General features: G+C 43.1%; 60 protein-coding genes, 1 other RNA gene, 1 pseudogene and 2 other annotated features (2 of these 64 cut by a window edge). Of the genes and pseudogenes, 55 read left to right on the top strand and 7 right to left on the bottom strand.

All coding sequences use genetic code 11. The features are described from left to right. Positions 1 to 410: the 5' portion of a prepilin-type N-terminal cleavage/methylation domain-containing protein gene (locus tag B9L23_RS15440; protein WP_089097964.1), read on the bottom strand. 244 nt of this gene lie to the left of the window's left edge; 410 of the gene's 654 nt are visible here — the first part of the coding sequence; it begins with the start codon at positions 408 to 410; the stop codon falls past the left edge of the window. A 106-nt stretch (positions 411 to 516) separates the two neighbouring features. Here B9L23_RS15440 and B9L23_RS15435 point away from each other — a divergent pair, with 106 nt between their 5' ends. From B9L23_RS15435 to pheA, 29 genes and pseudogenes are all read left to right on the top strand, one after another. After that, positions 517 to 1,950: a hypothetical protein gene (locus B9L23_RS15435; RefSeq protein ID WP_089098342.1), complete on the top strand. Its 1,434-nt coding sequence runs from the start codon at positions 517 to 519 to the stop codon at positions 1,948 to 1,950. Between the two features lie 20 nt (positions 1,951 to 1,970). After that, on the top strand, positions 1,971 to 2,753 hold the full coding sequence (locus B9L23_RS15430; protein WP_089097963.1) for a PRC-barrel domain-containing protein: 783 nt from the start codon (positions 1,971 to 1,973) through the stop codon (positions 2,751 to 2,753). Between the two features lie 21 nt (positions 2,754 to 2,774). Continuing rightward, the gene (locus B9L23_RS15425; RefSeq protein WP_089097962.1) at positions 2,775 to 4,136 is read left to right on the top strand and encodes a VanW family protein; all 1,362 of its coding nucleotides are present in this window, start codon (positions 2,775 to 2,777) and stop codon (positions 4,134 to 4,136) included. Positions 4,137 to 4,144: 8 nt separating this feature from the next. Next, positions 4,145 to 5,812, top strand: a complete 1,668-nt coding sequence (locus B9L23_RS15420; protein ID WP_089097961.1) for a GspE/PulE family protein — start codon at positions 4,145 to 4,147, stop codon at positions 5,810 to 5,812. 12 nt (positions 5,813 to 5,824) lie between these two features. Next, on the top strand, positions 5,825 to 6,883 hold the full coding sequence (locus B9L23_RS15415) for a type IV pilus twitching motility protein PilT (protein ID WP_089097960.1): 1,059 nt from the start codon (positions 5,825 to 5,827) through the stop codon (positions 6,881 to 6,883). Next, entirely contained in the window at positions 6,870 to 8,081 is a 1,212-nt protein-coding gene (locus B9L23_RS15410; RefSeq protein ID WP_003248871.1) for a type II secretion system F family protein, read from the top strand. The genes B9L23_RS15415 and B9L23_RS15410 overlap by 14 nt, the downstream gene beginning before the upstream one ends. A 94-nt stretch (positions 8,082 to 8,175) precedes the next feature. Further along, positions 8,176 to 8,616, top strand: a complete 441-nt coding sequence (locus B9L23_RS15405; protein WP_089097959.1) for a pilus assembly FimT family protein — start codon at positions 8,176 to 8,178, stop codon at positions 8,614 to 8,616. Between the two features lie 10 nt (positions 8,617 to 8,626). Next, positions 8,627 to 9,373 (top strand): prepilin peptidase, encoded by a 747-nt coding sequence (locus B9L23_RS15400; protein ID WP_089098341.1) that lies wholly within the window; start codon positions 8,627 to 8,629, stop codon positions 9,371 to 9,373. 14 nt (positions 9,374 to 9,387) lie between these two features. Then, positions 9,388 to 10,341 (top strand): type IV pilus biogenesis protein PilM, encoded by a 954-nt coding sequence (gene pilM / locus B9L23_RS15395; RefSeq protein ID WP_089097958.1) that lies wholly within the window; start codon positions 9,388 to 9,390, stop codon positions 10,339 to 10,341. After that, positions 10,331 to 10,927, top strand: coding sequence for a PilN domain-containing protein (locus B9L23_RS15390; protein ID WP_062753065.1), 597 nt, complete (start codon positions 10,331 to 10,333; stop codon positions 10,925 to 10,927). Before pilM ends, B9L23_RS15390 begins: the two co-directional genes overlap by 11 nt. Continuing rightward, entirely contained in the window at positions 10,924 to 11,646 is a 723-nt protein-coding gene (locus B9L23_RS15385) for a hypothetical protein (protein WP_062753063.1), read from the top strand. The genes B9L23_RS15390 and B9L23_RS15385 overlap by 4 nt, the downstream gene beginning before the upstream one ends. 199 nt (positions 11,647 to 11,845) lie before the next feature. Then, the gene (locus B9L23_RS15375; RefSeq protein WP_245842436.1) at positions 11,846 to 12,784 is read left to right on the top strand and encodes a stage II sporulation protein B; all 939 of its coding nucleotides are present in this window, start codon (positions 11,846 to 11,848) and stop codon (positions 12,782 to 12,784) included. A 116-nt stretch (positions 12,785 to 12,900) separates the two neighbouring features. Next, the gene (locus B9L23_RS15370; RefSeq protein WP_062677144.1) at positions 12,901 to 13,461 is read left to right on the top strand and encodes a Maf family protein; all 561 of its coding nucleotides are present in this window, start codon (positions 12,901 to 12,903) and stop codon (positions 13,459 to 13,461) included. A 47-nt stretch (positions 13,462 to 13,508) separates the two neighbouring features. Further along, a complete protein-coding gene (gene radC, locus B9L23_RS15365; protein ID WP_015864657.1) occupies positions 13,509 to 14,189 on the top strand; it encodes a RadC family protein in 681 nt (226 codons plus the stop codon). 161 nt (positions 14,190 to 14,350) lie between these two features. Further along, the gene (locus tag B9L23_RS15360) at positions 14,351 to 15,370 is read left to right on the top strand and encodes a rod shape-determining protein (RefSeq protein WP_089097956.1); all 1,020 of its coding nucleotides are present in this window, start codon (positions 14,351 to 14,353) and stop codon (positions 15,368 to 15,370) included. Positions 15,371 to 15,391: 21 nt separating this feature from the next. Further along, the gene (gene mreC, locus B9L23_RS15355; RefSeq protein ID WP_062677146.1) at positions 15,392 to 16,258 is read left to right on the top strand and encodes a rod shape-determining protein MreC; all 867 of its coding nucleotides are present in this window, start codon (positions 15,392 to 15,394) and stop codon (positions 16,256 to 16,258) included. Continuing rightward, positions 16,255 to 16,773 (top strand): rod shape-determining protein MreD, encoded by a 519-nt coding sequence (gene mreD, locus B9L23_RS15350; protein ID WP_062753055.1) that lies wholly within the window; start codon positions 16,255 to 16,257, stop codon positions 16,771 to 16,773. The genes mreC and mreD overlap by 4 nt, the downstream gene beginning before the upstream one ends. Positions 16,774 to 16,786: 13 nt before the next feature. Beyond that, positions 16,787 to 17,503 (top strand): septum site-determining protein MinC, encoded by a 717-nt coding sequence (gene minC, locus B9L23_RS15345; protein ID WP_015864653.1) that lies wholly within the window; start codon positions 16,787 to 16,789, stop codon positions 17,501 to 17,503. 2 nt (positions 17,504 to 17,505) lie between these two features. Next, on the top strand, positions 17,506 to 18,309 hold the full coding sequence (gene minD, locus B9L23_RS15340; protein WP_015864652.1) for a septum site-determining protein MinD: 804 nt from the start codon (positions 17,506 to 17,508) through the stop codon (positions 18,307 to 18,309). Positions 18,310 to 18,411: 102 nt separating this feature from the next. Continuing rightward, positions 18,412 to 19,173: a M23 family metallopeptidase gene (locus B9L23_RS15335; RefSeq protein ID WP_089097955.1), complete on the top strand. Its 762-nt coding sequence runs from the start codon at positions 18,412 to 18,414 to the stop codon at positions 19,171 to 19,173. Further along, positions 19,166 to 20,029 (top strand): M50 family metallopeptidase, encoded by an 864-nt coding sequence (locus B9L23_RS15330; protein ID WP_089097954.1) that lies wholly within the window; start codon positions 19,166 to 19,168, stop codon positions 20,027 to 20,029. The genes B9L23_RS15335 and B9L23_RS15330 overlap by 8 nt, the downstream gene beginning before the upstream one ends. Positions 20,030 to 20,202: 173 nt before the next feature. Next, positions 20,203 to 20,285, top strand: a sequence feature (ribosomal protein L21 leader region). Positions 20,286 to 20,300: 15 nt separating this feature from the next. Next, positions 20,301 to 20,609, top strand: a complete 309-nt coding sequence (gene rplU / locus B9L23_RS15325) for a 50S ribosomal protein L21 (protein WP_015864649.1) — start codon at positions 20,301 to 20,303, stop codon at positions 20,607 to 20,609. Between the two features lie 11 nt (positions 20,610 to 20,620). Continuing rightward, positions 20,621 to 20,953, top strand: coding sequence for a ribosomal-processing cysteine protease Prp (locus B9L23_RS15320; RefSeq protein ID WP_015864648.1), 333 nt, complete (start codon positions 20,621 to 20,623; stop codon positions 20,951 to 20,953). 15 nt (positions 20,954 to 20,968) lie between these two features. Then, positions 20,969 to 21,259 carry a 50S ribosomal protein L27 gene (gene rpmA, locus B9L23_RS15315; protein ID WP_015864647.1) on the top strand — a complete coding sequence of 97 codons (291 nt, stop codon included), beginning with the start codon at positions 20,969 to 20,971 and terminating at the stop codon, positions 21,257 to 21,259. Between the two features lie 192 nt (positions 21,260 to 21,451). Next, positions 21,452 to 21,991, top strand: coding sequence for a sporulation initiation phosphotransferase B (locus B9L23_RS15310; RefSeq protein ID WP_081188785.1), 540 nt, complete (start codon positions 21,452 to 21,454; stop codon positions 21,989 to 21,991). 296 nt (positions 21,992 to 22,287) lie between these two features. Then, positions 22,288 to 22,896 (top strand): annotated as a pseudogene (locus tag B9L23_RS15305) (RNA-guided endonuclease TnpB family protein); the annotation flags it as partial. Positions 22,897 to 23,138: 242 nt separating this feature from the next. After that, positions 23,139 to 24,425, top strand: coding sequence for a GTPase ObgE (gene obgE / locus B9L23_RS15300; RefSeq protein WP_015864645.1), 1,287 nt, complete (start codon positions 23,139 to 23,141; stop codon positions 24,423 to 24,425). 29 nt (positions 24,426 to 24,454) lie between these two features. Further along, positions 24,455 to 24,898 carry an ACT domain-containing protein gene (locus tag B9L23_RS15295; RefSeq protein WP_015864644.1) on the top strand — a complete coding sequence of 148 codons (444 nt, stop codon included), beginning with the start codon at positions 24,455 to 24,457 and terminating at the stop codon, positions 24,896 to 24,898. Positions 24,899 to 24,919: 21 nt separating this feature from the next. Continuing rightward, on the top strand, positions 24,920 to 25,768 hold the full coding sequence (pheA, locus tag B9L23_RS15290) for a prephenate dehydratase (RefSeq protein WP_015864643.1): 849 nt from the start codon (positions 24,920 to 24,922) through the stop codon (positions 25,766 to 25,768). Positions 25,769 to 25,831: 63 nt separating this feature from the next. Here the strand turns inward: pheA and B9L23_RS15285 are convergent, their stop codons facing one another. From B9L23_RS15285 to B9L23_RS15275, 3 genes are read right to left on the bottom strand one after another with little or no spacing between them, the layout of a single operon-like run. After that, positions 25,832 to 26,293, bottom strand: coding sequence for an NUDIX hydrolase (locus B9L23_RS15285; protein WP_089097953.1), 462 nt, complete (start codon positions 26,291 to 26,293; stop codon positions 25,832 to 25,834). A 48-nt stretch (positions 26,294 to 26,341) separates the two neighbouring features. Further along, positions 26,342 to 26,881 (bottom strand): transcription repressor NadR, encoded by a 540-nt coding sequence (locus B9L23_RS15280; protein WP_015864641.1) that lies wholly within the window; start codon positions 26,879 to 26,881, stop codon positions 26,342 to 26,344. A gap of 1 nt (position 26,882) precedes the next feature. Continuing rightward, complete coding sequence (locus tag B9L23_RS15275; RefSeq protein WP_089097952.1) at positions 26,883 to 28,022, bottom strand: IscS subfamily cysteine desulfurase; 1,140 nt, start codon at positions 28,020 to 28,022, stop codon at positions 26,883 to 26,885. A gap of 105 nt (positions 28,023 to 28,127) precedes the next feature. Between B9L23_RS15275 and nadB the strand changes: the two genes are divergently transcribed. From nadB to yajC, 15 genes are all read left to right on the top strand, one after another. After that, entirely contained in the window at positions 28,128 to 29,678 is a 1,551-nt protein-coding gene (gene nadB / locus B9L23_RS15270) for an L-aspartate oxidase (RefSeq protein WP_089097951.1), read from the top strand. Between the two features lie 28 nt (positions 29,679 to 29,706). Further along, a complete protein-coding gene (nadC, locus tag B9L23_RS15265) occupies positions 29,707 to 30,558 on the top strand; it encodes a carboxylating nicotinate-nucleotide diphosphorylase (protein ID WP_015864638.1) in 852 nt (283 codons plus the stop codon). After that, complete coding sequence (gene nadA, locus B9L23_RS15260; RefSeq protein WP_062753044.1) at positions 30,558 to 31,661, top strand: quinolinate synthase NadA; 1,104 nt, start codon at positions 30,558 to 30,560, stop codon at positions 31,659 to 31,661. Before nadC ends, nadA begins: the two co-directional genes overlap by 1 nt. Before the next feature lie 169 nt (positions 31,662 to 31,830). Next, the gene (gene safA, locus B9L23_RS21455) at positions 31,831 to 33,066 is read left to right on the top strand and encodes a SafA/ExsA family spore coat assembly protein (protein WP_089097950.1); all 1,236 of its coding nucleotides are present in this window, start codon (positions 31,831 to 31,833) and stop codon (positions 33,064 to 33,066) included. After that, positions 33,063 to 34,004 (top strand): phosphotransferase, encoded by a 942-nt coding sequence (locus B9L23_RS15250; protein ID WP_245842435.1) that lies wholly within the window; start codon positions 33,063 to 33,065, stop codon positions 34,002 to 34,004. The genes safA and B9L23_RS15250 overlap by 4 nt, the downstream gene beginning before the upstream one ends. Positions 34,005 to 34,044: 40 nt before the next feature. Next, positions 34,045 to 34,785, top strand: coding sequence for an NAD(+) synthase (gene nadE / locus B9L23_RS15245; RefSeq protein ID WP_015864634.1), 741 nt, complete (start codon positions 34,045 to 34,047; stop codon positions 34,783 to 34,785). A 114-nt stretch (positions 34,786 to 34,899) separates the two neighbouring features. Continuing rightward, the gene (locus B9L23_RS15240) at positions 34,900 to 35,628 is read left to right on the top strand and encodes a YhcN/YlaJ family sporulation lipoprotein (RefSeq protein ID WP_062753038.1); all 729 of its coding nucleotides are present in this window, start codon (positions 34,900 to 34,902) and stop codon (positions 35,626 to 35,628) included. Positions 35,629 to 35,817: 189 nt separating this feature from the next. Next, the gene (locus tag B9L23_RS15235; RefSeq protein WP_015864632.1) at positions 35,818 to 36,558 is read left to right on the top strand and encodes a YebC/PmpR family DNA-binding transcriptional regulator; all 741 of its coding nucleotides are present in this window, start codon (positions 35,818 to 35,820) and stop codon (positions 36,556 to 36,558) included. A gap of 175 nt (positions 36,559 to 36,733) precedes the next feature. After that, positions 36,734 to 37,219 (top strand): intercompartmental signaling factor BofC, encoded by a 486-nt coding sequence (locus B9L23_RS15230; RefSeq protein WP_062753036.1) that lies wholly within the window; start codon positions 36,734 to 36,736, stop codon positions 37,217 to 37,219. A gap of 122 nt (positions 37,220 to 37,341) precedes the next feature. Next, positions 37,342 to 37,947, top strand: coding sequence for a Holliday junction branch migration protein RuvA (gene ruvA / locus B9L23_RS15225; RefSeq protein WP_062753034.1), 606 nt, complete (start codon positions 37,342 to 37,344; stop codon positions 37,945 to 37,947). A 13-nt stretch (positions 37,948 to 37,960) separates the two neighbouring features. Continuing rightward, a complete protein-coding gene (gene ruvB / locus B9L23_RS15220) occupies positions 37,961 to 38,962 on the top strand; it encodes a Holliday junction branch migration DNA helicase RuvB (protein WP_062753032.1) in 1,002 nt (333 codons plus the stop codon). Continuing rightward, positions 38,959 to 39,165: a DUF2905 domain-containing protein gene (locus B9L23_RS15215; protein WP_062753030.1), complete on the top strand. Its 207-nt coding sequence runs from the start codon at positions 38,959 to 38,961 to the stop codon at positions 39,163 to 39,165. The genes ruvB and B9L23_RS15215 overlap by 4 nt, the downstream gene beginning before the upstream one ends. Before the next feature lie 21 nt (positions 39,166 to 39,186). Continuing rightward, positions 39,187 to 40,215: a tRNA preQ1(34) S-adenosylmethionine ribosyltransferase-isomerase QueA gene (queA, locus tag B9L23_RS15210; RefSeq protein ID WP_081188778.1), complete on the top strand. Its 1,029-nt coding sequence runs from the start codon at positions 39,187 to 39,189 to the stop codon at positions 40,213 to 40,215. Between the two features lie 17 nt (positions 40,216 to 40,232). Then, positions 40,233 to 41,375, top strand: coding sequence for a tRNA guanosine(34) transglycosylase Tgt (gene tgt, locus B9L23_RS15205; protein WP_062753026.1), 1,143 nt, complete (start codon positions 40,233 to 40,235; stop codon positions 41,373 to 41,375). Positions 41,376 to 41,390: 15 nt separating this feature from the next. Then, positions 41,391 to 41,666 (top strand): preprotein translocase subunit YajC, encoded by a 276-nt coding sequence (gene yajC, locus B9L23_RS15200; protein WP_081188777.1) that lies wholly within the window; start codon positions 41,391 to 41,393, stop codon positions 41,664 to 41,666. A gap of 43 nt (positions 41,667 to 41,709) precedes the next feature. Here the strand turns inward: yajC and B9L23_RS15195 are convergent, their stop codons facing one another. Together B9L23_RS15195 and spoVB are read right to left on the bottom strand one after the other, a co-directional pair. Then, entirely contained in the window at positions 41,710 to 42,084 is a 375-nt protein-coding gene (locus tag B9L23_RS15195; RefSeq protein ID WP_089097948.1) for a TIGR04086 family membrane protein, read from the bottom strand. A 70-nt stretch (positions 42,085 to 42,154) separates the two neighbouring features. After that, positions 42,155 to 43,717, bottom strand: a complete 1,563-nt coding sequence (spoVB, locus tag B9L23_RS15190; RefSeq protein WP_089097947.1) for a stage V sporulation protein B — start codon at positions 43,715 to 43,717, stop codon at positions 42,155 to 42,157. 103 nt (positions 43,718 to 43,820) lie between these two features. Here spoVB and B9L23_RS15185 point away from each other — a divergent pair, with 103 nt between their 5' ends. The 11 genes from B9L23_RS15185 (at position 43,821) to B9L23_RS15140 (ending at position 57,357) form a co-directional block, all read left to right on the top strand. Beyond that, complete coding sequence (locus B9L23_RS15185) at positions 43,821 to 44,117, top strand: post-transcriptional regulator (protein WP_062753020.1); 297 nt, start codon at positions 43,821 to 43,823, stop codon at positions 44,115 to 44,117. 196 nt (positions 44,118 to 44,313) lie between these two features. Next, positions 44,314 to 46,566 (top strand): protein translocase subunit SecDF, encoded by a 2,253-nt coding sequence (secDF, locus tag B9L23_RS15180; protein ID WP_089097946.1) that lies wholly within the window; start codon positions 44,314 to 44,316, stop codon positions 46,564 to 46,566. A 175-nt stretch (positions 46,567 to 46,741) separates the two neighbouring features. Further along, on the top strand, positions 46,742 to 49,099 hold the full coding sequence (recJ, locus tag B9L23_RS15175; protein ID WP_089097945.1) for a single-stranded-DNA-specific exonuclease RecJ: 2,358 nt from the start codon (positions 46,742 to 46,744) through the stop codon (positions 49,097 to 49,099). Next, positions 49,099 to 49,611, top strand: coding sequence for an adenine phosphoribosyltransferase (locus B9L23_RS15170; protein ID WP_089097944.1), 513 nt, complete (start codon positions 49,099 to 49,101; stop codon positions 49,609 to 49,611). Before recJ ends, B9L23_RS15170 begins: the two co-directional genes overlap by 1 nt. A 197-nt stretch (positions 49,612 to 49,808) precedes the next feature. Further along, positions 49,809 to 52,007 (top strand): RelA/SpoT family protein, encoded by a 2,199-nt coding sequence (locus tag B9L23_RS15165; RefSeq protein ID WP_089097943.1) that lies wholly within the window; start codon positions 49,809 to 49,811, stop codon positions 52,005 to 52,007. A gap of 14 nt (positions 52,008 to 52,021) precedes the next feature. Next, positions 52,022 to 52,480, top strand: a complete 459-nt coding sequence (gene dtd / locus B9L23_RS15160; protein WP_015864617.1) for a D-aminoacyl-tRNA deacylase — start codon at positions 52,022 to 52,024, stop codon at positions 52,478 to 52,480. Positions 52,481 to 52,581: 101 nt separating this feature from the next. Continuing rightward, a complete protein-coding gene (locus tag B9L23_RS20585; protein ID WP_169712548.1) occupies positions 52,582 to 52,767 on the top strand; it encodes a hypothetical protein in 186 nt (61 codons plus the stop codon). A gap of 68 nt (positions 52,768 to 52,835) precedes the next feature. Beyond that, positions 52,836 to 53,068, top strand: a binding site (T-box leader). A 51-nt stretch (positions 53,069 to 53,119) separates the two neighbouring features. Continuing rightward, entirely contained in the window at positions 53,120 to 54,400 is a 1,281-nt protein-coding gene (gene hisS / locus B9L23_RS15155; RefSeq protein ID WP_089097942.1) for a histidine--tRNA ligase, read from the top strand. Positions 54,401 to 54,404: 4 nt separating this feature from the next. Beyond that, positions 54,405 to 56,189, top strand: coding sequence for an aspartate--tRNA ligase (aspS, locus tag B9L23_RS15150; RefSeq protein WP_081188771.1), 1,785 nt, complete (start codon positions 54,405 to 54,407; stop codon positions 56,187 to 56,189). Between the two features lie 51 nt (positions 56,190 to 56,240). After that, positions 56,241 to 56,425, top strand: a non-coding RNA gene (gene ssrS, locus B9L23_RS15145) — 6S RNA. Between the two features lie 167 nt (positions 56,426 to 56,592). After that, positions 56,593 to 57,357: a tRNA threonylcarbamoyladenosine dehydratase gene (locus B9L23_RS15140; protein WP_062677171.1), complete on the top strand. Its 765-nt coding sequence runs from the start codon at positions 56,593 to 56,595 to the stop codon at positions 57,355 to 57,357. Between the two features lie 33 nt (positions 57,358 to 57,390). On the opposite strand, the gene B9L23_RS15135 is transcribed toward B9L23_RS15140, so the two are convergent. Continuing rightward, positions 57,391 to 57,671, bottom strand: partial view of an RsfA family transcriptional regulator gene (locus B9L23_RS15135; RefSeq protein ID WP_015864612.1) — the 3' end only. It continues 370 nt past the right edge of the window; the window shows 281 of its 651 coding nt (coding positions 371-651); the start codon falls outside the window, past its right edge; its stop codon occupies positions 57,391 to 57,393.

The raw sequence follows: 57,671 nt of genomic DNA, 5'->3' as shown, positions 1-57,671 counted from the left end.
ATATGAACGCGCGTTTTATAATCAATGTTATTGACGGCAGGACCCAGAGCCCTTTCGCAGGTTTTTTGGTTAGTTTCTTTGTCGTTTTCGCCGCCGAGCAACGGAAAACCGTCGGCGGAGCAGTCAGAAGCATTCAGATAGACAAACGATTGACTGTCTGTATTATTCATTTTGCTCTCCACATATTGTTTTAACTCCGTGAAATCAAGGCGCTCCATATAGGCTAATACGCCGCGGGCGATGTTGATGGCGACCGTTTTGTCTTGATTGTATGTCGTATATTGCATGGCGTTCGTAAAAAAGGAAAACATTCCTATTGCGACGATGGACAAAATGGTGATGGATGCTAGCACTTCCAATAAGGTGAAGCCTTTTGAAGAGAGGCGTGCTAAAAAATTCTTTTCCTCCATTGGTCATGCCCTTCTTTCCAAATATTTAACTTTATTATACAATAAGTTAGAGCCGAATTTTAGGAAAATTGTCTTGTATAATGGTGCGGGGAAACGGGGTGAAACATTGAAACACGTTATATTTTTGATCATTGCTTTTATCCTTGCCATTCCGATTTTGCTTATTCTTCCTATAGGATTAAGTTGGAGCGGGAAAATCGCAGCACTCATCATTGCCTTGTTTCTTTCTCTTCTTGCCTTAGTAGCAAAGTCCTTCTTTCCGATGTGGAAGCTTGCTCTATTATTAGGGTTGCTTATGGCTGCGGTGACATATTTGCTTCATCGCCAATTTGCACATGTTTTTTATGCAGCAAACAAAATGGACGAGGATGAATTCGAAGACCAAGATGAACTTAGCGAAAATACGGACGTGTTGCATGATGAAGAAGCAGTGCGAGTCAATGAAGAAATAGTGCCGCAAAATGTTTCACAAAAAAGCACGGAAGTAGAGCAAGATGAAATCATTACGGTCGATGAGCTTCCATTAGAGATCGCTGCCGATATAGAGCAAATCGAACAAATCGAAACAACGGCAAAACAGGAATTTCCATGGGAAAATGAAAAGAACCCTGAACAAAGCGAAATGGTGGAAATAAGCGAGCTGCCGCCTACTGTGGCCACAGATGAAAAGCAGGACGAGGATATGTCCGAAAGTGATCTCCCATGGGAGACAGTGGAAAATGACAATATAAATGAGACGGACAATTTCAATGAATGGCCGTTGGAAATGGAAATAAATATCGAACGAAATACGGATATGCCGTTTGATGAGTTGCCTCCTACCATAACGCCAGAAATGGAAGAAAATTTGGTTGTTGTGTCCGATGGCACACAAGTGATGGCAGCGCGCGATGGCGAAGAGAATCGATTACATATTTCACCAGAAGATTGGAGCATGCTGACGCAGCCTTCAGCAATGGAAGAGAATGAACAGGCGGCAGAAATAGAACCGGATAGTTTCGAATGGGACGATATTCTTTCCGAGAAAACAGAATCAAAGGAAGCTATTTCTTCACAGGCAAAACAATCATTCTCTTTGGAAAACGAAAAGATGCTGCAGGAAAAATTAGACGGAAAAGCACAAGAGGCGCAAATAGCGGGATGGAATGACAATGAACGGCCACAAGAGAATGAGAGTGATTTGGGCGCTAAAGAGCAAGCCATTTCTACCAAGGAAAACGATGTTAGTCTATCAGAAAGTCTCACTGCTACTAGGCCGGTTCAGTCCGAAATTTTGCAAACCATAGTTACTGAGCTTCAGTTAAACCGCAAGCATATAGATCCATTAGAATATGAACAACGTATTATTCAATGTTTGCAAACCCCGTTACCCGATTATGACTATTACGTGTTTGCGTGTTTGTTAATGGAACATTATTTATTAGAGAAACAATACGGTAAACTTGCATCGTTGCTTGCCGAGCTGAAAGAAAAATTTCGCTCCTATCCAATCATACAAGAGGAAATTCAATTTCTTACACATACATTACAGAAATTATAAAGAACAGGTGTGGTGAAAATATGAAAAATAGTGCACAAATCATCAGTCTTCCAATTATTAATATTTCTGATGGCACGCAAATAGGAACCGTAAAAACGTTAGTCATTAATCCAGAGAAAGGATCCGTTGATTTTCTCACGGTTGAACAAGAAGATGTTCAGTTAAGCTTAAAAGCGATCCCGTTTAAAAAAGTGGTCGGTATCGGCGAATTTGCCGTAACGGTGGAAAGCTCTCACGATATTATTGATTTATCGGAAATTCCGATTGCCAATCAGCTTGTCAATAAACAAATTCGCATCAAAAACACGAAAGCGATGACGAGAAAAGGACAGCTGCTAGGTGAGGTAACCGAATTTTTTGTCGATGAAGAAACGGGAGAAATTATTGGCATTGAATTGCACGTCGGTGACCGTCAGGCAGTGTTATCATCGGAATTTATATTAACATATGGAAAAGATATTTTAGTCGTCCATGACAATGCCCCGTCTTCTTTGCTTGATGAGGCACATTTGCTCGTTCCGGCAGAAGGGCAGGATGGCGAAGAAACGGCGGAACATGCGGATGAGCAGCATTCCGGCGGCGAAGCAGCCATGGAAGGAGCGGAAAGCGAAGAAGCGCTTTATGCGCTGCGCGAAAAGCAAATGGAGCTTTTAAAAGGGAAACGGGTGACGAAAGATATTGTCGACAAAAACGGAAATACGTTTATTGAAGCTGGCACCATTTTGACAGAAGAACATATTCAGAAAGCGCAGGAAGAAGGACCAAGCGTGATCGTTGATATATCAATGAACGTAGAGGCATAAGCAAAAGGGGGAAGGTAGGCGGTGAGACAGATTGCTGCGGTAAAGTTGTTTTTCGTCATAGCGGTTTGTACGATTTATTTGATCAGCTTTTCGCAAATTGGCGTTTTAGCCTACGAAACGTTTTTGGGAGAGACAGACCGCCTGCCCGCAGGAACGATGGTTGGGCCTATTTCTGTTGCGAATAAATCCAAACAAGAAGCGCTGGCGGAAATCGCGAAAAAAGTGAATGAATGGAAGGCAGATGCGACGATTCCCGTTGTGTATCAAGAAAAAAAAGGAGAGATTCCTACATCCCTGTTTACGTTCCAAATCGAACAAAGCGCAAGGCAAATAGTGTCAGGGCGGCCGTCCCAGCTTCTTGTCCAATTCGATGTGCAAGAATTTTCTAAAACAATAAAAACACTGCTTCCCCCGCCGCTCGCTTCTTCTATTAATCTCGAAAAATTGCAAAACGATGTCACAAATATTGCGGCTGGTTTGCAAATGCCGTCAGAACCGATTGACCTTGCAGCATATGTTTCCCGTTCCGATGAAACGGAACAGCAAGTGAGCGCGGCGACACTGAAATTGGGGAAAAGGCCAGCGCCATTGCTTGAATGGATTTCTGCCAATCCGACCATTGAAATTAAAGGAAAAAGCATTTTTTCGCTTGCTGAATATGTCAAGGAGACGAGCGGGTCGCTTTCTTCCGAAGAGATGAGCATGATTGCATCAGCGATTTATCAAACGATTTTGCCGACGAATTTTACGGTATTGGAGCGGCATACAAGCCGCGAACTTCCTGATGGAATAACGATTGGCTATGAAGCAAAAGTAGACGGCGGCAATCGTGATTTGCAGTTTTATAATCCGAATACCACTGCTTATACGCTAAAGTTCCGGGTAGAAAAAAACCGTTTGCATGTCACGCTTTTCGGACTGCCATTTGTCTATAAGTATGTGGTGAAAGTTGGAGATATCGAATATTTCAAACCGAGGACGGTTGTTCAATATAGCCCTCTCCTTCGTCCTGGGGAACGTCAATTAAAGCAAAGTGGAAAAAGAGGAATGCTTGTCAAAGTGAAAAGGGAAACGTATGATGAAAACCATCTTGTACATGTGGAAACGATTGCCGAAGACTTTTATCCGCCATCGTACAACATTGAACTTCGTGGATTAGAACTTGGGGACAGCAATTCTGATGCAAATGAAACTCCATCTTCATCAGAACAGTCAACAGAGGATGAAAAACAAACAGATAATGAAAGTAAAAATGATGAGCAACCGAAAGAAAAGCAAGACGAAAATAACGGTCAATCTGAAGAAAAGCAATCCGAAAAAGAAACACCTTCCACAACGAATGACTCTAGCGGCCAGCAAAAAGGCCATGATCACGAAAAGTAGGGATGAAGATGAAGAAAAAACAGGAGCGGAAACGTTTAGGAGATTTGTTAGTGGAAGCTGGTTTAATTACGGAGGCGCAGCTGGAGGAAGCGTTAAAAGAAAAAGCTCCCGGCCAAAAGCTGGGCGATGCGCTCTTGCAGCGTGGGTATATTACGGAACAGCAATTAATTGAAGTGCTTGAATTTCAGTTAGGCATCCCGCATGTCAGTTTATATCGCTATCCGATCGATCCAAAGGTGACAAATCTCATTTCAAAAGAATTTGCCAAGCGGCATATGGTGATGCCTTTAAAAATTGAGGGAGAACGCTTGCTTGTGGCAATGGCTGATCCGATGGACTTTTTTGTCATTGATGATTTGCGCCTTTCGACAGGGTTCCATATTGAAACGGCGATTGCCTCGAAAGATGATATTTTGCGCGCCATTAATAAGTATTACGACATTGATGAATCGGTAGAAGATTTTTTGCAAATGGCTCCCGCAACGGAAACGGTCGAAGAGGAACGAATAACAGAAGACGATTCGCCGATTGTCCGGCTTGTTAACCAAATTTTGCAGCTGGCTATTGAACAGCGGGCAAGCGATATTCATATTGATCCACAGGAAACGAAAGTGCTTGTCCGTTATCGCATCGACGGTATGTTGCGGACAGACCGCGCGCTTCCAAAACATATGCAAAGCATGCTGACAGCTAGAATTAAAATTTTAGCGAATATGGATATTACCGAACATCGCATTCCGCAAGATGGAAGAATTAAGATGAATATCGATTTTCATCCGGTGGATTTGCGCGTTTCCACATTGCCGACGGTTTACGGTGAAAAAATTGTGATGCGCGTCCTTGATTTAGGGGCGGCATTAAATGATATTCATAAGCTCGGATTTAATCAATTGAATTTACAGCGGTTTATTGAACTGATTGAGAGACCAACCGGAATTGTGCTGATCACTGGACCGACTGGGGCGGGGAAATCATCGACGCTATATGCGGCGCTAAACCATTTAAACAGCGAAGAAGTAAATATTATTACGATCGAAGACCCGGTCGAATATGAAATTGAAGGCGTCAATCAAATTCAAGTCAATCCAAATGTCGGATTGACGTTTGCGCAAGGATTGCGCTCCATTTTGCGGCAAGATCCAAACATTATTATGGTCGGAGAAATTCGCGACCGTGAAACGGCAGAAGTGGCGATCCGCGCGTCATTGACCGGCCATTTAGTGTTAAGCACCTTGCATACAAACGATGCGTTAAGCACCATCACGCGCTTGATTGATATGGGAATTGAGCCGTTTCTTGTGGCCGCCTCTTTAGCCGGCGTTGTTTCTCAGCGGCTCGTTCGCCGCGTCTGCCGCGATTGTCAAGAAGAGCAGGAGCCGACAAAGAGGGAAATCGAAATTTTTGCCAGCCGCGGCATGAAAATCGATAAGCTCGTTCGCGGCCGCGGCTGCCCAACATGCAATATGACAGGTTATAAAGGACGAATCGCCATTCATGAACTGCTTGTGATGACCGATGAGATGCGCCGCGTGATTTTAAATAAAGAGCCATTTTCGAAATTGCGCGAGCTTGCCATTAAAAACCGAATGATTTTTTTGATTGATGACGGATTATTAAAAGTAAAACAAGGACTAACGACGCTAGAAGAAGTATTGAAAGTGGCGATTTTAAGTTAAAGGTGAGAAAAAATGAAGCAAAGATTGGACGCTCTTTTACGTGCCGCGTTTGAACTAAAAGCTTCTGATGTTCATTTAACGGTCGGGGTGCCGCCGATTTTTCGCATCAATGGCGAATTAAAAAGGTATGGCCAAGACATTTTGCGGCCGGAAGATACGGAAGGAATGGCAAAAGCGCTCATTCCGTCTAGTCTATGGCCGCAATTTCAAGAAAAAGGAGAATTGGATTTTTCGTACGGGATTCCAGGCGTTTCCCGCTTCCGCATCAATACGTATAAACAGCGGTCATGTGTGTCGCTCGCTATCCGCATTATACCGACAAAAATTCCAACAATTGATGAACTGCGTCTTCCTGAAATATTAAAACAGATTGCACAAAAACCGCACGGGCTTGTGCTAGTGACAGGCCCGACGGGAAGCGGGAAGTCGACGACGCTTGCCGCGATGATTGACTATATGAACAAAACGATGCGGAAACATATTATTACGCTGGAGGATCCTATCGAATATTTGCACAAGCACGGCAGCTGCATTATTGACCAGCGCGAAGTCGGTTTTGATACGAACAATTTTGCCAACGGTCTGCGCGCGGCACTTAGGCAAGATCCGGATGTCATTTTAGTCGGGGAAATGCGCGATTTGGAAACGATTCATACGGCGATAACCGCCGCGGAAACGGGACATCTCGTCCTTGGCACACTGCATACATCGAGCGCGCCGGCGACGATCGACCGGATTATTGACGTCTTTCCGCCTGCCCAGCAATCGCAAATCCGCATTCAGCTTGCGTCTGTTCTTGTCGCGATTATTTCGCAGCGCCTTTTCCCAACACCGCAAAAAACGGGACGGATCGCTGCTACGGAAATTTTAATTAATAATGCGGCAGTCGCCAATTTAATCCGCAATGAAAAAGTCCATCAAATCGCCAACGTCATGCAAACAAGCCGCGCCCTTGGCATGCATACGCTGGCGATGAGCATCAAAGAGTTAATGCAAGCAGGGCTGATCCTTCGCGATGCGGCTGAACCTTATCTTGCACAGGAGCGTGGCGATTCGTATGCCTCAGTTTAAATATGAAGGCCGGAATATAAAGGGGCGAAAGCAAACAGGAACGATTGTCAGCGAGTCCAAGCGGGACGCGGTCATGAAATTGCGGCAAAAAGGAATTAAAGTCATCGAAATTGCCGAAGTGCCGCAAACGTTACTCACCAAAGAAATAACATTTGGAAAAGCGGTGAAGCTCCAAGATTTTGTCATTTTTTTGCGGCAGTTCGCGACATTGATAAAGGCGGGGGTCTCGATTGTTGACTCCACCCGCATTTTAGCGGAACAAACCGAAAGCAAGGCGCTGAAAAAAGCGCTTATGGAAGTGGAAGAATCGCTCCGCGCCGGAAATCCGCTATCTGCTGCCGCGGCGAAGCATCCGCGCATCTTTCCGGCGATGTTTGTCAACATGGTCAAAGCCGGGGAAGCAGGCGGGAATATGGATGAAACGCTGGAACGGCTTGCGGACCATTTTGAAAAAATGCACCGCACAAGGCAAAAAATCGTTTCCGCGCTGACTTATCCTATCGCTGTCGCTATTATTGCCGTTGCGGTCGTCATTTTTTTGCTTGTTTCCGTCGTCCCGACATTTGTCGAGATGTTTGCCGACTTTCACGCCGAACTTCCGGCGATCACCAAATTTGTGCTGCGCGCAAGCGAAGTGATGCAAACATATTGGTGGCTTGTCGCTATCGCGTTGATTGGAACATATGTCTTGTTTGCGTTGGCGAAGAGGGAAAAACGGACGAAATATTACTTGGATTATGCGGCAATGCGCATCCCGTTTTTCGGAAAGCTAATCCAAAAAGCGGCATTGGCGCGCATGACGCGGACATTAAGCTCGCTGTTTTCCAGCTCTGTCCCGATTTTGCAGGCGCTGTCCATCACGGAAAATGTCGTCGAAAACGAAGTCATCAGCAAGGTGATAAGGCAGGCGCGCGATTCGCTGGAACGGGGCCAATCGCTTGCTGAACCGCTGAAAAAACATTGGGCGTTTCCGCCGCTGGTGACGCAAATGATTGCGATCGGCGAAGAAACAGGGGCATTAGACGCAATGCTCGCGAAAGTTGCCAACTTTTACGAAGCGGAAGTGGACGCCGGCGTCGAACGGCTGAAGTCGCTGATTGAGCCGCTCATGATCTTGCTTTTGTCCGGGGTCGTCGGAACGATTATTGCTTCGATTATCATACCAATGTACGATATTTTCAACCATATTCAACAATAAATTGCAAGGAATATATTCTCATATATTGATAAATCGTGTAAAATTAATTAGGAAAAAAGTGTGATAAACAAAAAATAGGGAGAGGGGTATTACGATGATGAAACGATTTTTGAAAAACGAACGAGGACTCACATTGATTGAATTGCTTGCCGTCGTCGTCATTTTGGGGATTATCGCGGCAATTGCGATTACGGCGATCGGCGCCATTATCGACAACTCGAAAAAGGATGCGCATATCGCGAATGCGAAGCAAATGGTAAGTGCAGCTAGAATGGCGGTGACAGCGGACAGAAACACAAAAACATCATATAATATGAAAGAATTATATGATGCCGGATATCTTGAAAATATTCCAAAATCTCCTGGGAAAAAATCGAAAGAGTATGATCCAGAAAAAAGTATAGTAAATATTTCTAAAGAAGACGGTAAGTTAGTGTATAAAGTAACATTAGTAGATTCAGATGGAAAATTTGAGTATATTGATGGCAGTAAAGATGTTAATGAATTAGAAAGAAGCGACGTAAAACTTGAATAGTTTTAAAGACATGATGTTGGTTATATTTTTATACTCCCTCCTCCTCGGCTCGTTTTTTAACGTTGTCGGGCTTCGCGTGCCGGCGGGAGGGTCGATCATGTTTCCTCGTTCGCATTGCCCGCGCTGCAAGCGGCAGCTTACGGCGCGGGAACTTATTCCTGTTGTCTCATACGTTTGGCAAGGCGGAAAGTGCCGGGGATGCGGGGAGCGAATTTCTTTGCTTTATCCGTTTGTTGAGCTGTCGACAGCGATTCTTTTTACGATTTCGCCGCTTTTGGTGGGATGGTCAAAAGAATTGATCGTATGCTGGACGCTCATTTCGTTATTGATGATTATCTTTGTTTCCGATATTCGCTACATGATTATTCCCGATAAAGTGCTGCTTGCATTTGCGGCGATATTTCTTTTAGAGAGGCTGTTTATTCCGTTCATTCCATGGCGGGATGCGCTTGTTGGCGCGACGGCTGGCTTTTTGCTGCTTTTTCTCATTGCCGTCATCAGCAAAGGCGGCATGGGCGGCGGCGATATTAAATTGTTTGCGCTGCTTGGATTTGTGCTTGGATGGAAAACGGTGTTGCTTGCGTTCTTTTTTTCCACGTTTTATGGAACCGTAATTGGGCTTATTGGCATGGCGCTTGGCAAAGTCCGGCGCCGGGAGCCGATGCCGTTCGGTCCGGCGATCGTTCTTGGGTCATTAACGGCCTATTTTTTTGGACAAGACATCGTCGAATGGTATAAGCAAATGATTTTCTTTTGATATGAGGGGAAAACATGAATATGTTTACGCTGTTTCAGCCAAGGCATAAAGTCGCGAATCTAGTAATAAAAGACCATGTCATTCGATATGTAGAGACAAAGCCAAACGACCCATTATCCGTTCATAAATGGGGAGAGCACCATCTTCCAAAAGGAATTATTCATGACGGAAAAATCATCGATCGCGAGACATTAGAAATGATTTTAGAAGAATGTGTTGATGAATGGAAATTAAAAAAACGCCGCGTTCGTTTCATTGTGCCAGATCCCTTCGTGATTATCCGCCGGCTTCCGCTTCCTGCTGATTTGGAAGAAGATGAAATTCGCAGTTATTTGTTTATGGAATTAGGAACAACGATTCCGTTGCCGTTTGATAATCCGGTGTTTGACTACATTGTTTTGGAAAAGACGCAGGAAGCGACCGCTGTTTTGTTATTCGCTGCTCCAGAAGATTCGGTGTTAAGTTATGCGCAGCTTTTAGAAGATGTAAAACTTCGCCCGATAGCTGCTGATGTTTCTCCACTATGCGCATATCGTCTTTTTTATATGGCCGATCAAGTGAAGAAAGACGATCATATTTTGCTTATTCAGTTTGATCAATCTTCTGTCAATGTTAGCGCATTTGATGAACATAAACCTGTTTTTATGCGCCATCTTTTGCTGGAGCAGTATGAAGAAATAAATATGGAGAAAGATCAACAGCTCGTTGATCCGTTTGAAGATATATATAAAGAAATGGAACGGATGATGAGCTTCTATTCCTTTTCCATCCATCAAGGAAAACAGCAAATTACCCGTGTATTTCTAATGGGGGATCATCCGCGTTTGTCCCATATTTATCAAGCGCTGCAAGAACGGCTGGACGTTCCTGTAGAACAGCTTTCGGCTGCGATGGCAAGTGCAGTGGATGCGCGCTATCATCTCGCATGGGGACTTGGATTAAAAGAGGGAAATGACGATGATCGTTGAGATAAATTTACTGCCAAAAAAAGAACCGAAAAATGTTGTCTTTCTTTTTATCACAGTGATCATAACTGCGATTGTCTTGATTGCCGCGGCTGTTTTTTATGTTCTTATCGACAGAGCGGAGACGCAAATCGACTCACTAGAAAAAGAGCTGAAACAGACGCAGGCGCTTCAAGCGATCGAACAGCAGAAGCTTGCGGATATGCAATCTGTAAAAGAAATAGAAGAATTAGATAAAACAGTGCAATGGGCGAAAGATTACCCGCTTAAAATGGTGCCTCTTTTGCGCAACATGACGAAATTGCTCCCAGAACGCGGATTTATCATGAACTTTTCCTATGCGGAGGATGGAACGGTAACGGTTTCGGTGCAATTTGATACAAGCGAGCAAGCGGCCTATTATTTAAAACGGCTGTCGGACGCAAAATTTATTGCCGATGTGCAACTGAAAAGTCTTACTGCGGTGAATGCAAACGAAAAAAGCGATGAACAAGGGACAACCGAAGAACAAGTAGTACCGCGTTATCTCGCACAATATGAAATGCATATTCGCAAACAAGCGCTAGAAGAAAAGGAGAAACAATCATGACCGTACGTTTCTCAAAACGACAGCTTTTCGTTTTTGTTCTTTTGCTTATTGTCCTTGGCGCCGCGTTTTCAGGCCTTTATTTTTATATGCTTTATCCGCGTTACCAACAAATTGAAGAGTTAAACAATACGGTGGCAAGTGAGAAAAAAATATTGGCTGCTACAAAAGCAGAGATTGCCAAACAAAAGTCCAGTTTGCCGGAAAGTGTCGTGGAGCTTCAAAAAAAGATACCGGTCAAGCCGCTTACAGAACAGCTATTACTTGATCTGGAAAAAGCAGAAGTAGTTTCAGACAGCACGATTTCTAGCATGACTTTTAATGAAGAGGAAAATGCAACAGGAGAGCAGCAAAAAACGGATGCATCATCAAAGACAGAACAATCTTCTTCTAGGCTGCCGGACGGATTAAAAAAAGTGACGGTGCAATTGACGGTGCAATCCCCGTCATACTATCAGCTTGAGCGTTTTTTACAGACGCTTGAAAATCTTAACCGCATTGTGTCGATTGAATCGCTGTCTTTTACTGGAAATCCGGAATTGACATCGGTAGATACAGAAGTGAATCCGTTAACCTATTCGGTAACGGTCAGCGCATTTTATTATCCGAAATTAGCAAAATTGCAAAATATGCTGCCGCAAATAGACGTTCCCCCTCCGAGCAAAAAGCGGAATCCACTAACAGAAATCATTCCTGAGGGGCAACCGTCATCGCAGCAGTAATGGATGGCGAACAGCTGTGCACTTATTCGGAGCAATCGCCGGAAGTTCCTGTCGAAGCATTGTCTGTTCAGCAAATACGTGACCGATAATAGCAAAATTTGCCGAAATTATCCGAGAACAAGACGACAAATGTCTTGTTCTTTTTTTCTTTGTTTATGATAAGATAGGCGAGAAATGAAAGAATAAGGATGGTGACATAATGGACAAGCATGGGCAAGAAATTACGGTGAAAATTAACGGAAAAGAGCAGCCGTTTACTACGGATAAGCCGAAACATATAGAGAGTGTTTTGGAAAAAGAAAAGGAGGCGGAGTCAGGGGCATTTGTTTCTTTCCAACCACAAAAGAAAAAGAAACGTAAACAGCGCTCGTCAATTACTGGCGCGTTCAACGCACGGGTTAAATCTGCTATTTTTTCAATCGCGATGGCGATCATTATTGGAACATGTTTTGGATTCATCGTATTAAATGTGATTCCAAAGCAAAAAACTCATTCACCGCAAACGATGGAAACGGCGCTGCCGATTCCGATAGAGTCCAAAACTTCGACAAATCCAGCCACGAAATCTGCTAATGAGACTGCTATTTCTCCATTTACGGTCAGCGTGATTCAAGCAGGAGTATTTACGGATCGAGAAGCAGCGGCTGCCTATGCCAAAAAACTCCAATCTTCCTCCATTCCTGTTGTAGCTGTTGGAGAAAAACCAGTTGCTTTGTTTATTGGTGTTGCAAATGATAAACAACAATTGCAAGCAGTAAATGAATTGTATAAACAGAAGGCACAAAGTACATACGTAAAATCGCTATCGTTTGTAAATAACAGCGACCAACGCACCCCAGTAATAAAAGCAGGTGAAATGTTATATGCACAAATGGCTTCTATTTCTGCTGCTTTATTAGGAAAAGGTGATGTAAAAACAGATGATTGGGAAAATATAGAAAAAAGTTATAAACTATTTATATCAGAAACAGTTTCTAACGACGATCATATAAAGCAATACGTTTCTCACATGAAAAAAGCATATTATTCATTAACTGTTTATAAAACAAGTAAACAAGAGGCGATGCTGCAGAAAACGCAACAAGAATTGTTAAAAGCGTTAAAATCGTATATTGCCATTTTCCCATTGCGAAGCTAGCGGGCTTCTTTTTTTTTTCGCGTTTTTTCGACTTTGAGAAATTGTGTTGAATCGCAAAATTTGGTACGATACATGTGTATCTTCCGATTTGAAACGAATGCAAAAGGGTGATATGGATGAAACAGTTGATTTTAGCCTCAAGTTCCCCTCGTCGAAAACAGCTGCTTGAATTAGCTAACCTCCGCTTTCAAATCCTCGCTAGCCACATTGATGAGCAAATTCATGAAGCCAAGTCCCCAGAACAAGCCGTACAGCTGCTTGCCTATCGTAAAGCAAAAGCTGTTGCCGATCACTATCCTCATTCGTACGTCATCGGGGCGGATACGGTCGTCGTTTATCAAGATAACATTTTAGGAAAGCCGAAAACAGAAGAAGAAGCAGCGGCCATGCTGCGCATGTTGTCAGGCAATGAACACGATGTACTAACAGGAGTAGCCATTCTTTCCCCAAACGGTCAATCATTGTTTGTGGAAAAGACAAAGGTGTTTTTTTGGGATTTAACAGAAGAAGAAATTTTCGATTACATTGCGACAGGAGAACCGATGGACAAAGCGGGAGCGTACGGTATTCAGGGACGCGCTGCTTTATTTGTCAAACGTATTGAGGGAGATTATTTTAACGTTGTCGGGCTGCCGTTGTCACGGACAGTGCGTGAGCTGAAGCGCCTTGGTTGGTAACTTTTTTCGGTTGATAAAAAGAAAAAAAGGAGTGAATATAAAATACGATGACGTTTATGATTCGCGATGTGCCAAAGGATGCCCGCCCACGTGAACGGCTTCTTTCTTCTGGTCCGGAAAGTTTGGCTGATCACGAGCTGCTTGCCATTTTGCTTCGGACAGGAACAAAGGAAGAATCGGTATTGCAGCTTGCTCATCGCTTGCTTAAGCATTTTGAAGGACTTCGGCTGTTAAAAGATGCTACGATTGAAGAAATAACAAGCATTAAAGGAATTGGGACAACGAAGGCGGTTCAAATTTTGGCGGCAATCGAGCTCGGCAGACGAATTAGCCGTCTTAGTTACAATGGGAGATATGTGATTCGTTCCCCAGAAGACGGAGCAAAATATGTCATGGAAGATATGCGTTTTTTGTCCCAAGAACATTTTGTCGCTATTTATTTAAATACAAAAAATCAAGTGATTCATCGAAAAACAATATTTATTGGCAGTTTAAACGCCTCTATCGTTCATCCGCGTGAAGTGTTTAAAGAAGCGATTAAGCGATCTGCTGCCTCGATTATTTGTGTGCATAATCATCCCTCCGGCGATCCAACTCCAAGTCGAGAAGATATTGATGTGACGAAACGCCTTGCCGAATGCGGTCGGATTATTGGGATTGAATTGTTAGACCACCTCATTATTGGTGATCAAAAATTCGTTAGTCTGAAAGAAAAAGGATATGTGTAGTAGTTCTCATTTTTTGTCGAATAAGTTATAATAACAACTATGAGTTTTTATCATGTTTTGGGCGGTGTCGTACAAAACATTGAAACAACAACATGGGTAAATTCGACAAATTTAGCGGATCGTTATAAAAGCATTTCGTTTCAGAAAGGAAGATATAGAGTATGTTTGGATTTGGGACAAGAGACCTTGGCATCGATTTAGGAACAGCAAATACGCTCGTGTATGTAAAAGGAAAAGGAATTGTTGTTAGAGAACCATCTGTTGTTGCGTTGCAAAAAGATACGAAACAAATTGTCGCTGTCGGTAATGAAGCGAAAAATATGATTGGTCGGACTCCTGGAAATGTCGTCGCACTTCGTCCGATGAAAGACGGGGTGATCGCTGACTACGAGACAACGGCGACGATGATGAAATATTACATTAAACAAGCGACAAATAAAGGATTTTTTGCAGGGAAACCGTACGTGATGGTATGTGTACCGTATGGGATTACCGCTGTAGAAGAGCGCGCTGTCATCGATGCGACGCGTCAGGCGGGAGCTCGTGATGCCTATACGATTGAAGAGCCGTTTGCTGCAGCGATCGGTGCAAACCTTCCAGTATGGGAACCGACGGGAAGCATGGTCGTTGACATCGGCGGTGGTACGACAGAAGTTGCGGTTATTTCTCTCGGCGGCATCGTCACGAGCCAATCGATTCGCATCGCTGGTGACGAGATGGATGAGGCAATTATTCACTATATCCGCAAAACGTATAATTTAATGATTGGCGAACGGACAGCGGAGGCGATTAAAGTCGAAATCGGCTCGGCAGGGGATGCAGAAGGAATTGGAAAAATGGAAATCCGTGGCCGTGACTTATTGACAGGACTTCCGAAGACCATTGAAATTAGCGCAGAGGAAATTGCGGAAGCATTGCACGATACGGTTTATGCGATTGTTGATTCCGTAAAAAATACGTTAGAAAAGACACCGCCGGAATTAGCTGCCGATATTATGGACCGCGGCATCGTGCTTACAGGCGGAGGCGCATTATTGCGCAATCTCGATAAAGTCATCAGCAAAGAAACGGATATGCCTGTTATTATTGCTGAAAATCCGCTCGATTGTGTAGCAATTGGAACAGGAAAAGCGTTAGATCATATCGATTTATTTAAAAACAAAGCGAGAAGCCATCGCTGACGGTAAGAGGGTGTCAACATCATGCCACAGTTCTTTTTAAACAAACGGCTCATTTTATTGCTTGTCAGTATTATTATCCTCGTGGCATTGATTGGTTTTTCCTTAAAAGATCGCAATGAACTGACATGGTCTGAGCAGTTTTTAAAAGATACAACCGGTTTTGTCCAGCTAATTTTCCATAAGCCCGCACAACTCGTTGCGGGCTTCTTTGAGAATGTGAATGATATAAGGAATACATATAAAGAAAACAAGCTGTTAAAAGAACGCCTCGAGGAATATGTATCCTTAGAAGCGCAAGTGCAAACATTGAAAAAAGAAAATGAAAGGCTTCGTGCTCTTTTAAATAAAAAAGAAAGCTTGCGTGATTTTGTTCCAATTCAGGCGACTGTTATTGGAAGAAACCCAGACCGTTGGCAAGAAACGGTCATCGTCAATAAAGGCCAGCAGCATGGTGTAAAGAAAGATATGGCGGTGATTACACCAGAAGGGCTAGTAGGAAAAGTGCAGCATGCCGCCCAATTTACTTCCACGATTCAATTGTTGAGTGCATCGGATCAAAAAAATCGAATTTCTGCATATGTACAAGGAAAGGAAAATGTCTTTGGATTAATCGAAGGATATGATGAAAAACGAAGAGCGTTGTTGTTAAAAGAAATTCCTTTTGATGCAAAAATCAAGAAAAAACAAAAAGTGTTAACATCCGGCCTCGGCGGAATTTTCCCAAAAGGCCTTGTCATTGGCGAAGTGATGGAAGTAGTGCCAGATCAATACGGGCTGACAAAAATGGTTTACGTGAAACCAGCAGCTAATTTTTATGACATTGATGACGTGATTATTGTAAAAAGAAAAATTGATGAGACATTTGAGGAGAGGGAGGAAGCAAAATGAAAAAATGGGCGCTTCCTTTCCTTGCCGTTTTATGTTTTGTTAGTGAAAGCATTTTTGTTGATTTGTGGCCAAAGAACGAGCTGTATATGCATTATTTTTTTGTACCGCGCTTTTTTCTTGTTTTTCTTGTTTTCACCACTATTTATATAGGAAAAACGCGTGCGATGGTTTACGGGTTTATTTTTGGCGTGCTTTATGATTGTGTATATACGGAATTGCTTGGGGTTTATGCATTTGCATTTACTTTAATCGCTTACATAGTATCGAAAGCGATGAAAGTGTTTTATCAACATTGGTTAATCGCTTGTTTTCTTAGTCTTCTTTCTATCACCATTCTTGAATTATATGTATATGGAATTCAACTGCTCATTGGAAGAACCGATATGCCTTTTGAAGCATTTTGTTCTGAAAGATTATGGCCAACGTTGTTGTTAAATGCCGTGTTTCTTATTTTACTTTCATACCCATTGAAACAATGGTTAGTAAAAATCAAACGTTTTGAGCGGGAAGAGTAAAAAAGGAAAATGAATGTTTTTTGTAGAATTATTCGTTGAGGTGAACGTTGTGACGAAACCAAAACAATATATAACGATTAAAGGGACGAAAGATGGACTAACGTTGCATCTCGATGACACGTGTTCCTATGATGATCTATTAAAAGAACTGGAAGAAAAACTAACGGTAAGCGAAAAGGCAGAATCGGACGGTCCGCTCGTTTCTGTTCATCTCAAAGTTGGAAATCGTTATTTAACTCCGGAACAAGAAGAAGAATTGCGCACATTAATTCGCCGCAAAAAAAATTTGGTCGTCGAATCGATTGAAAGCAATGTGATAACGAAGAAAGAAGCGCTAGAGTGGAAACGGAAAACGGAAATTGTGTCAGTTTCAAAAATTGTTCGTTCGGGTCAAGTGTTGCACGTAGAAGGAGATCTTTTATTAATTGGCGACGTCAATCCAGGAGGAACCGTTATTGCTGGCGGAAATATTTTTATTCTCGGAGCATTGCGGGGAATTGCTCATGCCGGATATTACGGAAATAAAGAAGCGGTCATCGCCGCATCCATTATGAAGCCAACACAACTGCGAATCAGCGATGTGATGAATCGGGCGCCCGATTACAAAACGGATGAGCGGAATGAAATGGAATGCGCATATATCGATGATCATAATCAAATTGTTGTGGATCGCTTGCAGCTGCTTATGCATTTGAGGCCGAACTTGACGCGGTTAGAAGGGAGAGTGTAACAGTGGGAGAAGCTATCGTCATTACATCAGGCAAGGGTGGCGTCGGAAAAACGACAACAACTGCAAACGTTGGAACAGCGCTGGCCATACTTGGAAAGCGAGTTTGTCTTGTGGATACAGATATCGGGTTGCGTAACCTCGATGTTGTAATGGGGTTAGAAAACCGCATTATTTATGACCTGGTTGACGTTGTGGAAGGCCGTTGCACCGTGCAAAAAGCGCTAGTAAAAGATAAACGATTTGATGATCATCTCTATTTATTGCCTGCCGCGCAAACAAGCGATAAATCCGCGGTCACTCCAGAGCAGATGAAACAGTTGGTGGATGAGTTAAAGCAAGACTATGATTATGTGTTAATCGATTGCCCGGCAGGTATTGAGCGAGGTTATAGAAATGCCGTGGCGGGAGCGGATGAAGCAATTGTTGTAACAACGCCGGAAGTATCGGCAGTGCGTGATGCTGACCGGATTATTGGTTTACTAGAAAACGAGGAACATATAAAGCCACCAAGGCTTATCATTAACCGCATTCGCAGCCATATGGTAAAAAACGGAGACATGCTTGATGTCGACGAAATCGTCATGCACTTATCCATTGATTTATTAGGAATTATTGCCGATGATGAAAACGTCATCAAAGCTTCCAATAAAGGGGAGCCAATCGTTCTTGACCCGAACAGCAAAGCATCGATTGCGTATCGTAATATTGCGCGAAGAATTCTCGGAGAGTCCATCCCGCTGCAGCCGCTGGAAGATGAGCAAAAAGGAATTTTCTCGAAAATTAAAAAATTATTTGGCGTACGTTAATCCCTGCTGATCAAAATAGCAGGGATTTTTTTATTTATCATATCCTCCAAGGTTGTCTAATAAACTAGTACAAACTATGTTTGGAAGGGATGGTGAGGAATAATGAATCGACGTGCTCGAGAAATTCGTAAGCGAATTGAAAAACGGAGAAAAGAAAGGCAGCATTTTGGGACATCACATCAGGAATTGTGGGCGATCACAGATGAAGAACGATACGGTCAGCCAGTAGTGACGTATGATCGCTATCCATTTGATGAAGAGAAACATCCAATCTTTAACAAAGAAACATTTATTTTGAAAATGCTTCTTTCCGCCTGTCTTGTTTTAGTAACAGCCATTTTATTTAAAAATCCATCTGATTCGTTAGAACCAGCCCGTCAGTTTGTGAAAAATACGATGGAGAAAGAATTTCAATTTGCTGCCGTTTCAAAATGGTATGAAAAGCAGTTCGGCGAGCCGCTTGCGCTAATTCCTACAGAAAAACAAACAAAAACAATGCCAAAACAATATGCCGTTCCTGCATCAGGACGAGTTCTGGAAAGTTTTAAGAAAAACGGTCAAGGGGTTATGGTAGAGACAGCTAGCAATGCGAAAGTGGAAGCGGTGAATGAAGGAATTGTTATATTTGCTGGCACCAAGGAGAAGCTTGGGAAAACCGTAATCATTCAACATGCAGATGGAAGCGAGTCATGGTATGGCAACTTAGGTACGATTGCCGTAAAACTGTACGATTTTGTAGAAACGGGCAAGGAAGTTGGAACAGCGATGACGAACAGCCATGATCAAACAAAGGCGGTATTTTATTTTGCCATTAAACAAGGAGATCATTTTATTGATCCGATTCAGGTGATTTCCTTTGAGTAAGTATGTCGCATTGTTTACAAAAATTCATATACATCCGCTATTATGGCTGTTTGGTGGTATTGCGGTGATCACCGCGCATTTTAAGCAATTGTTTCTTTTATTTCTTATCGTGTTGATTCATGAGCTTGGACACGCTGTTGCTGCTGCTTTTTTTTCATGGCGCATCAAACAAATTTTACTGCTTCCGTTTGGGGGGGTAGCCGAAGTAGAGGAACACGGAAATCGTCCGTTTCATGAAGAACTTATTGTAACGCTAGCTGGACCAGTGCAACACCTTTGGCTGATGGGTATTGCGTTTTTTTTATGGAAAGCGGGTTTTATGACGGACGAAGGATGGAGTTTATTTGCTCATTACAATGTCGCGCTTCTTTTTATTAATCTACTGCCTATTTGGCCGTTGGATGGGGGAAAGCTGCTATTCCTTGCATTGACCCGCTACTTTCCTTTTAGTGAAGCGCATAAAAAAATGATCATTCTGTCATTTGTAGCACTTATGTTGTTTTTCAGCAGTGTTCTATTGTTGCAGCCGCAGCAATTTGATTTGTGGATCATGATGATATTTCTCTTTATTTCGTTATGGAAAGAGTGGAGACATCGCCATTATGTGATGATGCGGTTTTTACTCGAGCGCTATTACGGAAAACGAGGAAGCTATGCGAAATTACGGACTATTCATGTTTCTGAGGAAGAGACGATTATTCAAGTGCTGCAAAACTTTTACCGTGGCCAGAAACATTCTATTGTTGTTACAAAGCGCAATCATGAGCGAGTAACATTGGATGAAAATGAGTTGCTTCATGTATTTTTTTCTGAAAAACAATCAAACGAGAAACTGGGAAATCTTGTTTATATATGAATGAATTTGATGAACCTCTCCCACCTCCATTCCTTTAGAGGTGGGAGATTTCATGGGAAAAATGTTAAATGTATTGACAGTTCTAGTTGTATTATGGTACTATTTCACGTGTTGTAGACAATTTTGTACCGTTTGCGAAAACGGACAAAAGACGGTGCAACGTATTTTTAGCACCCGTACTACAACCGCTCAGCGCGGGTTTATAAAGCGTTCGGCATCCCGAACCGCCTTGTCGCTGGCGAGTCTGAGTCTATATAGGGAGGTGCAATTCATGTACGCAATTATCGAAACTGGCGGTAAACAAATTAAAGTAGAAGAAGGACAAGAAATCTACATCGAAAAAATCGACGCCCAAGAAGGCGAAACGGTAACGTTTGACAAAGTATTATTCGTAGGCGGCGAAACAGTAAAAATCGGCAACCCTACAGTAGAAGGGGCAACGGTAACGGCGAAAGTACAAAAACACGGCCGTCAAAAGAAAATTATCGTTTTCAAATATAAGGCGAAAAAGAACTATCGTCGCAAACAAGGCCACCGTCAGCCTTACACAAAAGTAGTAATTGAAAAAATTAATGCATAAAGGCATTTGGGATGATTAAAGTAGAAATTGAGCGCACAAAGGAAGGTAAAATTCGCGCATTTACGATAAAAGGACATGCGAATTTTGCAAACCATGGGCAAGATATCGTTTGTGCTGGAGCATCTGCAGTGTCGTTTGGCGCGGTCAATTCGATCATCGCGTTAACGAACGTTCAACCGCATATTACACAAGGAGAAAATGGCGGCTATCTCCGCTGCGAGCTTCCTGTTATTGAAAATGAAGCAACGGCAGAGAAAGTTCAGCTCCTCCTTGAAGCGATGCTCGTTTCTTTACAAACGATAGAACGTGATTACGGAGAATATATTCGCGTTATTCAACGATAGCGGGAGGTGACATAGATGCTAAGACTAGATCTCCAATTTTTCGCATCGAAAAAAGGGGTAGGTTCGACAAAAAACGGACGTGACTCCATCGCGAAACGCCTTGGCGCAAAACGCGCTGACGGCCAATTCGTCACTGGCGGTTCGATTCTTTACCGTCAACGCGGTACGAAAATCCATCCAGGATTGAACGTTGGCCGCGGCGGCGATGATACGCTTTATGCGAAAATTGACGGCATCGTTCGTTTCGAACGTCTCGGCCGTGACCGCAAAAGAGTAAGCGTATATCCTGTTAGCAAAGAAGCATAAGCAAATGAGAAGGAAACTCTAACCTTGTCTTGGTTAGAGTTTTCTTTTTGTTTTTTCAGAAAAGCGTGAAAAAGCATTCACGTTTCTTGTAGAAAAATGCTATAGTAAAGATAAATGGACGATCGATCAAGTTGTGTGATTGATGAATAGAACGCTACGGATGGAAAAATAGTGGAGGATAGTGGAACACGAATGGAAAAGCAATGGAGAATAGTGGATGTATTGCGTCATTCCCGCCACGACTGGCTGAATAAAATTCAGCTTATTAAAGGGAATTTGACGCTAAATAAAATAGAGCGAGTTTACGAAATTATTGATGAAATTATTGGCGAGATGCAGCAGGAAACGAAGCTTACCAATTTAAAAGCGGTACAATTTGCGGAATGGATGATGACTTATAATTGGCAAACACGGCTTATTTCATTAGAATATGAAGTGCTTGGGGATGAATGTGATTTATCCTCTTATGACGAAGATTTAACAACATGGAGCAGCAATTTTTTGAATTTAATGGAACAACAAGCGGATAAGCATGACGAAAATCATATGAGCATTTCCATTGAAGTGTTAAGCGAGGAAGTAAAGTTGTTTTTTGATTACAGCGGAACGATAAAAGATAAGGATATCATTGTTCAATGGCTTCGTGAGCATCGACAGCAAGCGGCGATCCATCTCGAATCTTTTGATATACATAATAATGAGATGACCGTACTTATAAAAATTATCCTTTGACGGCATTCGTGATGGAACAGGTGGCCGCGGTTTACTGAATAGATATAATAAAAGCTACTTATTTTTATCTTAATTAGGCGAGAAGACTCCCACTTCAACGAAGCGAAGCGGAGTAAGTGGGAGATGAATCGCCTTAACTATATTTTGCTGAAAATAGGATAGATTCAGTAAAATATAGTATCATATAGTTAGATGGGAGGTGAAAAAATGTATTTTTGTATCAAACAACAGCTAAATGGTTTGACCAAAGAAGAATACTTGACTCTTCGAGAACTGTGCCATATTGCCAAGAACATGTACAACGTCGGAGATTAAAAAGTATTAATCAATGGTTTAACAAAGAAAATGCCAGACTTCAAAGCATTAAAGATAAGCAAAAAATCAAAGGTACAACCCGTAAACAAGCTTTGCTTGCTATGAATCGCAATAATAAAGTGAATGATTATATCAACAAGACTTGCCGTTACATCATAAACTACTGTATTGAAAATCAAATTGGCAAACTTGTCATTGGCTATGCGGAAACATTGCAGCGCAATATGAATCTAGGAAAAAAGACAAATCAAAACTTTGTCAATATTCCTCTCGGTAATATAAAAGAAAAACTAGAGTATCTTTGTAAATTTTACGGCATTAAATTCTTCAAACAGGAAGAGTCATATACGTCTAAAGCCAGCTTTTTTGACGGGGATGAGATTCCTGAATATAATGCCGACAATCCAAAAGAATATAAGTTCAGTGGCAAACGTATTAAGCGCGGCTTGTATCGAACAAAGTCTGGCAAACTAATCAATGCTGATGTCAATGGCGCATTAAACATCTTAAAGAAAAGTAAAGCTGTAGACCTGAGTGTCTTATGCTCTAGCGGCGAAGTGGACACGCCTCAAAGAATAAGGATTGCTTGAAGCAGTCAAACTTCTTTGGAAGCCCCCACTTCAAATTTTCGCTAGAAAATTAAGTGGGGGTAGTTCACTAGTGGATGGATGCAACATTTTTACTGAGAGCATCAAGCGTTTGCTTGCCGACCTTGTGCACTATTTTACATGAACAGAAACGATCGTGTTCCTATATAAGACACTATTATTTCTGGTTTTTGTGCAAAATAATAAACAGTCATGGCATCAAGAATAGATCGGAGGAAAACAAGATGTTTGTCGACCAAGTGAAAATTTACGTAAAAGGCGGCGATGGCGGCAACGGAATGGTTGCGTTTCGCCGTGAAAAATATGTTCCAAAAGGCGGACCTGCCGGCGGTGATGGCGGAAAAGGCGGAGACGTTGTCTTCGTCGTTGACGAAGGATTAAGGACGCTCATGGATTTTCGTTATCAGCGTCATTTTAAGGCGCCAAGAGGCGAAAATGGCATGTCGAAAAATCAGCACGGAAAAAACGGTGAAGATTTGATCGTCAAAGTACCGCCGGGGACGGTTGTCATCGATGCGGACACCAATCAAGTATTAGCGGATTTAACGGAAAACGGTCAACGATTTGTCGTCGCAAAAGGCGGACGCGGCGGACGAGGAAATACACGTTTTGCCACGCCGGCAAACCCTGCACCGGAAATCGCGGAAAACGGGGAGCCGGGAGAAGAACGCAATGTCATTCTCGAATTAAAACTGCTCGCTGATGTCGGCTTAGTCGGTTTTCCGAGTGTTGGAAAATCAACGCTTCTGTCCGTCGTTTCTGCGGCGAAGCCAAAAATTGCCGAATATCATTTCACTACGCTCGTTCCTAATTTAGGCGTGGTCGAAACGGATGATGGCAGAAGCTTTGTCATGGCCGATTTGCCTGGGCTGATTGAAGGCGCCCATCAAGGCGTCGGATTAGGCCATCAATTTTTGCGCCATATCGAACGGACGCGCGTCATCGTCCATGTCATTGATATGGCGGCGACAGAAGGGCGGGATCCGTACGAAGATTACCTAGTGATCAACGAGGAGTTAAAACAATACAATTTGCGGTTAACGGAACGCCCGCAAATTATCGCTGCCAATAAAATGGATATGCCGAATGCCGAAGAAAACTTGCAAAAGTTTAGAGAAAAAATCGGGGACGATGTGCCGATCTTTCCGATTTCCGCGGTGACTAAACAAGGAGTGCGCGAACTGCTATTTGCAATCGCCGACCTTTTAGAAACGACGCCGGAATTCCCGCTTCACGAAGTGGAAGAGCCAGCGGTTCAGCGCGTTGTCTACAAGTATGAAAAAGAGGAGCCGCCATTTACGATTACAAGAGGCAGTGATGGAGCGTTTATTCTATCTGGAGAAAAAGTCGAAAAGTTATTTAAAATGACTGATTTTTCAAGAGAGGAATCCGTTCGCCGTTTCGCCCGACAGTTGCGGGCAATGGGGGTCGATGATGCGCTGCGTGAGCGCGGTGCGAAAGATGGAGACATTGTAAGGCTTTTGGATTATGAATTTGAGTTTGTTGATTAACGCTTAAAGGGGCAGGGGAGGGAGGCACGATGGATAAAAAATTTTACTTAGTTCGTGAAGACGTATTGCCAGAAGCGATGCGAAAAGTGCTTTTAGCAAAAGAATTGCTAGAGCGAAAAAAAGTTGATTCTGTCGCGGAAGCAGTGCGGTTAGTGGATGTCAGCCGGAGCATATTTTATAAGTATCGTGACGCGGTATTTCCGTTTCAAGCGGTAGTGAAAGAAAGTATTGTTACATTATTTTTTCATTTAGAAGACCGCTCCGGCACCCTTTCCCAACTGCTTAGCGTTGTTGCGGCAGCTGGTTGCAACGTGCTGACGATTCATCAGACGATTCCGCTTCAAGGTCGTGCAAATGTTACTCTATCTATTAGCACAAACGAGATGAAAGAAGATATTGAGGAGCTGCTTGCGAAGTTGCGGCGGCTTGAATTTATCGAAAAAGTTGAAATTGTTGGCTCGGGAGCGTATTAAAGTAAGGGAGAGGCAATTAAAATGAAAATTGGTTATTTAGGGCCAAAAGCAACATTTACCGATTTAGCGGTAACAACGATGTTTCCTCGCGCAGAAAAAATTCCATACCATACCATTCCAGAATGCATTGATGCGGTAAGCAATGAAGAGATTGATGCTGGGGTAGTACCGCTTGAAAATGCGTTAGAAGGCTCGGTTAATTTAACGCTTGATTATTTAATTCATGAACAATTGCTTCCAATCGTTGGGGAAATTATCGCACCCATTCAACAGCATTTAATGGTCCACCCATACCATGCGCATCATTGGACGGAAGTGAAAGAAATTTATTCCCACTCACATGCGATTGCGCAATGTCACAAATTTTTGCACGCTAATTTAAAAAAAGCAAAGCACGTATATATGACATCGACAAGCGCAGCTGCGAAATTCGTCAGCGAACGTCCGCACCTTCCGATTGCGGCGATTGCCAACCGGCTGGCGGCCGAAGAATATGGGCTTACGATCGTGCAAGAAAATATTCACGATTATGATTATAATCATACCCGTTTTATTATCGTCCGCAAGCAAAACGAACCGCTGAAAATCGATTCGCCGCTGTATGCTGGGGATAAAACGACATTGATGGTGATGCTTCCGAAAGATCAGCCCGGCGCTCTTCACCAAGTGCTTTCCGCGTTTGCGTGGCGCAAATTAAACTTGACGAAAATCGAATCCCGCCCTGCGAAAACGGGATTAGGAAACTACTTTTTTATCATCGATATTGACCAAAAGATGGATGAAGTGTTAATTCCAGGTGCGATCGCTGAGCTTGAAGCGCTCGATTGCACCGTGCAAGTATTAGGGAGTTATCCGTATTATATTATATAAACCTCTCTCCCTATATTTTCGCTTAGCGGAGGAGGCTGTGATAAAAAATAAGCCGTCCCTAACCTATAGTGGCGGGGATGGCTTTATATGTTTCTCTATGACGCGGCAATGGCTTTGGATCATTTGTTCTGGAAGCTCGTTAACTGGAAAAAACCTCACATCTAATGATTCCTCAGGATTTGCGCGGATTTCTCCGGAAAATTCATTCGTTTCATACACGATTGTAACGGCATAAAATTCATCTCCATTAGGAACTTTCACGTACGTGCCTGGTCCGGAAAGGACATCGAGGAGCCGGCAGCTTCCGATGGTGAGTCCTGTTTCTTCCCATACTTCCCGTCTTGCTGTTTCCTCGGCCGATTCCCCAAGCTCCATTAATCCGCCCGGGAGCCCCCAATATCCTTTAGGTTGTCTGCGCTTTTGCAGCAATACTTCGTTTTTTTCATTTTTGATGATCGCCAGTGCGCCAACTAAAATGACGGGGCGATGGCCGATAAGGGCGCGCAGTTCTTCAATGTAACCCATACCATTCTTCCTTTCAGTTGTTTCGAAATTATTGTAAGGGGTGAATTTCTACGACTCAATGAGAAACCCGGCTTTTTGGAGAGCATGACAGGCAGCGTCGAGCTTGGCGGTCGAATCCGCTTCAATCGTATGAAGATGAGTGCCATCTGTCAGCTGCAGCAAATACGATGCCTTCGTTTCTTCAATTTTTTGAATGAATTGATCGACTTCCAGCCGATTGCTGACCATCACGGAAGCGGTTAAATCCCCATATACGGGATGCTCGATTTTCACATCTTTGACAGTGACGCCGTGGTCAACGAGAATATATAATTCTTCTTTTGTTTGTTCAGGCGTATGAAAGCACGCGATGGTGCGCGTATATGTTTGTGCTGGAATGTTTGGCGGCAAGTATAAATATCCTTGGCTCGTGGCGATAATCGGTTCATTGCGCGCTTTTAATAGTGAAATATCTTGCACGATTACTTGGCGGCTGACGTTTGTTTTTGCGGCGAGCTCGGCGCCGGTGATCGGCCTTTTGCTTTCTTTTAGCCACTGCAAAATGAGCTGGCGCCGCTTTTCCCCGAGAATTTTTTTCTCTTCTTTCAATTCATTCAAACTCCTTTCTTTGCTGACTGATTCGCTCAAGGGAAGACACAAGTTGGTCAATGTCTTTTTCCGTCGTCCATTTCCCGAATGAAACACGTATAAACTGTTTTGCTTCCTCTACAGATTTTCCAACTGCCAACATCGTCCGCGAAGGAGCTTGTTTTCCAATTTGACACGCACTTCCAGTGGAAATGGCGATGTTATCACGGTTGCATTCCAACATGACATATTGCCCTTCAATTCCATGAACGCAAAGCCCGATAATATGTGGCAGGCGAACGTTAGGATGCCCCTCTGCCGTGACAGGCAAGCTTTTTTCACGAATAAGCGCCAGCAAGTAACGGCGCAGTTGTTCGAAGCGTGTATGTTCGGAATCCATATTCTCACAAATGTGCTGTGCCGCGGTGATAAAAGAAGCGATTCCAGGCACATTGACTGTTCCCGGGCGAAATCCATCTTCATGGGTGGCGTTAGGAAAGCATGGCTGCCAGTTGATGCGCGGGTCAATATATACCGCACCGACCCCTTTTGGTCCATAAATTTTATGGGCAGAAATCGAAAGGCTGTCGATAAACATCTTTTTCACATCAATTCGTATTTTACCAAAAGTTTGGACACAATCGCTATGAAAGATTACCCCATGACGCCGAAGCAGCCGTCCAATTTCGTCAATTGGCTGTATTGTTCCGATTTCTGAATTGGCGTGTTGAATGGAGGCGAGAATCGTTTTTGGTGTAATCGCCCGTTGTAAATCGCCGATATCAATTTGTCCAAAACGGTTAACCGGTAAATAAGTGACCTCAAATCCTTCTTTTTCTAATTGTTGGAATAGATGATAAAGGGAAGCGTGTTCAATCTCGGTTGTTATGAGATGATTTCCGCGGTGGCGATGCGCGTTAATAAGCGAACGAATAGCAAGAATATTGGATTCTGTTCCCCCGCTTGTAAAATAAATCCCTCGTTCCTCGCCGCCAATAAGCGTCGCAAGTTCTTTTCGGCAAATAGTTAACAGTCGTTCGGCATTGCTTCCGATATCGTGTAAACTGCTTGCATTTCCAAAGTAAGCGTCAGCTGCTTCTACATAGGCATTTAGCGCTTCTTTGCTCATCGGTGTTGTAGCGGCATAGTCAAGATAAATCATCAAAATCATTCCTTTTGTTCACAAAATGTTAACAAAACTCTTGTCATTAGTTTAAATATATGTAAATATAGGTGTCAAGACAGTATGAAATTAGGAGGCAATTTTATGCCAGAAAATGGAGTTATTATCATCGGAAGCGGCATTGCGGCGTTAACCACTGCCTATTATTTGCATGAACATAAAAATGTGACGATTTTCACAAAAACAAAAAAAGAAGAAAGCAATTCATGGCTGGCACAAGGTGGTGTCGCTGCGTCCGTTTCACAGGAGGATGATTGGCGTTGTCATTTTGATGATACGATGACTGCTGGCTGTCATCATAATGACGAAAAGGCGGTTGAACTGCTCGTTCGTGAGGGGCCAAAACGAATTCGCGAATTAATAAATGCAGGATTGTCATTCGATGTCAATCAGGATGGCATCCTACATCTTGGACAGGAAGGGGCGCATAGTAAACGGCGGATTTTGCATGCAGGAGGAGACCAAACAGGGAGAACGATCGTCTCGTTTTTGTTAGAAAAGTTAATGGGACGCGTGACGATCGTGGAGGGCGAGTATGTCATCGAACTGCTTGTTGAAAATGGCCGCTGCGTCGGAATTAAGACGAAAAATCAATTAGGAGAGATTTCGTGCTATTATGCAAGCGCTGTCGTGCTCGCAGCGGGAGGATGCGCGGGGATGTATGCTTTTTCTTCGAATGCTTCAACGGTTACAGGGGATGGGATTGCATTAGCTTATCGCGCCGGCGCGGTTATTGCCGACGTCGAATTTATCCAATTCCATCCAACGATGTTGTTTGTCGATGGGAAAGCGGTTGGCTTAATTTCAGAAGCAGTACGTGGCGAAGGTGCGGTGTTAGTGACAGAAGACGGGCGGAGAATGATGGAACATGTCCATCCACTAAAAGACTTGGCTCCCCGCGATATTGTAGCCCGTGCTATTCATGACGAAATGAGCAAGGGACATCGTGTCTATTTAGATATTTCAGCGATTCCGAGTTACCGCGAACGATTTCCGACGATGGCAAATCTATGCGCGGAACATGGTATTGATATGGAAACAGGCAGGCTTCCGATTGTGCCAGGCGCTCATTTTTTGATGGGCGGCGTTTTGGTTAATGATTGCGGACAGACTTCCATACAAGAGTTATATGCCGTCGGAGAGGTGGCATGTACAGGTGTTCACGGGGCAAATCGGTTGGCGAGCAATTCGCTGCTGGAGGGAATTGTGTTCGGAGCGCGCGCTGCAGAGGCGATCCGAAGAGAAACAGCGCCGCCGACACCATTACGTAAAAAAACAAATGATATACACAGTATCAAAAGGGGCGTGAACGATTTACCAGAAATACCAACCATTCAAACCATCATGTCAATATATGCGGGCATCGTTCGTCATGAACAAGGCCTGCAACGTGCAAAACAGTGGTTTGAACAATTTCCGTTGTCTGACTTTGTGAATGGTTCGCTTGATGATTTTTCCATCGAGGAAATTACGGTTATTCATATGCTGTTAACCGGCTGGCTTATAACAACATCGGCGCTAGAGCGTACAGAAAGCCGGGGCGGTCATTATCGCACTGATTATCCGTTTGAGAGAGAACAATGGAGACAACGGCGTATTCGGCGGACAAAAAAAGAGCTGACCGTAACGGTATAACAATTTGCTGGAAGAGCGGAGGGACATGATGAATACACTCAAATTGCAACAGCTATTGCAGCAATTTTTCATTGAAGATATTGGTGAACACGATATTACGAGCGAAATGATTTTTCCAGAGAATGAATGGGCGACAGGAACGTTTACGGCGAAGGAAGATGGGGTGTTAGCGGGGACAGATATTATTACTATAGGATATCGTCTATTGCATCCAGGCATCGATGTAACGCTTTATAAACGTGATGGCGAACAAGTAAAAAAAGAGGAGACGATTGCCGTTGTATCTGGGCCGGTTATTCCGCTATTGACAGGGGAGCGCGTTATATTAAATTTGCTGCAGCGAATGAGCGGCATCGCTACGTTAACACATCAAGCGGTAATGATACTAAACAGCAGTCATACGCGCATTTGTGACACGCGAAAAACAACGCCGGGCTTACGGATGTTAGAAAAGTACGCCGTTGTATGCGGAGGAGGCTATAATCATCGTTTTGGTTTGTACGACGGTGTCATGATTAAAGATAATCATATCGCTTTTTGCGGTTCGATTACGAAAGCGGTACGGGCGGTGCGCGCAAAGCTTGGTCATATGGTCAAAATCGAAGTGGAAACAGAAACGAAAGAGCAAGTGTTAGAAGCAGTGGAGGCGGGGGCTGATGTCATTATGTTTGATAATCGTACTCCAGAGGAAGTGCGCGAGTTTGTCTCGCTAGTGCCAAAGCCGATTGTCACCGAGGCGTCTGGCGGGATTACATTAGAAAACCTCGCTGCGTACGGAACAACCGGCGTAGATTATATTTCGCTCGGTATGTTGACACATTCTGCTAAAGCGCTAGATATTAGTTTTCATTTGCAAGGATGGAATAGGGGGAGAAAATAATGAACGTGCTAGAAATAATGAAGCGGCTTGACGATATGCCGGAAAGTTATAAAACGATGAGCATGGAAGAGATGGAAGTACGTGTTCGGGCAATAAAAGAGCGATTTGGAAAAAGATTGTTTATCCCGGGACATCATTATCAAAAAGACGAAGTGATTCAATTTGCCGATGCGACAGGCGATTCGCTGCAGCTTGCGCAAGTAGCGGCGCAAAATAGTGAAGCGGAATACATTGTATTTTGTGGTGTACATTTTATGGCAGAAACGGCAGACATTTTAACGGGTGACCATCAAAAAGTCATTTTGCCGGATATGCGGGCCGGATGCTCGATGGCTGATATGGCGGACATTACACAAGTGGAGCGAGCGTGGCCGATATTGCAAGAGCTGTTTGGTGACACGATTTTGCCGTTAACATACGTGAATTCGACGGCGGCGATTAAAGCGTTCGTTGGGCGCCGCGGCGGCGCGACCGTTACTTCCTCGAACGCGAAAAAGATGGTCGAATGGGCGTTTACGCAAAAAGAGAGAATTTTCTTTTTGCCAGATCAGCATTTAGGCAGAAATACAGCCTATGAGCTTGGAATTTCGTTAGACGAGATGGCGGTATGGGATCCGCATACGGATCGTTTAGAATACAAAGGCGATATAAAGAAAGTAAAAGTGATTCTTTGGAAAGGACATTGTTCCGTTCACGAAAACTTTACTGTCCGTCATATTGAATATATTCGTCGGACAAAGCCGGATATGAACATTATCGTTCATCCGGAGTGCAGCTGGGATGTTGTACAGCAAGCCGACTATGCTGGTTCCACGAAATACATTATTGAAACGATCCGAAACGCTCCTTCCGGAAGCAAATGGGCGATTGGCACGGAAATGAATTTGGTGAACCGCCTGATGCGCGAACATCCTGATAAAGAAATCATTTCGTTAAATCCGTATATGTGCCCATGTCTCACGATGAACCGCATCGACTTGCCGCATTTACTATGGGCGCTTGAATCACTTGAAAGAGGGGAAATTGTTAACCAAATTACCGTTCCTCCGCTAATTGCAAAAGATGCAGCGCAGGCGCTTGAGCGGATGCTGGCGCTGGCGTAAAGGAAAAAGTGAACTAATCATCCTGCCAGACAGTGATATTCCGCTGGGCAGGATGATTTTTTTATCATAAAACAACGGCTTTTATCATAAATTGTGTTGAAGGATGATGGTGACAACAAGCGGAAGCTGAGATACAACGTTAATAGTTTCGGGTTAGGAGGGGAACGGAGTGAAAATCCATATTGTCCAAAAGGGCGATACGCTTTGGAAAATCGCGCAAAAGTATGGGGTCGATTTTGAACAGCTAAAGAAAATGAACGGTCATTTGAGCAATCCAGATATGATTATGCCGGGAATGAAAATTAAAGTACCGACTGCGGGAGTTCCGGTAAAAAAAGAAGCGCCGAAAAAAGAAACAAAAATTAATCTGGCTCCGAAAAAAGAAGAAAATATAGAGCACCCGTATGCCCATACAAAGCCGTTTGCATCGGTGAACATTGAGGCGGAGTTTTCGGAGCCTATAAAAGAAGAAAAGGTAAACAAGGCTCCCAAGGCAGTGGTGAATGAAGCGCCGAAAGCACCGATCAAGGAAACGCCAAAAGCGCCGGTGAACGAAGGGCCGAAATCAGATAATGCCGCACTAGGTTCTGAGGAAAAGCAGTTCAACATTCCACCGTTATCGCATACGATTCCACCAGTAACGTCAAACGTAAATATTAACTTTTCTAATGCGATTTCTAATGTTCCGCCGATTCCGCCAAAACCAGAAAATATTTTACCGGGAATTATGAAACAAGAATTAGAAAGCCCGGCTGAGGCTGAGGCTGAGGCGGTAGAAGAAAAAGAATTAGCATCAGATGATACACCACCAGAACTTCCAAAAGCTCCATACGTTCCGATGATGCAGCAGCCATATGCGATGGGAGGAGCGCCTGTTGCACCAATGCCACCACAGCCGTGTGGCCCGGTAACTCCTATTTTACCAGGTGCAGGGCATTATTTTCCACCTATGCCAACCATGCCAGTTAACTATCCAACATATCTACAACCATCAACATACGGGGATGCGGAAAGTGGTTCTCATCCATTTCCTGGTATTGAAGAAAGCAGCGGTGAATCAGGTGAAGTGCCACTAATGCCAGGGCATACATCACCAACGGTAAATCCGGCATCGGCAAATATGCCACCATTTCCTTCATATTCACCTGCTTCTTCTTATCCGATTATGCCATGTGCACCGATTTTACCAGTAATGCAAGGATATGGATGGCATCCAGCGTTTTATCCATACATGCCGCCGGCGTCGTACGGCTACTATCCGCCAGCTGCCCCTGCTCCTTATCCATATCCGGCGGCAGGGACGGCATATCCATTCACACAAGCACCAACCACTTCAGCGTTTCCTCGTACGGAAGAACAATTATTTACAGAACCGCATGACGAGGAGAGTAACGATTATTGGTGAACAATAAGCAAAAAAGAGACGATGTAGCAGGTCGTCTCTTTTTTCTTCTGCAAAACGAATACGGCTTACGTGTGAAAAATATAAAAACAGTCAAACATAACGTATGGGTAGTTACAGCATGCGAAGGATATTGGGTGATCAAACGGTATCGAACCTTTTTCGAAGCGATGAGACAAGCGCTATTTATGCAATCGTTAAGAAAGGAGGGGTTTGTTCATGTTCCTGCCATATATACCACTTTGGGACAAAATGGTGTATTTTTCTTTGAAGGCGCCTTTTGGGTGATGCAAACATATATTTCCGATGCAGAAAGATTATCATTCGCTCGTCAACAAGATATCGCCGATGGACTGGAATTGTTACAAACATATCATTCCATCGCCAGGCTGTTAATAAAAATTCCGTTGTTTCAAACGATTGTTCCGTACTACCATTTATATAGCATGTGGCAGCGCCGCTATTATGATTTTTATGCCCATTTATCATTAATCGAACAAATAATGGATAAAGAAGATATCGCTTGGACGATTCAGCATGCGGAATATTGTCTTGCCACATTCGCAAGCTATATGCCGTCGTTAGCAGCGGAGCCTGTTACGATTATTCACGGCGATGTCGCTTCCCATAATTTTTTGCGGACAAAAGAAGGAATGATCTATTTAATCGACTATGATACGATTGCCATTGCTTCGCCAGGCATCGATTATTTGCAGTATGCGAGCCGTATTTTGCCACATTTGCAATGGTCTTTTTCACAGTTATATCAATTTCCTGTCTTTTCATTTTGGCTTACAAAACCATGGTTTTTGCATGCTCTTTTATTTCCGGCAGATATTATGCGTGAATGGCGCTTTGTGTTACAACATAACAAGCCTCTTTCGATTGCGCGGAAAGAACGTAAACAGTTTGTCCGTAAAATTATCGATATGATAAAATAAAACATACATAGATTTTTCGTGAAAGGAAGTCGAAAAACAAATGGAAGAAAAAATTGAAAAACTTATTCAATGGCTGCGCGACCAAGTAGCGGATGCCGGATTAAATGGGGCAATTGTTGGAATTAGCGGCGGCATTGACTCAGCAGTTGTCGCCCACTTAATTAAACGTGCATTTCCGGACAACTCGCTCGGATTGATTATGCCATGTAAAAGCAATCCGAAAGATATGGAAGATGCATTAAAAGTGGTGGAAAGCTGCGGCATTAAACACTTGATCATTGATTTAACCGAAACGCATAACCTGTTATTTGGAGAAGTGGAAAAACAACTGAAAGAAAAAGGAGAATGGAATGAAGAAACAGCGCGTTTAGGTGATGCGAACACAAGAGCGCGCCTTCGCATGACAACATTATACGCGGTTGCCAATAATTACGGATATATGGTAGTCGGCACTGATAATGCAGCGGAATGGTATACAGGGTACTTTACCAAATATGGGGACGGCGGAGTCGATCTAGTGCCGCTCGTTCATTTTACGAAAGGAGAAGTGCGCGAGATGGCGCGCATTCTCGGCGTTCCGAACGAAATTATTACAAAAGCGCCAAGCGCAGGATTATGGGAAGGGCAAACAGATGAAAATGAAATGGGGACAACCTACGAGATGATTGATAAATATTTAAAAGGAGAAGAAGTTCCGGAAAAAGACCGGCAAATTATTGAGCGTTTGCACAAGCGTTCACAACATAAACGCCAGTTGGCGATTGCACCGCCAAAATTCTAATTCTACCGTTAACTGACAGCGATAAAACCCTCTTTCCTTCGCCAAGCTAATAATAAGGCCGGAATATGTTTTTTTTGGCCTGGTGCGAGCGAAGGAAAAAAAGGGGGTTTTTCCATGAAAAACGCAATGAAAATCATCGGGGCTGTTTCTGTCTTGAGCGCGATGGCTGCATGCGCCAATTACGCGGACAACGATGATAGACGCTACAATGATGCAACGCGTCCGATCGGGTACTATTCCACGGAGCGTTTTGATGATGACTTCCGTTACGGACGCTATGGAACAAATGCGACTAACTATGATAACAACTATATATTAAGCCGTCGCGGACCAGCGGCCGATTTTTTCGATACAGACAATAACCGTGCACGTATTCCGGGAATTACCCGTTTTGATACGGATACGCCTGCGCTTCCGCTCGATGCTGATTTCAGTGATGCGGACCGCAACTACCATGGGCATTTAAATTCGATGGAAAGTAAAACAACTCCTTCTTACTATAGGAAGTATGACGGACGATTGGCGGAAACGATCTCCCGCCGCGCCGCTGCGGTAAGAGGAGTCAACGATGCCCGGACGCTTGTTTACCGTGATCATGTGCTTGTTGCGATTTCGACCAATTCCAAATACGCAGATCATGTGAAGCGTCTTGTCGCCCAAGCGGTTGCACCGCATACGAAAGGCAAACATGTGCGCATCGTTTCCAATCCTAGCATGTACAACCGCGTCCGTACGATCGACAACGACATCCGCCGCGGCCGGCCAATGGAAGAAATCGAACGTGATTTAAAAACGATTTTTATTGATGGAAAAATTAACGAACGTCCTGCAAATACACGTTAATGTGAAAAAGTGGGGACACCTAAAAAGGTGTTCCCATTTTTTGTAAAACATAGCCGAGAAGGCTTCTTCTTCAACGAAGAAAATCGGCTGTGTAGGAGAAGAATCCGCCTATTTTTGTTATATGACATTTTCCTGTTTTTTTGGTATAGTAATATCGGAAATTTCGTTGCGATGAGAGGAGAAATTTCGATGGCTGGACATTCGAAGTGGAAGAACATTCAACGCCGTAAAAATGCGCAAGACGCAAAGCGCGGCAAATTGTTTATGAAATTGGCGAAAGAAATTTATGTAGCGGCTAAAACGGGCGGAGGCGATCCAGCATCCAATCCAGCCTTGCGCCTTGTTATTGAAAAAGCAAAGGCTGCGAACATGCCAAACGAAAATATTGAACGTGCAATAAAAAAGGCGACAGGAACACAAGAACATACGAACTACGAAGAAGTTCGCTATGAAGGATACGGACCTGGCGGCGTTGCCGTGATGGTCGTTTGCTTAACCGATAATAAAAACCGTACCGCTTCGAACGTGCGAGTAGCCTTTTCAAAAAATGGCGGCAATTTAGGGGAAACCGGCTGCGTTTCTTATTTGTTTGACCGAAAAGGACTTCTTGTCATTGCCCGCGAAGGACTTGACATCGATGAAGATGACATGCTTCTTCAAGCGATTGAAGCAGGAGCGGAAGAAATGGAAACAACCGAAGATTCGTTTGAAATTTATACAACACCGGAAGCATTTGAAGAAGTAAAAGAACAATTAGAGAAAAACGGCTTTACGTTTGCTAGCGCTGAAATTACAATGATTCCACAAACATATACCACGCTTGCTGGCGATGATCTAAAGAAAATGCTAAAACTGATCGATACCCTTGAAGATGACGACGACGTCCAAGAGGTGTACCACAATTTGGACGAATCGGTGTTGGAAGAGTAATAATTGAAATAATGCCCTATGCTGGCTGCATAGGGCATTATTTTTTGGCGTTTGTCACAATAATAACGGCGGAAAATATAGAAATGCGGAATCGGTGCAAAGGATAAAACTTCTCACATTGGTGAAAATAGAAATAAGCATATTGTTTATTTACCTAGAAAGAGAGGAAAAGGAGATGCGAATTCTTGCCACTTTCTTCATTATGATCGCTTCCTATGTATTGTTCATCCAGGCTGCTTTTGCTGCGCCATCTTCCGTAAAAATGACGATTATTTTAGAGCAGCAATATTTAGACGGAGAAGTGAGCCAAGAAACAAAAGAAGAAACCGTTGTTTCCATGAAAGATATATGGAAAAAATATAAAGACTGGCAGCTTGTGAATATGGATGATCAAACGATAGTATTTCGCAAAACAGTGAATGATATTTCCCCATTATTAAAAGCGAACGGTTATTTTGGAATCACCGAAGACGGAACATTATCTATTTTTGAAGGCAAACCTGCTCATTCCACACGGGTTATTCAATCATTTTTTCAAATTGATGTAAAAAAACTCGAAAGCCGCCAGCATGAGCAACTGAAAAAAGGAATTCGCGTCGTCTCCAAGTCACAGTATAAAGATATTATCGAAACATATCGTCATTTTGCTTTAATACGTTAGAAAGACTTATCGCTAGGGTAAGTCTTTTTTGTTTTCTAAATAGGAATATACATTCGCTTTTTGTTATAATGTAATGGTATGGTACAATGAAAGGCAGGAAAGAAAAGGAGTGGAGTACAGCGTTGATTGAATTTGTCCGCGGATACGTTGATTATGTTTGCCCTGAATATATTGTGATCGACAACAACGGCATTGGGTATCAAATCTTTACACCCAATCCGTTTTCGTTTCAAGAAAGCCGTGATACAATCGTAACGGTTTATACATATCAATACGTTCGCGAAGACGTGCTTGCTTTGTACGGATTTCGCACCCGTGAAGAACGAACGTTGTTTGCGAAACTATTGCAAGTTTCAGGAATTGGCCCAAAAGGCGGATTAGCGATTTTAGCAGCGGGTCGGCCCGAGCAGCTTGTCGAAGCGATTGAACAAGAAAATGAAGCGTTTTTATGCAAGTTTCCGGGGGTCGGAAAAAAAACAGCGCGGCAAATGATTCTCGATTTAAAAGGGAAGCTTACTACTTTTACTGCTAGAATATATCCAGATTTGTTTGATTCCCAGGAAGAAGCGGCACAACCTCATTTATCTGCTCTCGAGGAGGCGATCGAAGCGTTAAAAGCACTTGGCTACGCAGAACGGGAAATTCAAAAGGTAGTACCGTCGTTAATGAGAGAAAACTTATCGACAGATCAATATGTGAAACGAGCGCTTCAGCAATTGTTAAAATAGGGAGGGGAGAGAAATGGAAGAACGCCTTGTTTCCGGTGATGCCCACCGTGAAGACGTTTCGCTGGAATATAGTCTCCGCCCGAAGTTTTTGCATGAATATATTGGACAAGACAAAGTGAAAGATAATTTAAAAGTATTTATTGAAGCGGCAAAAATGAGGGAAGAAACGCTTGATCATGTGCTGTTGTACGGACCTCCCGGGTTAGGAAAGACAACGTTAGCAGCGATTATTGCGAATGAAATGGGAGTTCATCTTCGCACGACTTCCGGGCCGGCGATTGAGCGCCCAGGAGACTTAGCGGCAATTTTAACTTCTTTGGAGCCGGGCGATGTGTTGTTCATTGATGAAATTCATCGTCTGCACCGTTCTGTCGAAGAAGTGCTGTATCCGGCAATGGAAGATTATTGTTTGGATATCGTCATTGGAAAAGGACAAACTGCTCGCTCGATCCGTATTGATTTACCTCCGTTTACGCTTGTTGGTGCTACGACAAGAGCCGGTGCTTTATCTGCTCCGCTTCGTGACCGTTTTGGAGTGATTAGCCGATTAGAGTATTATACACCTGAGCATCTTACACAAATTGTGATGCGAACGGCAGAGATTTTGCACGTGGACATTAAGGAAGATGCAGCGTTGGAAATCGCTAGGCGCTCGCGAGGCACGCCGCGCATCGCGAATCGTCTTTTGAGACGTGTTCGCGATTTTGCTCAAGTGCGGGGAGACGGAACGATCACATTTTCGTTGGCAAAAGAGGCGCTAGAGCTATTGCAAGTCGATCGATTAGGTCTTGATCATATCGATCATAAATTAATGAAAGCGATTATGGAAAAGTTTGCTGGTGGGCCGGTTGGCATTGATACGATTGCCGCAACGATCGGCGAAGAGGTGCAGACCATTGAAGATGTATATGAACCATATTTATTGCAAATTGGCTTTTTACAGCGCACCCCGCGCGGCCGTATCGTTACCCCTATTGCTTACGAACATTTTGGAATGGAGGTTCCAAAACAATGAATAGCCTGCCTAAGCTTATCATGACGATTGGAGTTGTTCTCATTATTGTCGGTTTTCTCATGCAGTTTATTAAACTAGGCCGTCTTCCGGGAGATATTATTATTCGGAAAGGGAATACAACTTTTTATTTTCCGGTTGTTACGTCTATTTTGCTAAGCATCGTGTTGTCGCTTATTTTTTATGTGCTTGGGCGATTTCGTTAAAAGAAAGGGAAGATGAGAAGAATGAAAATAGATTTGTTTGACTTTGAGCTGCCAGAAGAGTTAATTGCACAAACACCGCTATTAAACCGTGACGCATCGCGGTTGATGGTGCTCGATAAAAAAACCGGCGAAATTCATCATGAAACCTTTCGCAATATTTTATCGTATTTGCACAAAGGAGATTGTCTTGTTTTGAACGATACGCGTGTGATGCCGGCGCGGCTTTATGGGGAAAAAGAAAATACTGGCGCCAACATCGAGGTGTTGTTATTAAAACAATTGGAAGGAGACCGATGGGAAACGTTAGTGAAACCAGCAAAACGAGTAAAAGTCGGCACGGAAATTACTTTCGGCGATGGACGGCTGAAAGCGACATGTGTCGATACGCTTGAGCATGGGGGGCGTATCTTGGAATTTTCTTATCAAGGCATCTTTTATGAAGTGCTTGAACAGCTTGGGGAAATGCCGCTTCCACCGTATATTAAAGAAAAATTGGATGACCCGGAGCGTTATCAGACTGTATATGCCCGTGAAGTCGGATCAGCGGCGGCGCCGACAGCCGGACTTCACTTTACGGAACAGCTTCTTGACGATATACGGGCCAAAGGAGTGCATATCGCGTTTATTACTCTCCACGTTGGGCTTGGTACGTTCCGTCCAGTCAACGTTGAAAACATTGAAGAACATGATATGCACGCCGAATTTTATCAGATGACAGAAAAAACGGCGCGATTGTTAAACGAGGTGAGACAGCAAGGAGGACGCATTATTGCTGTCGGTACGACGTCTACACGCACGTTAGAGACGATTGCATCAAAACATAACGGTGCATTTGTAGCGGAAAGCGGTTGGACGGATATTTTCATTTATCCAGGCTATGAATTTAAGGCAATCGATGGATTAGTGACAAACTTTCATTTGCCGAAATCAACGCTTATTATGCTTGTCAGCGCTCTTGCCGGCCGCGAAAATATTTTACGGGCATACAATGCGGCGGTGAAAGAGCGGTATCGATTCTTTAGTTTTGGCGACGCAATGTTGATTATTTAAGAAAGGAGATCGTTGGGTTGACATCACCAATTCGTTTCGAACTCATTAAAACGTGTAAACAAACGGGGGCGCGGCTTGGGATTCTTCATACGCCGCACGGTTCGTTTGAAACACCGATGTTTATGCCGGTTGGGACGCTAGCAACTGTGAAAACATTATCGCCGGAAGAATTAAAAGAAATAGGTGCCGGCATTATTTTGAGCAATACGTATCATCTCTGGCTGCGGCCGGGGCACGAAATCGTAAAAGAAGCCGGAGGCCTTCATTCGTTTATGAACTGGGACCGCGGCATTTTAACGGATTCCGGCGGTTTTCAAGTGTTTAGTTTAAGCGAATTTCGGAGAATTGAGGAAGAAGGGGTATACTTCCGAAATCATTTAAATGGAGATAAACTATTTTTATCTCCGGAAAAGGCGATCGAAATACAAAATGCGCTTGGTTCAGACATTATGATGGCGTTCGATGAATGTCCCCCATATCCGGCGACATATGAATATATGAAACAGTCCGTGGAACGAACAAGCCGTTGGGCGGAGCGTTGTTTAAAAGCACACAAGCGGCCGAATGAGCAAGGATTATTCGGTATTGTGCAGGGCGGAGAATTTGAAGATCTTCGCAGACAAAGCGCACAAGACTTAGTGTCGTTGGATTTTCCGGGATATGCTGTCGGCGGCTTATCCGTTGGTGAGCCGAAAGAAGTGATGAATCGTGTGCTCGAGTTTACGACACCGCTTTTGCCGGCGAATAAACCGCGTTACTTGATGGGAGTCGGTTCGCCGGATTCGCTCATCGACGGGGCGATTCGCGGCATTGATATGTTTGACTGTGTGCTCCCAACACGTATTGGCCGCAATGGAACAGTAATGACGAGCCAGGGGCGTGTCGTCATTAAAAACGCACAGTACGCCCGCGATTTTTCGCCGCTTGATCCTAATTGTGACTGCTATACGTGCCGCAATTATACACGCGCATATATTCGCCATCTCATCAAATGTGATGAAACATTTGGAATTCGTTTAACTTCTTACCATAATGTCTATTTTTTGATAAAATTAATGGAGCAAGTGAGACAAGCGATTCGCGAAGACCGCCTTGGAGATTTTCGCGAGGAATTTTTTGAGCAATATGGCTTTAATAAACCAAATGCGAAAAATTTTTAGAAAGAGGGGAAATGAATGTCAGCGATGATTGCTAATTTACTTCCAATTATTTTGTTTTTTGTCATTTTTTATTTCTTGCTGCTTCGGCCGCAGCAAAAACGGCAGCGTGCGATTCAGCAAATGCAGGCTAATTTAAAAAAAGGGGATAAAATCATCACCATTGGCGGACTGCATGGGATCATCGATTCGGTCGATGAAGATAAAGTTGTCATTCGTGCAGGCGATGGCACGCGTCTTACATATGACCGCTCGGCGGTGCGCGAAGTGGTGACGGAAAAAGAGAATAAGTAAACGATGACGGCTACCTTTCCCAAGTAAAGGTAGCCGTCATCGTTTAATTGCGTGATGCGGCTAGGTTTACACCGACAATGCCGCCAAGCGCCGCTGCGACAAAAAAGATTAGATGATATACCCATTGTTCAATAGTGAATGCTTTTTCCAATCCCAAAAATTGAAATACTAATACGATGAATGTAAATAATAAACTTGTTCCCCCGCCAATTAGCCAGCCTCTTTCTTTTCCTTTTCCACCAGCTACAACCCCGCCAATGAACATGGAAAGAAGCGACCCGGCAAAAATAATCCATGTTAACGAAGGTTCTTGTACGTCTGTCCATTTCAGTATGAGAGATAAAAAGAAGCTAATGAGAGCCGCCAATAAGAAAATAGTTACAACCCCATAAACAATAGCTGTTCCCCATTTTGTCATCTCATTCCCCCCTGTCGCCCGATAAATAAGTTTCACCAAAATATATTCCTATTCGGACATGTTTAGAAGTTTATTTGCGATTTTTTTTCGCAAAAAAAGCACCAATTGCCGGAATATGTGCAAGCTCTTCTCGTTTGACCAATTGAAAAATAATCAGCAGAAGCAAGTAAACGATGGCGGTAACGGTAATAGAAGCCAACGTTCGTATAGGCAGTGGCAGCATGATGAAAGAATAGTGGAATGATACGTACCCAGCAACACCTGCTATAGTGATGGATAAACAAGCCTTGACATATTCGAGTGGATAAATAGAATAAGATACTACTTTTATAATCGTTGCAAAATGAAGCAATGTGACTAACACAGTGTTGATCGCAACGGCCAATGCTGCTCCCATAATTCCTAAGCTCGGTTGGGTTGCTAAGGCGAAAATACAGACAATTTTTACGGCTGCGCCAATTAAGCTATTTGTCATCGCTGCTTTCGCTAAATCAAGGGCCTGCAATACTGCCTGCAGCGGACCTTGAAAGTAATAAAATAGAAAAAATGGTGCCATCACTTTGACAAAAATAGTCGCTTCACTTGTACCGTACATCAGTTGCATGAGCGGTTCTGCAAATACATATAAGACGACGACAGAGAGCCCGCCTGTGACGAGAGAAAGACGCATTGCTTGCTGAATGCGATGTTCAACCAATAATGTTTGTTTTTGTGCCATTGCTTCACTGATTGCTGGAACAAGAGAGGTGGATAGTGAATACGTAATAAAAGACGGCAGCATTAATAATGGAAGAGCATAGCCAGTCAGCTGACCATATTGTTTTGTAGCTAGCGTTGTTGCGACTCCGGCCATTGCCAAGCTGTTTGCAACGACAATCGGCTCCAAAAACCAAGAAAGAGAGCCAATTAAACGGCTTCCTGTTGTTGGCAAAGCGATGCGCATTAAACTTGCAAACGTTTCTTTTCCTGCCTTGACATATTGAATAAACTTTGTTCGCAGCTTAATGGATTTTTTTAATTTAAACATGTAAAGCAAATATAATAATGACATGAATTCACCAATAACAGATGAAAACATCGCACCTGCAGCAGCATATTCAATGCCATACGGCAATAATGCTTTTGTACAATAGGCAATCAAACTAATGCGAACGATTTGTTCTAAAAGCTGTGAATATGCGTACGGCTTCATTTGCTGTTTTCCTTGGAAATAACCGCGTAACACGGAAGAAACCGCTATGATTGGGACGACAGGAGCAATAGCGATTAACGGATAATAAGTGCGTGGGTCAGTAAATAATGTTCGTGATAAAAATGGTGCAAGCAATATCATAGTAGGGAAGAAGATAACGCTAAGTATACTTGTAATCGTTAAAGAGACAACAAGAATTTTTTTCACTTTTTGTCGATCGCCAACCGCTTCGGCTTCTGCAACTAGTTTTGAAATGGCGACAGGGAGCCCCATTTGCGTGATCGTAATGGCTAACACAAGCGTTGGCATCGCCATCATGTACAATCCAACGCCTTCCTCGCCAATAACGCGGGCGACGACAATGCGGTTGACAAATCCAAGCGCTCTTGTAATCAAACCAGCAACGATTAAAATCATCGTTCCTTGTAGAAATTTAGACATCTCGTCTCCCTACCTTCTCAAATGTCATGATCTTTTATACAATTAACTATATGCAATACATATAAACAAGCATGACAAGTTTTCAGAGGGAGAAGGCGAGAGAATGGAAAAGGAAAAACAAAAAGAACTGCGAGAACAGCTGATGCCCGCATTGCAATGCAAGTATGATGAATTTCGCCTGCTTGGTTATAAACAGGTGACGATGGATCAAATATGGGATTGTCTAGTTCAAAAGAAATGGAAAAATTTTAAAGAAGAAAGAAAGTTATTTGAGCTTGTCAACGATATTTTATCGTTACAAATCGGCGAGTACATGTCATTTATTACGATGCAATCATATAAAGAACAGCACTGTTCTGGAAATGATGATTTAGAAGCAGTGTTAAACGAATTATTATAGTGATGTAGAAAATTGACAGTTTCCGTTAACTGTTTCATAATTGGATTATTGAGAAAAACCAAGCGTTCGCAAGCATTGTTTTTCGGTGTAAGAGAAGTTTTCTTTTTTTCGAAAATTAGTCTAGTAAGTAATTTCTAGATGAGTGACAATCATGAGAAGTAAGTGGTAAGACGAGTTGAAGGAGGACTTTTTTATTATGGTAAAACGCAGTCGCATTGTCGCGTTTTTCCTGTTGCTTTTGCTTTTTGCAGGAGTGATGGGGCCGACGATTCAAGGAATTTTACATAACATTAAATTAGGTCTTGATTTGCAAGGCGGCTTTGAAGTGCTGTATGAAGTAAAGCCAGCGAAAAAAGGCGATAAAATTGACAAAGAAACATTAAAAAGCACGGTGAGCGCGCTAAACAAACGGATTAACGTGCTCGGTGTGAGCGAGCCAAACATTCAAATAGAAGGAAAAAATCGGATTCGCGTGCAGCTTGCGGGGATAAAAGATCAAAATCAAGCGCGCGAGATTTTATCGACGCAGGCAAAATTAACGTTCCGCGATGTGCATGATAACGTGTTAATGGATGGAAGCGATCTTGTTCAAGGCGGAGCAAAGCTGTCCTTTGACGAAAACGGGAAACCGAGTGTTGCCATTAAATTAAAAGATGCGGATAAATTTAAACAAGTGACAGAAAAAGTATATAAAATGGGACCGCCAAATAACTTATTGGTCATTTGGCTGGACTTTAAAGAAGGAGAAGATTCCTACGCGAAAGAAGCGGGAAAAGCAGATCCAAAATTTATTTCCGCGGCAGCGGTAAACCAAGTATTTGCCCAAACAGATGTCTCCATCGTAGGCAATTTCACCGTTAAGGAGGCACAGCAATTAGCTGACCTGCTTAATGCTGGCGCGCTTCCAGTCGAGTTAAAAGAAATTTACTCGACATCGGTCGGGGCGCAGTTTGGCCAAAATGCCCTGCAAAAAACAATTTTTGCCGGCATTGTAGGGGTTGCCGCGATTTTCCTCTTTATGATTTTGTTTTATCGTTTGCCAGGGGTTATCGCTGTCATTACCTTAACTGTTTATATTTACCTTATTTTGCTTATCTTTGATTGGATGAACGGCGTATTGACATTGCCGGGAATTGCCGCTCTTGTTTTAGGTGTCGGGATGGCGGTTGATGCCAATATTATTACGTATGAGCGGATTAAAGAGGAAATTAAGCTAGGCAAGTCGGTTATGTCGGCATTCCGTTCTGGGAATAGAGGATCGTTGGCGACAATTGTGGATGCGAACATTACGACGATTATTGCCGGTATTGTTCTCTTTATTTACGGGACAAGCTCAGTAAAAGGGTTCGCAACGATGCTGATCATCAGCATTTTAGCAAGCTTCATCACCGCGGTGTACGGCACGCGCCTGTTGCTTGGCCTGCTTGTCCATAGCCGCTGGCTGAACAATAAGCCAGGCTATTTCGGTGTAAAAAAATCGGAAATCTTAAATATCGCCGAAACAACGGATCATACGGAAGTACCGACAAAATTTGATCGTTTGGACTTCGTAAAACATAGTAAAAAGTTTTTCATTTTTTCTGGTTTGCTAACGGTGATCGGGATTATTGCCTTATTAACGCTGAAGCTTAATCTTGGCATCGATTTTACGAGCGGCACGCGCATAGAAGTAATGAGTGATAAACCAATTAATGTTCAGCAGTTAAAAGAAGAGTTTCAAAAGCTTGACTTAAAACCGGAGGACATCGTATTATCAGGCGAGCATAATAATATCGGTGTTGCTCGTTTGATCGGCGTGTTAAGCAAAAAAGAAATTGCGGAGCTAAAAGCACATTTTAAACAGCAATATGGTTCAGAGCCGAACGTCAGCACGGTATCTCCGGTTATTGGAAAAGAATTGGCGCGTAACGCATTGATCGCTGTGCTCATTTCGTCCATTGGGATTATTATTTATGTGACGATTCGTTTTGAAATATATATGGCGCTTGCCGCGATCGTGGCGCTTCTTCACGATGCGTTTGTCATCGTCACCTTTTTCAGCTTGACTCGTTTAGAAGTTGACTTAACGTTTATTGCTGCGGTGTTAACGATTATCGGTTATTCGATTAACGATACGATCGTTACTTTTGACCGCATCCGTGATTTACTGAAAAAACGCAAAGTGAAAACGGTGGATGATTTAAAACATATCGTCAACAGAGCATTGCAACAAACGCTTACTCGTTCCATTAACACGGTGTTAACGGTCATCTTTACCGTTGTTGCTCTCTTGATCTTCGGCAGTGAAGCGATTCTCAACTTTAATATCGCCCTTTTCGTTGGTTTAATATGCGGGGTTTACTCTTCTTTATTCATCGCTGCGCAATTATGGATTGTTTGGAAAGGCAACCAATTGAAAAAAGGAAAGACGAAAAAACGTTCAGAAAAAGAATTGGAACCACAAGTATAACGAAAAGCGGAAGGCAAAAAATGCCCCATGTTTTTATGGGGCATTTTTGTTTTATGTCTTATATTATCGATTGGACGAATAAATGGTTAGCCCGCGTATCATTCAAAAAAAACAATAACTTCATTGCTCACCCTTTTTTCCTTTTTGTATAATAGGAAGAGTTGAGGTGGGATACATGTTAATAGCAAAAACACGTTGGGATGTGAAACGTCCTGACGAAAATATCGTAACGCATTTAGTAGAACAGTCGCATATGGATCCGTTGATTGCGAAGCTTCTTGTTCATCGTGGAGTTCGTACGGTAGAAGAGGCGAACGCGTTTTTATATCCGCTGAAACAACCGTTTCATGATCCGTTTTTGCTAGATGGGATGGAACGGGCAATTGAGCGGATTCAACGGGCGATACAACATGGAGAGCATATTTTGGTATATGGTGATTATGATGCTGACGGCGTAAGCAGCACGACGGTAATGGTTAGTGCTCTGAAGGAAGCTGGCGCCATTGTGGATTTTTACATTCCCAATCGATTTACCGAAGGATACGGTCCGAATGAGAATGCATTTCGTTGGGCAAAGGAGCAAGGATTTTCTCTGATTATCACGGTCGATAACGGCATTGCTGCAGTGAAGGAAGTGGCGCTTGCCAATGAGCTTGGTATGGATGTCATTATTACAGATCATCATGAAGTGGGACCGGCGTTGCCGGAAGCATATGAAATTATTCATCCGAAAAAGCCCGGCAGTACATACCCGTTTCGTGAATTAGCAGGCGTCGGAGTAGCATTTAAAGTTGCCCACGCATTGCTTGGGGATGTGCCGCGTCATTTTTTAGATGTCGTAGCAATTGGAACGATCGCTGATCTCGTTTCCCTTACCGGAGAAAATCGTCTGTTGGTTGCACAAGGGCTTGAACAGTTGCGAAATACGAAACGTATTGGATTGCGTGCATTGTGTAAACAATGTGGAATAGAAGCAAAAGAAATTAACGAACAGACGGTTGGGTTCGTTATTGCGCCGCGGATGAATGCAGTTGGCCGGTTGGGAGAAGCAACCCCTGCTGTCAGATTGTTAATGACGGAGAAAGAAGAGGAAGCACAAAGACTTGCGAAAGAAATGGATGATTTAAATCGGGAGCGGCAGCAGCTTGTCGCGAAAATAGCGGAGGAAGCGGCACAAATAGTAAATGAACAATTTCCGCCATCCGAAAATAAAGTGCTTGTGATCGCAAAAGAAGGATGGAATCCAGGGGTCATTGGCATTGTTGCTTCCCGATTGGTTGAACAATTTTACCGTCCGACGATTGTTTTGAGCATTGATTCCGAGAAAGGAATTGCAAAAGGTTCGGCGCGAAGCATTCATGGGTTTGATATGTTTTCAAGCTTATCGACATGTCGCGATATTTTGCCACATTTTGGCGGGCATCCAATGGCGGCGGGAATGACATTATCGGTTGATCATATTGATGAATTGCGTCAGCGTCTCAACGCACTTGCCGATGATATGTTGACAGCCGATGATTTTACCCCAATTACACCGATTGATGCAGTTTGTTCCGTATCTGATTTAACGCTTTCGGTAGCCGAACAGCTTGAAAAGTTTGCTCCGTTTGGTGTAGATAACGCAAAGCCTCTTTTTTTAATGGAAAATGTATCAGTGGAAACGATCCGACGCATCGGGGCTGACCAGTCGCATTTAAAGGCTGTTTTCGCCCAAAATGGCGCTGCGATTGATAGCGTCGGGTTCGGCTTTGGTTATTTGTGCGATGAAATCGCTCCAGATGCGAAAGTGTCCGTGGTTGGCGAGTTAATGGTGAATGAGTGGAACAATCTTCGCAAACCGCAGCTAATGATTTGCGATGTAGCGGTGCATGAATGTCAATTGTTTGATATTCGCGGTATGCGCGATGTACGGCCACTGATTGCGTCTCTTCCGAAAGATAAGCGGATGTTGATTATGTTTCGGGAAGGTACGGCAGATGCATTAGGGCTTGAAGCATATAAAGAAGAGATTTACTACACGGCCTCAGTGGAAGAAGCGTCGCGGCTTTGTTTAGATAACCGGTACGTTGTGCTGTTAGATATGCCAACGTCTTTGGAAATCATAAAAATGTTGTTACGTTCTAGTTTACCTGCGCGCATTTATGCGTTATTCTATCAAAGGGAGACTCATTTTTTTCGCACGTTGCCAACGCGTGATCATTTTAAATGGTTTTATGCGTTTTTGAGAAAAAAAGGTGTGTTTAACTTGGCTAAGTATGGTGGCGAGTTAGCACGTGCGCGTGGATGGACAGAAGAAACTGTCCGGTTTATGGCAAAAGTATTTCTCGAGCTGGAATTTATTACGCAACAGGATGGAGTTGTATCGCTTGTTCCTCAACCGGCTAAACGCGATTTAAGCGAATCGCCGACTTATCGCTTTAAACAAGCTCAGTTTGAGCTTGAAAATCTATTTTTGTATTCAACATATGAACAATTAAAGCGTTGTCTTTTCGAAATGAAAGGTTCGCAAACATACGAGGAGGCAAATGTGTAATGGACTTGAAACAATATGTTACAATTGTTCCAGATTTCCCTAAACCTGGGATTATGTTTAAAGATATTACCACATTGATGGATAAAGGCGAAGTATATAAATATGCGACAGATCAAATTGTGGAGTACGCGCGCGAAAAGAAAATTGATATTGTTGTTGGACCTGAAGCGCGAGGATTTATTATTGGCTGCCCTGTTGCGTATGCGCTTGGTGTAGGATTTGCTCCGGTGCGCAAGGAAGGAAAGCTTCCGCGCGAAGTAGTTCGTGTGGAATACGGATTAGAATATGGAAAAGATGTATTGACGATGCATAAAGATGCGATTAAACCGGGACAACGCGTGTTAATTACAGATGATTTATTGGCGACAGGCGGAACGATTCGCGCTACGATTCAACTTGTCGAACAGCTAGGCGGTGTGGTAGCTGGCATTGCCTTTTTAATAGAGCTTACCGAGCTTGAGGGACACAAAAAATTAGAAGGTTATGATATTTTAGCACTTATGCAATTCTAACCATCGACATAGCTGTCATATTTCGTTACAATAAATAGAAAGGGCACTCTAGTGAGTGCTCTTTCTTATTAGTTTCTAATGGTGGTAATTGTTAACATGAGGCAGCAAGCGTTGCATAACTCTTTACATTATAAAAAATTTTCATGATAATAGTAATCAATACATGATTTTATTATACGTAAAGGTGATTTGATCCTATGGCCAACGAACAGGTATTAACAGCGGAACAAGTCTTTGAGCAGGCAAGCTGCTATTTGTCTGAAAGAGATGTCGAATTTATTAAGAAGGCGTATGAATTTGCTAACCACGCTCATCGCGATCAATATCGCAAATCGGGAGAACCATACATTATTCATCCGATTCAAGTTGCCGGCATTTTAGTAGATTTAAAAATGGATCCTGCCACGATCGCAGCTGGATTTTTGCATGACGTTGTCGAAGATACGGAGGCAACGAAGGAAGATTTGGAACGGGAATTCGGTAGCGAAGTGGCGATGCTCGTAGATGGCGTGACAAAGTTAGGAAAAATTAAATATAAATCCCAAGAAGAACAGCAAGCGGAAAACCACCGGAAAATGTTTTTGGCAATGGCGCAAGACATTCGTGTCATTCTCATTAAATTAGCGGATCGCCTCCATAATATGCGGACACTGAAGCATTTGCCGATCGAAAAACAGCGGAGAATTGCAAATGAAACGTTAGAGATTTTTGCGCCATTGGCACACCGCCTTGGAATTTCCAAAATTAAGTGGGAACTGGAAGATACCGCCCTTCGCTACTTAAATCCGCAGCAATATTACCGCATCGTGAATTTAATGAAGAAAAAACGGGCCGAACGCGAGCAATATTTGGAAGAAGTCATTCAGGAAGTGCGTGAACGGCTGAACGAAGTTTCTATTCCGTGCGAAATTTCCGGAAGACCGAAACATATTTATAGCATCTATCGCAAAATGGTCATGCAAAATAAACAGTTTAATGAAATTTACGATCTGCTTGCTGTCCGCATTATTGTTAACAGCATTAAAGACTGCTATGCCGTATTGGGCATCATTCATACATGTTGGAAGCCGATGCCGGGGCGTTTCAAAGATTATATTGCGATGCCAAAACCGAATATGTATCAATCGCTTCACACAACGGTGATTGGTCCAAAAGGAGAACCGCTAGAGGTACAAATTCGCACGTTTGAGATGCATCAAATCGCTGAGTTCGGAATTGCCGCGCACTGGGCATATAAAGAAGGAAAGACGATTAAACCAAATTCGTTTGAAGAAAAATTATCATGGTTCCGTGAAATTTTAGAATGGCAAAACGATGCGAGCAACGCCGAAGAATTTATGGAATCGCTGAAGATGGATTTATTCTCCGATATGGTGTTTGTGTTTACGCCAAAAAGAGATGTCATCGAATTGCCGGCCGGTTCGGTGCCGATTGATTTCGCCTATCGCATCCATTCGGAAATTGGCAATAAAACGATCGGCGCCAAGGTCAACGGCAAAATGGTGCCGCTCGATTACAAGCTGCAGACAGGCGACATTGTCGAGATTCTGACTTCGAAGCACTCGTACGGGCCAAGTCAAGATTGGCTGAAGCTGGCGCAAACGTCCCATGCGAAAAATAAAATCCGTCAGTTTTTCAAAAAGCAAAGACGGGAAGAAAATATTGAAAAAGGAAGAGAGCTTGTCGAAAAAGAAGTCCGCAGCCTCGGATTTGATGTCAAAGAAATTTTAACGACGGAAAACGTCAAGCGCGTTGCGGAGAAATTTAATTTTTCGAACGAAGAGGATATGTACGCCGCGGTCGGTTATCATGGGATTACCGCGGCGCAAATTGCTCACCGTTTAACAGACAAATGGCGAAAGCAGCGTGATTTGGAAGAACAACAGAAAAAATTGACAGAGACAATACCAGAAACGAAAATACCAACTGCAAAGAAACGTGATTACGGCATTCGTGTGCAAGGAATGGACAACTTGCTTATTCGTTTGTCGCGTTGCTGTAATCCAGTTCCTGGGGATGAAATCGTCGGCTTTATTACAAGAGGACGCGGAATATCAGTTCATCGTGCTGATTGTCCAAATGTGCAGACAGAAGAGGCATTAGACCGCTTAATTTCGGTGGAATGGGAAAGTGATGTACAATCAAATCGCGAATATAACGTGGAGATTGAAATTACTGGTTTTGACCGCCGCGGGTTGTTAAACGAAGTGCTGCAAGCGGTAAATGAAACGAAAACGGACATTTCGGCTGTTTCAGGAAGATCCGATCACCGCAATAAAATCGCAACTATTCATATGACGATTGCCATTCGCAATATTAGCCATTTACAAAAAGTGGTCGATCGAATTAAACAAATACCAGATATTTACTCAGTACAGCGAATCATGAATAATTAGAAAGGAAAAGTGTGATGAGAGTAGTAGTACAACGGGCAAAACATGCAAAAGTGACAGTGAATGGGGAAGTTGTCGGTTCCATTGACCATGGTCTTGTTCTTCTGGTTGGCGTCACTCATAGCGATACGGTTGAGGACGCAGCGTTTATTGCAGATAAAATCGCACATTTGCGCATTTTCGAGGATGAATCCGGAAAAATGAATCTCTCCGTGCTGGACGTTGGCGGAGAAATTTTATCCGTATCGCAATTTACCTTGTATGGCGATTGCCGAAAAGGCCGGCGCCCGAACTTTATGGAAGCGGCGAAACCGGATCGTGCATTGCCAATTTATGAAGCGATGAACGAAGCGCTTCGTCAAAAAGGCATCCGTGTTGAAACGGGAAAGTTTGGAGCGATGATGGAAGTGGAATTAATTAATGATGGTCCTGTCACTTTGATTGTAGAAAGTAAGGAAAAAGCGGGGAACAAATAATGTTCGCCCGCTTTTTTTTATCCTTTCAAAGCGGCCAAATTCTTTTTTATTTTTTATCTAAATGGGAAAAAATAAATAAAAGAATATAGCACAGAGGAAGGATGAATGAAATGCGGCATAGCGCGAAAGGAGAGTTTGCGCATCGAAGAGCAAGTGAACTGTTTCATATTGATTTTCACGAATTTATGAGAAAAGAGGCGGAACATACAGCATTTGAATTAGCGTCAGAGTTTGGATTGACGCTAAGAGACGTACAAAAACTAAAAAAACAACTGTTTCGTTCTTGAAAAGTGTCATTTTCTCCTTGACAAAATGAATTTTCATTCGTAAGATAGGTTATAAAAATTGTATATAATAACAACCAATGACGGAGAAAAGTAGTTAAGAATACACATGGCCAGAGAGGAAATGCCTTAGGCTGGAAGCATTTCTCCATGATGACTTAACGAAAGACACTCCGTAGGTTTCCCTTTGAACGCGTCATTTGCGCCAGTAAAAGGGAACGCGAATCTCGCGTTATCGGTAATAAGTGGAAGCTTTTTGCTTCAATTAGGGTGGCACCACGGGAACAACGCTCTCGTCCCTATTTATAAGTAGGGAAGAAGGGCGTTTTTATTTTTGGAGAAGGAGGGTTTGTTTATGGCTTTTCAAATTCCGCGAGGAACGCAGGATATTTTGCCTGGTGAAGTAGAAAAGTGGCAATATGTTGAAAAAATAGCGCGTGATATTTGCAAACGTTACAATTACCATGAAATTCGCACTCCGATCTTTGAACATACCGAATTATTTTTGCGCGGTGTTGGCGATACGACGGATATTGTGCAAAAAGAAATGTATACGTTTGAAGACCGGGCGGGAAGAAGCATGACGCTTCGTCCGGAAGGGACTGCGCCGGTTGTGCGTTCGTTCGTTGAAAATAAAATGTACGGCAATCCAAATCAGCCAATTAAGTTATATTACATAGGTCCGATGTTCCGCTACGAACGGCCACAGGCAGGGCGGTTCCGTCAATTTGTTCAATTTGGTGTGGAAGCGATTGGAAGCAATGATCCGGCGATTGACGCGGAAGTTATTGCAATGGCGATGGAATTGTATCGATCGTTAGGATTAAAAAAATTAAGACTGGTCATTAACAGCCTAGGGGATGTAGAAACCCGAAAAGCGCATCGTCAAGCGCTGATCGATCATTTTAAAAGCCGGATTCATGAACTTTGCGAAGATTGCCAGGTGCGTCTGGAAAAAAATCCGCTTCGCATTTTAGATTGCAAAAAAGACCGTGACCATGAATTAATGGCAACGGCGCCATCGATTCTCGATTATTTAAACGATGAATCGCGGCATTATTTTGAAAAAGTAAAAGCTTACTTAACGAAATTGGGAATTCCATTTGAAGTAGATCCTCGCCTCGTACGCGGATTAGATTATTATTATCATACGACGTTTGAAATTATGAGTGATGCAGAAGGATTTGGAGCGATTACAACGTTATGCGGTGGAGGTCGCTATAGCGGGTTGGTGCAAGAAATAGGCGGGCCAGAAACACCTGGGATTGGATTTGCGCTAAGTATTGAGCGGTTGCTCGCCGCTTTAGATGCAGAAGGGATTACATTGCCGATTAGCGAAGGCATTGATTGCTATGTTGTCGCTGTTGGCGAAAAAGCAAAAGATGAATCCATATTACTTGTTCACAAGCTGCGAAAAGCTGGAATTGTCGCTGATAAAGATTATCAGGACCGGAAAATAAAAGCGCAATTAAAATCGGCAGACCGCTTGAACGCCAAGTTTGTGGCGATTCTCGGCGACGATGAACTCGCAAAAGAAGTAATCAATATAAAAGAGATGAGCACAGGAGAGCAAACAGAAGTACCGCTACATTCTGTCATCGATTATTTAAAAGAAAGATTGTCGCAGGAGGGTTGAAATCGTGTTTGGAAGGACATATTATTGCGGTGAAATCACCGAAAAAGCGATTGGGGAAAAAGTGGTTTTAAAAGGTTGGGTACAAAAACGCCGCGACCTTGGCGGGCTGATTTTCATCGACCTTCGTGACCGGACGGGAATCGTGCAAGTCGTGTTCAGTCCGGAAGTGTCAAAAGAAGCGCTGAATGTGGCAGAAAAAGTGCGGAATGAATACGTATTGAGTGTGGAAGGCACCGTCGTTGCCCGGGAGGAGGGAACGATCAATCCAAATCTTCCGACAGGAAAAATTGAAATTCAAGCAGAGCGTATAACCATCATTAACGAAGCAAAAACACCGCCGTTTGTCATCGCGGATCAAACGGACGTAGCTGAAGAAGTGCGTCTTAAATATCGTTATTTAGACTTGCGCCGCCCGGTTATGTTTCGTACTTTGCAATTGCGGCACCGAGTGACAAAGGCTATTCGCGACTTTTTAGACGGAGAAGGCTTTTTGGAAGTGGAAACGCCAATTTTAACGAAAAGCACGCCGGAAGGGGCGCGTGACTATTTAGTGCCAAGCCGCGTTCATCCAGGCGAGTTTTACGCGCTTCCGCAATCGCCGCAAATATTTAAGCAGCTCTTAATGGTAGCGGGATTCGAACGATATTATCAAATTGCTCGTTGTTTCCGTGACGAAGACTTACGTGCAGACCGTCAGCCAGAGTTTACCCAAATTGATATTGAAACATCGTTTATGAGCCAAGAAGAGATTATGCAGCTAACGGAACGAATGATGGCATATGTCATGAAAATGGCGAAAGGAATCGACATTTCCTTGCCATTCCCGCGCATGTCTTACGATGAGGCAATGAGCCGTTATGGTTCGGACAAGCCGGATACGCGCTTTGGTCTAGAACTTGTCGATGTATCGGAAATCGTGAAGAATTCTTCCTTCAAAGTATTTGCAGGCGCCATTGCAAACGGAGGACAAGTAAAGGCGATTAATGTAAAAGGAGCAGCAGATCAATATTCGCGCAAAGACATCGATGCGCTAGCTGAGTTTGTCGCGCGTTACGGGGCAAAAGGACTGGCGTGGTTGAAAGTGGAAAAAGATGGATTGAAAGGACCAATCGCTAAATTTTTCACAGAAGAAGAACAAAACGGACTGATTCGAACGCTTGAGGCAGAAGCCGGCGATTTATTGTTGTTTGTTGCCGATCATAAGACGGTGGTTGCCAATGCGCTTGGCGCGTTGCGTGTAAAACTTGGAAAAGATTTAAATTTAATTGATGAAACGAAATTTAATTTCCTTTGGATTACAGACTGGCCACTGTTAGAGTATGATGAAGAAGACGGGCGTTATTACGCGGCGCATCATCCGTTTACCATGCCAGTGCGTGAAGACTTGCCACAATTAGAGACAAATCCAGAAAAAGTACGGGCACAGGCATATGACCTTGTGTTAAACGGCTATGAACTCGGCGGCGGTTCGATGCGTATTTTTGAGCGGGAAGTTCAGGAAAAGATGTTTCGCGCCCTAGGATTTACGGAAGAAGAAGCGCGTAAGCAGTTTGGTTTCTTATTAGAAGCATTTGAATATGGCACCCCGCCGCATGGAGGGATTGCGCTAGGCTTGGACCGTCTTGTCATGTTGTTGGCAGGACGAACGAACTTGCGCGATACTATCGCATTTCCAAAAACAGCAAGTGCAAGCTGCTTGCTAACAGAGGCGCCAAGCCCAGTTAGTGAACAACAGCTAGAAGAATTACATTTAGTTGTTAACTCGGAAAAAAAGAGTGAGCAATATTAGTTGTTTCGTTGAAAAGATGTAAAATGTATGATAAAATTTAAATAAAGAAGCATAGTCCTGATGTGTTCGTCGTATAACCTATTGTTTTGACCGAACAATAAGTTATACGGGAGCCCGGAGTTTCCAAGCAGCGTACATGCCTTTGACGAGGGAGGAAGTGCAAACCTTGGAACAGGGCACCCACCTGCTTGGAGCGGGTTCAAAACGAAGGCATCGACGGCACGATTGGGACTTATACGTTAGTTTATTGTTATATATCGTTTGAAAAACTTCCCTATGTAAAGATTGCTCTTTACATAGGGATTTCTTTTGTTTTACCAAAAATTTAGATTGAAATTTAGGGAATTGTTATTGTAGGATAAAAAGCGTTATGGAAGCAATATTTATGTGACGGGGGATATACATGTTACACCAATTTTCGCGGAACGAATTAGCAATAGGAAAAGAAGGATTGGAAAAATTAAAAAATGCAACGGTTGCCGTTCTTGGCGTCGGCGGAGTCGGTTCCTTTGCTGTTGAGGCGTTGGCGCGTTCCGGCATCGGACGCCTTGTTCTTGTAGATCGGGATAATGTTGATATTACAAATATTAACCGGCAAATTCATGCGCTTCTTTCCACCATTGGCCGTCCGAAAGTGGAATTAATGAAAGAACGAATTGCTGATATCAATCCGGAATGTGAAGTCATCGCTTTGCAAATGTTTTATACAGAAGAAACATATGAGCAATTTTTTAGCTATGATCTTGATTTTGTTATTGATGCTTCCGATACGATCATATATAAAGTCCATTTAATGAAAGAATGTTTAAAGCGCAATATCCCGATTATTTCGAGCATGGGCGCAGCCAATAAAATGGATCCGACACGCTTCCGCATCGTGGATATTTCGAAAACCCATACGGACCCGATCGCAAAGATAATTCGCTCCAAATTGCGCAAAGAAGGGATTCGGAGCGGTATTCCAGTTGTGTTTTCTGATGAAAAGCCAATTATTATTCGCGAAGATGTCCGTAAAGTGGTAGGGAATGACCAATCTCCAATTCGCAAAGCGCAAATGCCGCCATCTTCGAATGCATTTGTTCCATCGGTAGCGGGACTTATTATGGCTTCATACGTTGTACGTGAACTATTGAAAGATATTAAAATTTATCGGGTTGGCGAAGAATAAAAACGTCGCAGAAAACATTCTGCGACGTTTTTATCAGGATTGGGCGATGTGTTCTAGATTTCCGTTTTTATCCATTCGGAAAATATGGGCTGGCTGTACACCGTATTCTTCATCTACGATCAGTTTGCGAGCGCGTTCCATAATTTTTACTAATGCCTCGTAATCTTCTTTAATAGTGGATTGTTGTTCTTCAAGACGCTCTAATTTTTTTTGCAGTTCCTCGTTGCGCGTCCGCAATTGTGCATTTTCATTATTTAACCGTTTGTTTTCCATTTGGATCGTTTCGGAACGCTCATAATCAGATTTTAATGTCT

It is taken from the genome of Parageobacillus galactosidasius (assembly GCF_002217735.1).
GTDB classification, from domain to species: domain Bacteria; phylum Bacillota; class Bacilli; order Bacillales; family Anoxybacillaceae; genus Parageobacillus_B; species Parageobacillus_B toebii.
Note: the sequence above shows the minus strand (reverse complement) of the source record. Positions and strands in the feature narration are given on the sequence as shown.

What these genes read in the sequence shown, in the direction of transcription:
- B9L23_RS20585 (WP_169712548.1), top strand. Translation starts at nt 52,582, where the DNA reads ATGAATGAAATGCGGCATAGCGCGAAAGGAGAGTTTGCGCATCGAAGA.
- mreD (WP_062753055.1), top strand. Translation starts at nt 16,255, where the DNA reads ATGAAAAAATGGGCGCTTCCTTTCCTTGCCGTTTTATGTTTTGTTAGT.
- B9L23_RS15275 (WP_089097952.1), bottom strand. Translation starts at nt 28,022, where the DNA reads ATGATTTATCTTGACTATGCCGCTACAACACCGATGAGCAAAGAAGCG.
- B9L23_RS15240 (WP_062753038.1), top strand. Translation starts at nt 34,900, where the DNA reads ATGAAAAACGCAATGAAAATCATCGGGGCTGTTTCTGTCTTGAGCGCG.
- mreC (WP_062677146.1), top strand. Translation starts at nt 15,392, where the DNA reads ATGCCACAGTTCTTTTTAAACAAACGGCTCATTTTATTGCTTGTCAGT.
- B9L23_RS15390 (WP_062753065.1), top strand. Translation starts at nt 10,331, where the DNA reads ATGATCGTTGAGATAAATTTACTGCCAAAAAAAGAACCGAAAAATGTT.
- nadB (WP_089097951.1), top strand. Translation starts at nt 28,128, where the DNA reads ATGCCAGAAAATGGAGTTATTATCATCGGAAGCGGCATTGCGGCGTTA.
- B9L23_RS15320 (WP_015864648.1), top strand. Translation starts at nt 20,621, where the DNA reads ATGATTAAAGTAGAAATTGAGCGCACAAAGGAAGGTAAAATTCGCGCA.
- nadE (WP_015864634.1), top strand. Translation starts at nt 34,045, where the DNA reads ATGGAAGAAAAAATTGAAAAACTTATTCAATGGCTGCGCGACCAAGTA.
- B9L23_RS15335 (WP_089097955.1), top strand. Translation starts at nt 18,412, where the DNA reads ATGAATCGACGTGCTCGAGAAATTCGTAAGCGAATTGAAAAACGGAGA.
- queA (WP_081188778.1), top strand. Translation starts at nt 39,187, where the DNA reads ATGAAAATAGATTTGTTTGACTTTGAGCTGCCAGAAGAGTTAATTGCA.
- hisS (WP_089097942.1), top strand. Translation starts at nt 53,120, where the DNA reads ATGGCTTTTCAAATTCCGCGAGGAACGCAGGATATTTTGCCTGGTGAA.
- B9L23_RS15360 (WP_089097956.1), top strand. Translation starts at nt 14,351, where the DNA reads ATGTTTGGATTTGGGACAAGAGACCTTGGCATCGATTTAGGAACAGCA.
- B9L23_RS15185 (WP_062753020.1), top strand. Translation starts at nt 43,821, where the DNA reads ATGGAAAAGGAAAAACAAAAAGAACTGCGAGAACAGCTGATGCCCGCA.
- spoVB (WP_089097947.1), bottom strand. Translation starts at nt 43,717, where the DNA reads ATGTCTAAATTTCTACAAGGAACGATGATTTTAATCGTTGCTGGTTTG.
- rpmA (WP_015864647.1), top strand. Translation starts at nt 20,969, where the DNA reads ATGCTAAGACTAGATCTCCAATTTTTCGCATCGAAAAAAGGGGTAGGT.
- secDF (WP_089097946.1), top strand. Translation starts at nt 44,314, where the DNA reads ATGGTAAAACGCAGTCGCATTGTCGCGTTTTTCCTGTTGCTTTTGCTT.
- B9L23_RS15285 (WP_089097953.1), bottom strand. Translation starts at nt 26,293, where the DNA reads ATGGGTTACATTGAAGAACTGCGCGCCCTTATCGGCCATCGCCCCGTC.
- B9L23_RS15195 (WP_089097948.1), bottom strand. Translation starts at nt 42,084, where the DNA reads ATGACAAAATGGGGAACAGCTATTGTTTATGGGGTTGTAACTATTTTC.
- B9L23_RS15385 (WP_062753063.1), top strand. Translation starts at nt 10,924, where the DNA reads ATGACCGTACGTTTCTCAAAACGACAGCTTTTCGTTTTTGTTCTTTTG.
- B9L23_RS15370 (WP_062677144.1), top strand. Translation starts at nt 12,901, where the DNA reads ATGAAACAGTTGATTTTAGCCTCAAGTTCCCCTCGTCGAAAACAGCTG.
- nadC (WP_015864638.1), top strand. Translation starts at nt 29,707, where the DNA reads ATGAATACACTCAAATTGCAACAGCTATTGCAGCAATTTTTCATTGAA.
- B9L23_RS15295 (WP_015864644.1), top strand. Translation starts at nt 24,455, where the DNA reads ATGGATAAAAAATTTTACTTAGTTCGTGAAGACGTATTGCCAGAAGCG.
- yajC (WP_081188777.1), top strand. Translation starts at nt 41,391, where the DNA reads ATGTCAGCGATGATTGCTAATTTACTTCCAATTATTTTGTTTTTTGTC.
- B9L23_RS15375 (WP_245842436.1), top strand. Translation starts at nt 11,846, where the DNA reads ATGGACAAGCATGGGCAAGAAATTACGGTGAAAATTAACGGAAAAGAG.
- minC (WP_015864653.1), top strand. Translation starts at nt 16,787, where the DNA reads ATGTTTTTTGTAGAATTATTCGTTGAGGTGAACGTTGTGACGAAACCA.
- B9L23_RS15420 (WP_089097961.1), top strand. Translation starts at nt 4,145, where the DNA reads ATGAAGAAAAAACAGGAGCGGAAACGTTTAGGAGATTTGTTAGTGGAA.
- nadA (WP_062753044.1), top strand. Translation starts at nt 30,558, where the DNA reads ATGAACGTGCTAGAAATAATGAAGCGGCTTGACGATATGCCGGAAAGT.
- B9L23_RS15235 (WP_015864632.1), top strand. Translation starts at nt 35,818, where the DNA reads ATGGCTGGACATTCGAAGTGGAAGAACATTCAACGCCGTAAAAATGCG.
- B9L23_RS15140 (WP_062677171.1), top strand. Translation starts at nt 56,593, where the DNA reads ATGTTACACCAATTTTCGCGGAACGAATTAGCAATAGGAAAAGAAGGA.
- recJ (WP_089097945.1), top strand. Translation starts at nt 46,742, where the DNA reads ATGTTAATAGCAAAAACACGTTGGGATGTGAAACGTCCTGACGAAAAT.
- pilM (WP_089097958.1), top strand. Translation starts at nt 9,388, where the DNA reads ATGAATATGTTTACGCTGTTTCAGCCAAGGCATAAAGTCGCGAATCTA.
- B9L23_RS15215 (WP_062753030.1), top strand. Translation starts at nt 38,959, where the DNA reads ATGAATAGCCTGCCTAAGCTTATCATGACGATTGGAGTTGTTCTCATT.
- B9L23_RS15410 (WP_003248871.1), top strand. Translation starts at nt 6,870, where the DNA reads ATGCCTCAGTTTAAATATGAAGGCCGGAATATAAAGGGGCGAAAGCAA.
- B9L23_RS15170 (WP_089097944.1), top strand. Translation starts at nt 49,099, where the DNA reads ATGGACTTGAAACAATATGTTACAATTGTTCCAGATTTCCCTAAACCT.
- radC (WP_015864657.1), top strand. Translation starts at nt 13,509, where the DNA reads ATGACGTTTATGATTCGCGATGTGCCAAAGGATGCCCGCCCACGTGAA.
- B9L23_RS15430 (WP_089097963.1), top strand. Translation starts at nt 1,971, where the DNA reads ATGAAAAATAGTGCACAAATCATCAGTCTTCCAATTATTAATATTTCT.
- B9L23_RS15230 (WP_062753036.1), top strand. Translation starts at nt 36,734, where the DNA reads ATGCGAATTCTTGCCACTTTCTTCATTATGATCGCTTCCTATGTATTG.
- obgE (WP_015864645.1), top strand. Translation starts at nt 23,139, where the DNA reads ATGTTTGTCGACCAAGTGAAAATTTACGTAAAAGGCGGCGATGGCGGC.
- rplU (WP_015864649.1), top strand. Translation starts at nt 20,301, where the DNA reads ATGTACGCAATTATCGAAACTGGCGGTAAACAAATTAAAGTAGAAGAA.
- B9L23_RS15400 (WP_089098341.1), top strand. Translation starts at nt 8,627, where the DNA reads ATGATGTTGGTTATATTTTTATACTCCCTCCTCCTCGGCTCGTTTTTT.
- B9L23_RS15165 (WP_089097943.1), top strand. Translation starts at nt 49,809, where the DNA reads ATGGCCAACGAACAGGTATTAACAGCGGAACAAGTCTTTGAGCAGGCA.
- B9L23_RS15405 (WP_089097959.1), top strand. Translation starts at nt 8,176, where the DNA reads ATGATGAAACGATTTTTGAAAAACGAACGAGGACTCACATTGATTGAA.
- B9L23_RS15415 (WP_089097960.1), top strand. Translation starts at nt 5,825, where the DNA reads ATGAAGCAAAGATTGGACGCTCTTTTACGTGCCGCGTTTGAACTAAAA.
- pheA (WP_015864643.1), top strand. Translation starts at nt 24,920, where the DNA reads ATGAAAATTGGTTATTTAGGGCCAAAAGCAACATTTACCGATTTAGCG.
- dtd (WP_015864617.1), top strand. Translation starts at nt 52,022, where the DNA reads ATGAGAGTAGTAGTACAACGGGCAAAACATGCAAAAGTGACAGTGAAT.
- B9L23_RS15310 (WP_081188785.1), top strand. Translation starts at nt 21,452, where the DNA reads ATGGAAAAGCAATGGAGAATAGTGGATGTATTGCGTCATTCCCGCCAC.
- ruvB (WP_062753032.1), top strand. Translation starts at nt 37,961, where the DNA reads ATGGAAGAACGCCTTGTTTCCGGTGATGCCCACCGTGAAGACGTTTCG.